Genomic DNA, 55,976 nt, shown 5'->3' with positions numbered 1-55,976 from the left:
GTTTTGTTGTAAACGCTAAGCCCGAGACATTTAACCATTGCCAGCATTGGAGCGTTTGCTCGCGTTTTAGTGGTAATGAGATGCCGGAAATGATTAGGCTGTCGTTAAGAGGACGGATGGCCCTTCTCTTTGTAATAGTCGTGACCGCTGTCCTCACGCTCGCGGCTGTCAGCTTCGACTACTTTTCTTGACTTCGTTTCGAAAGAAAGGACGCTCGAATGATTGAAGCCAGAGTCTCTGCCTTGAGAGCGATCATCACGAAGGGGGATGATTTCGACCTGAGGATGGCCTCGGATATCAAACGGTTGGTCGACAACTCGTTTGGCTTTACGGACGCTATTATGGCAGGCGATCGGATTATGTACTCACGCTACAACCTGTCCGAGGATGTGGCCAGCTTGCTAAGCTCGAAGGGTGGGCGGGTAGAGAGAGAGGAACGATCCAACCGGCCATGATCACTGCACATTGTCTGGATACGCGTATCTCAGCTGCATCTGTGCCAGCCTTGTAGCACAAGCTCGTTGATAACTTCAATGCCATGCTCGTGCGACTGGATCAGTCCTTTTAAGGCTATCGAATTTTTCCGCTGATATCGCACACGAGCTGCGGAATCCTCGTAGAAGTGGCGTTATTCTACCCTTGAAGAGCTACGCCGGATGTCAGACATGGTTGACGATATGCTTTTCCTGGCTAAAGCTGACAATGGCATGATTACTCCAGACTTCGACGTTCAAGATCTGGCCGAGATAGCTTCGAGCGTGCTGGAGTATTACGAATATGCCGCTGACGAGAAAGGCATCAGGCTTATCATGCGTCGCCACGGTGCAACACGGGTGCGAGGCGACAATCTTATGCTGCACAGGGCGATTTCGAACATCATGTCCAACGCGGTTCGCTATGGCGACGCAGACACCACGATCGATGTTGAGCTATCTCAGGTTGGCCAGTGGGTGCGTTTGAAGATAAGCAATCGTGGGCCCACGATCCCGCCCAAGCACATCGACAAATTGTTCGACCGTTTTTACCGTATTGATACGGCCAGACGAGAGGGCAACACATTAAATGTCGGCTTGGGGATGGCTATCACTCGCTCCATTGTCAATCTGCTGACGGTGTCACTACTTTCGGGATGAAGTTACCCGTAGCGACCTGAGCTAGGTGCACTTCACCCTTCGTCTGCTTGAGTTCGGCACGACAGTCACACAGGACATCAATATGCTCTCAGAAGAATCCTCGACCCAAACGGAGACGAGACAGCGGAACCAGCATTGTGTCTGTACTACGCTTGATCGGTCAGCGCTGATGAAAAATCTCTCCAGTCAGTTGGGGGAGAGCGCGGAAGAAGTGCTGTCCAGCACAGCCTAGCACCAGATTTATTCGGATGCGGCTGTTTTCGTCCCTAGCGAAGCTTTGAATCAAATGTTGGGCATCGTCCGTACGCTTGAGACAACCATCGCTTTGCCGGGCTACCGTAGCAGGGTTCTTTCCCAAGCAATGCGGAGTGCCCAGATCAATCCGGGGCCTGTGGGTGCTTTTATGGGCTATGATTTTCACCTGGGCGAGGAGGGGCCGCGCCTGATCGAAGTCAATACCAACGCTGGTGGCGCGTTTCTGAACGCCGTGCTGGTTCGTGCTCAGCAGCGCTGTTGCAGCGGCACCCAGCGAGTACCCGGAGCATCGGACTTCGATGCGGCGGTGATCGCCCAGTTCAAGAGCGAATGGCGCTCCCAGCGTGACAGTGGCCGTCCACGAAGCATTGCGATCGTCGACGACCAGCCTGCCGGACAGTACCTGTATCCCGAGTTCAGGCTGGCCCAGCAGCTGTTTCAAAAAAATGGTATCGAAGCACTGATCGTCTCGCCTGCGGATCTCAGGTATGAGACAGGGGCGTTGTATGCCGAAGATAAACAAGTCGACATGGTATACAACCGCCTGGTGGATTTCGCGCTAGAGGCCCCGAGCACGCAGCCTTGCGTTCGGCCTGGCTGGATGGAGGCGCCGTTATAACTCCCAATCCCCTTGCCCACGCCCTCTACGCGGACAAGCGCAATTTGGCGGAATGGTCGGATGTTTCGAGGCTGGTATCATGGGGCTTGAGTGAGGAAAACGCCGCACTGCTGGAGACAGGTGTACCACGAACCCTGCAGGTAACAGCGAACAATGCTGATGAACTGTGGCAAGAACGCCGACAGTGGTTTTTCAAACCGGTGGCCGGTTATGGCAGCAAGGGTGCTTACCGAGGCAGTAAACTCACTAAAGGCACCTTTGCCCAGATTCTGGAAAGCGACTATATCGCTCAGGCTTACGTGCCTCCATCCGAACGTCTGGTCTTGGTCGACGGTGAGCGGCGTAAGCTGAAAGTCGATGCGCGCCTCTATACCTATCGCGGTGATTTGCTGTTGGCCGCGGCAAGGTTATATCAGGGACAGACCACGAATTTCCGTACACCCGGCGGTGGTTTTGCACCCATACTTGTTGATTAGAATCGAACATATTCCAAACAAGTCTCATAGATTGAACCCTGTCAGCCGGATAACCCGGCTGGCAGGGATAAATAAACCGCCTGCTGGTCAGGTACAACCGCTGAGACACGTAATTGACTGCGCTGAGCGGTACAGGAGCTCAGCACCGAATTGAGCAGCGATTCCCTAAGTCAGAAAATATAAAATTACTAATGTTCCAATCCCTTCGGCTCCCGCTGCTTCTGTCAACTCACTTCCCGTATATACATGTGCGATGCCTGAATAATAACGTCTAATTATTTGGGTTATACCGCTCACCGCTACGCTACAAACCGATATTACCAATATTTAGGATTTCTTCCCCGCGCGAGCATTTTCGCTGCAATAGGTGAAGTGATCATCTGGATTACAGTGAAAAAGGCAGCTGGGATAGCAATTTCTGATGGCAGGCCCGAGGCAGCTACAAACGCAGCGGCAATACTAAATTCCTTTTTGCTGACGGTGAAAAGATAGGTAATTATCTCTTTTCGGTCATCCGTTAATAAGCGTGAGCTCATGCCCACCAGGTAACCTATCAAATTAAGACTCAAACAAACGCGTACCAACCATAGCCAAGAATGGTTTCTGCGTTAGGGCCTACAACAGCCAGCAGTATTAAGAGATAAAGGATCGACCCCAGTCCTGCATAAGCTGAATCATGACGCGCAAATAATGCCGTAAAGCCTGTACGTAGACTTACCCCTAAGACAGTGGGTACAAACACAATCAAAACGAGCTCAAGAATGATTGCGCAGAGCGGAACGTCTAACTGAATACCTGTTAACCACAAAAACAGGAAGGGAACAATAAAAGGACATAACGCCGTATTGACCGCGTTGAAGACGGCAGCTAACGCCACGTTACCACGGGCCATTAATACAAGAAGGGGTGAAGATACATCCGTGGGCAATGTGCCAAGTAAGTCTGGCCCGCGGCTAGCGGTCCACTCCCAAAAAACAGACGGCCAGTCAAAAAACCCGCAATCGACATCGGATCATAGACTAAGCCTAGAGCTAATAATTGACGGGACGGCTTACGAAAAACGATGCGTACCGCATGCGCGTCAAACGTCAAGCTGATGATAAACATCAACAGCGCCAGTAGTGGGCCAATGGAGGATTCAAGAAACATTTCGGATGACGGAAATAATAAGCCTAACCCTGCAACAAAGATGACAAACCAGACAAGATGTGCCTCGACAAAATAAAGAAATCTACTCATGTTGGGTTTCGAATTACCGGTTGAAGTGGGCCGAATACCGCACTAAAAAACGCCCTCACCTTGCTCCCAATAAGCACGATGCCCTTTCGTGGTCGTCGCTCATTTGAATGTCATGCGGATAAGCCACGTCTCGCGGCACAATACATCATGAGCTATTCGCCTCATACCACCTTGTCGGGCATAAATTGACGACATTCAGGGGTTGAAGCTTTAGTAGCTAGAGGTTTTATAGTGGCTGAAATGAAAAAGTTCTAGCGAGGTTAACATATGGGACATCATCATGATCATCCCCACATTGATCCTGCCTCTGGTGACCGGCGTGTCAGCATTTCCATTTGGGCAAATGGCCTATTAACCGTCGTCCAAATCGTCGGTGGCATTATGGCGGGAAGCCTTTCGCTGATCGCTGATGCGTTACATAATTTTTCTGATATGGCGGCGCTCGTTATTGCCTTTGCCGCCCGGAAAATCGCGAGACGACCCGCTGATGCACAAATGACCTTTGGCTATGGTCGCATCGAGATAGTAGCCGCCCTCATTAACTACACCACACTCATTCTCGTTGGTGTCTACCTGATTTACGAAGGCGCCATGCGCATGATTGATCCCCCTGAGATACAGGGTTGGATAATCGTTATCATTGGTGGTGTCGCGCTTGTCGTTGATGCACTCACAGCATTGCTTACTTGGTCGATGCAAAAAGGCAGCGTTAATATACGTGCCCTCTTTTTACACAACCTTTCAGATGCGTTGGCGTCCGTCGCAGTGATTATCGGTGGTTCGTTGATTCTACTGTATGACATGCGGTGGATAGACCCCGCCATTACGATCGGTATTGCGGTTTATATTCTCTATCTCGCTTTCACGGAGATTGGTGGCCCCATCCGCACACTCATGCTGGGATCTCCCCCTGATATTGATGGTCAACGCGTCATTGAAGCAGTGCGTAGCATTGAGGGTGTCCAGGATATTCATCATGTACATCTATGGCAGATGCAAGAGAACATGGCCGCGCTTGACTGCCATGTGGTTATGACGGAGGCCGGCTGGCAGCGGCTGGAAGCGATTAAAACAGAGATCAAAGGCCAACTAAAAACGCGCTTCAACATTGTCCATTCCAGCTTAGAGTTTGAGCATATTGACCACGCGCACCAGAATGCCAACCTTTACGGACATGAGTAACAAGCCATGCATGCTCTTTTGGGCACTTTTTAGATCGGGCTTCATGCCAAAGAATCCTGATTTAATTTTCAATCACACATTTGAAATAGAGAGAAAAAATGTTTAAAAAAACGACTTTTATGCTTGCGGGTACGTTGATGTTGACAGCCGCTATCATGGCGATATCAAAACCTGCACTACTCGATATGCAAGCTGAGGCGGCCAGTGAGAATAGTGCCCAAGCCGAGAGCACCTTGGTACGTTCACACTCACCGATCCTCGGGCCAGAAGAAGCGCCGGTAACGATTGTTGAGTTCTTCGATCCAGCTTGCGAAGCCTGCCGTGCCTTTTATCCACTTACCAAGAGTATTCTGGAAAACTATCCAGAAAAAGTGCAGTTAGTCGTGCGCTATACTCCCTTCCACGGCGACGTTTCTGATAAGGCCATTCGCGTGCTGGAAGTCGCTCGTCGTCAGGGTGTATTCGAACCGGTGCTCGAAGCTCTACTCTCCCGTCAGGGGCAATGGGCCGCCCATGGTAGTTTCGATGAATCGGCTATCATGGATATCGCCAGCGAAGCAGGCTTAGACCGGAATGCCGCTGAAGAACAGCTCAACTCGGCTGAGGTGCAGGCGGTGATTGACCAAGACATGGCGGACGTCAAAGCTAACCAGATCCGTCAAACGCCGACCTTTTTCGTCAATGGAGAACCTCTAGACCCCTTTGGTATGCAGGAATTGATTGATGCGGTTGAAGACGAAATAGAAGAGGTTTCTGATGGAACGGGTCCTCAATGATGCAGCGTTGGCTGATAATGGCATTATTGAGTGTGTATCCTGTGGTCGTAGAAGCCAACTGGCGAGAGAGCCTCTTTCTCTCGCCATCAGGTGCACCATTGGACAAGATACAAGCAGCTACCGAAAAAGGGCGCTTCATTACACAGCCCCGCCTTGACACTCTGACATTTGGTCGTGATATCACCATTGCTACTTCTCTATATGAGTCCTTGGCAGTAGAGGGAGTTCCCCCGCGTTTCGCTACCAAGTTGGAGGCGCTACTAGGCGAGTTCATGGAGGCGCCTGTTGAATTTTCAGGTAGTGAACGTATCCAGCTAGTGTGGGAAGAAGACAGACGTGAGGATGGCTCCCTTGTGGGGCCTCCACGGCTGAATTATGCGGGATTGCTCGACCAGGCAGCACGAATAGAGGTGGTATGGCCGGTAGACAAAAAAGGCATCGTCATGCTCTTCAAGAACGAAGAACTTTTAGATACTTTGCAGCTACCGGTCTTTGGTGCACGCCTGACGTCCCGCTTTGGTAATCGGCGGCATCCCGTGTACGGTGGAGTTCGTCCTCATAATGGCATAGACCTTGCTGCGCCTTATGGCACACCTGTCATAACCACCGCGCCTGGTCGAATTTCCTTCATCGGTCGTCAAGGCGGTTATGGGCGCGTGATGGAAGTAGAGCACGATACGGGGACTATCAGCCGCTATACGCACCTAAGCCAGTTTTCCCCACAGTTTTTGGTCGGCGATCTGGTCAACGCTGGGGAGATACTCGGGGAGGTAGGTACCTCAGGCGTCGCCACTGGCCCTAACCTGCATTATGAAGTGAGAGTGAATGACCGGCCTATTGACCCTATGGAGCAAGGTCGGCGCATTATCCTTGGGGAACAGCCTACTCGCCTGGAATCCCTAGCATCACTTTACGAGGCAAGGGGGCGTTTAGAGCAAGCGATGGGCATATCCTCTATTTACGATCTGATTTCATTTAATGAACCATAAAATTTAATGCTGACCGGCTTTGTGTTGGTTGCGGCGTGAACGGCATCGGCTGGCTCTTAAACAGTATTAAGCAGCTTGATGGGTAATCAATAATTATAAAAGCTACGTTTATGGAAGGTACTTCGCTGGTCGCCTTAGGTTTTTTAGCAAGCCTTGCTGCGGGCTTGATGACCGCTATTGGCGCGCTTCCGGTATTATTCACCAAAAAAACCAATCGCGGTGTGCGTGATTTGGCACTGGGGTTTGCGGCGGGTGTCATGCTAGCCGCCTCTTTCTTCTCTCTGATTATACCTTCCTTGGATGCTTCCGAGTTGCGCTACGGTGGTAGCGTCGTGCCAGCCGCTATTGCCTGTGTGGCGATACTGTTGGGTATTGGGATGGTCGCTCTGTTGAACGAGTTACTTCCCCATGAGCATTTCGAGCAGGGACGAGAAGGGCCGGAGGCAGCCTCGCTTCGTCGTATCTGGCTATTTATCATCGCTATTACGATACACAACCTGCCGGAAGGCCTGGCCGTGGGCGTGGCATTTGGCGCTGGTGGTAGTGAGGGGGGGTTGCCGCTTGCCATTGGTATCGGCCTTCAGAATGCGCCAGAAGGTTTGGCCGTTGCGGTATCACTGCTCGGGGTGGGATATTCACGTTGGCGATCCTGGACGATTGCTGCCCTCACGGGGCTTGTCGAACCGTTGGGAGGTCTATTGGGTGCTGGTGTCGTCAGCATGTCACAGGCACTACTCCCCTGGGGATTAGCCTTTGCTGCCGGGGCGATGCTGTACGTCATTAGCCATGAGATTATTCCCGAGACTCATCGGAATGGTCATCAGAAAAAAGCCACATTTGGCCTCTCGATCGGGTTGGTATTCATGCTTTTTCTGGATGTCTCGCTAGGTTAAAGCGTTGGCAAGGGCCTACAGCGTTGTGGTTATCCCAAGTCGTGGGCCCCACCATGCGCCGTTTCACTGATACAGTGCTGGTGGTCACTTATCACTTCAATTATTCGGCAGCTCCCTACTTTGCCACCGGCGCACTGGGTGACCATCCGCTGAAGTTCGTCTCGCAATACAGAGAGTCGCTGAAGACGGGACTCCACTTTCTCCAAGTGATGCTTGGCAATGGCATCGACCTCCTGGCAGGGCATGTCGGGCTGGTCTGACATTGCCAATAGCTCACGCACTGCGTCTACCGAGAAACCGAAATCTCGGGCATGGCGTATGAAGGTCAAGCGCCGGACGGCGTCTTCACCGTAGCGGCGCTGCCCCCCTTCGGTACGCGATGCATCGCGCAGTATCCCGATGCGCTCGTAATATCGCACCGTTTCTGGCTTGCAGTCTGTACGCCGTGCCAGCTCACCGATGCTGATGCTTTGGCTACTTCGGGCCATCGTAAAACTCCTTCCAAATGACTTGAAGCTGTAGCTGCTACAAGGTTTAAACTTCAAAACAATAACGTATTGGGAGGATAGGCACCATGGAAAAGTCAACGCATACAGCCGCGCCCGCGGTATTGACGCTGCGGGTCGAAGGCATGGACTGCGGCGGTTGCGAGCGCAAGGCAGAGTCCGCGCTGGGACGCTTGGACGGCATTGAGGAGGTGACAGCAAGCTCGGTCACGGGGTCGGTGAAAATTCACTCCCAAGATCATGGGGCGCCGCCGCAAGAGACAATTGAGCGAGTCCTGAATGAGCTGGGCTACCAAGTGGCCTCGCATGATGGCCAAAAAGGTCCTTCGTCCTCTTCAACCCCTTGGTGGCAAACCGCTAAAGGCCGCCTGGTCATTATTACGGGCAACCTGTTGGTAGTGGCCTTTGCACTACGTATGGTCTGGCCGTCCTTAGGTAATTTACCCTTCGTTATAGCTACGCTAGTGGGATTGGTACCCATCGTACAAAGTGCCTGGGGTGCGCTGAAGATGCGCAATCCCTTCACCATTGAAATGCTGATGTGCATCGCCGCTCTTGGCGCATTGGCCATCAATGCCGCTGCTGAGGCAGCGATGGTGGTTTTTCTATTCGCTGTGGGGGAGCTACTGGAAGGTGTGGCGGCTTCACGAGCGCGTCGCAATATCTCGGCCTTAGCAAACTTAACGCCGTCCATGGCAAGGCTTATGGAAAACGGCGATGTACGCGAAATCTCAGCGAATTCACTCAAGCCAGGTCAGCGAGTACTGGTGCGCCCCGGCGACCGCGTTCCTTGTGATGGTCGTATATTGGCCGGGGAGTCAGATATTGATGAATCGCCCGTCAACGGTGAGTCCATACCGCGATCGCGTGCGCCTGGTGATGATATCTTTGCCGGTACAGTGAACCTTGGTGCCGCCCTGGAGGTGGAGGTAACACGAGGCGCCGAGGACAACACCATTGCACGGGTTATCCGTCTGGTCGAAGAGGCGCAGGCTGCCAAGGCACCGATAGCGCGCTTTATCGACCGATTTGCCTATTACTATATGCCCACGGTCGTTGTACTCGCGCTATTGATGGCAGTGGTGCCTCCGCTGGTCTCAACGATGGCGTGGTCAGAATCCATTTATCGTGCTCTGGCACTGCTATTAATTGCTTGCCCCTGCGCATTAGTCATCTCAACTCCCGCCGCGATTGCAGCTGGTCTATCGGTGGGCGCTCGTCGCGGTCTGCTGATCAAAGGTGGCGCCGTGCTTGAGCAGTTAGGCAAGCTCCGCCTGATCGCTTTGGATAAGACCGGCACACTCACTGCGGGCACGCCCAGGGTCACCGACGTGGAAGACTGGGCCACCGGACAGAACGAAAACGAAGTATTGAGGCTGGCAGCCGCCATGGAACGTGATTCCAGTCACCCCATCGCCACAGCCATATTCTCTCATGCGCAGCAGTTGGGTCTTGTCATCCCCCAAGGCGTTGCCAACCGAGCGCTTCCAGGGCGAGGCGTCGCAGGTCAGGTAGAGGGGCGTGAACTGAGTTTGATTACGCCTCGTCACTTGGCGGAACAGATCGTTCTTGATGAAGCGATTAGCGCACGATTATCTGAGTTGGAGGGCGCTGGCAAGAGCCTTGCCGTACTCGTTGAAGGTGATCGACCAATTGGTCTAATCGCTGTACGCGATGAGCCGCGTGAGGATGCTATAGAGGGACTTGCCGCTCTGTCACGCTTGGGGGTCGAAGCCGTCATGCTCAGTGGCGACAATGCGCGCACGGCCAGTGCCATTGGTGGGTCTTTGGGCATTGAAGCCTATGGCGAATTAATGCCTGAGGACAAGGCTCAACGCGTTCGTACCTGGCAAGCCGCTGGTCGTGGTCCCATAGGGAAAGTAGGAGATGGTATCAATGATGCCCCAGCACTGGCTGCAGCAGACGTAGGTATCGCTATGGGTTGCGGTACGGATGTGGCATTGGAAACGGCGGATGCAGCCCTGTTGAAGAACCGGGTTACCGGTATCGCCGAGATGATCGACCTATCTCGTGCCACGCTGCGCAATGTTAAGACCAATGTGGCTCTCGCCCTTGGTCTCAAGGCCATTTTCCTGGTCACCACGGCAATGGGTATCACCGGCATGTGGATCGCGGTGATGGCGGATACCGGTGCCACCGTACTGGTCACCTTAAATGCCATGCGTCTATTGGGCTATCGCTTTTCGTCCAGTACTGCGATGACTGAAAAGCAACAAAGGGAAGTCACGTCATGAGTGATGTACAACTAGGCCGTCTTTCAAATTGCTGGCCTTGGTTTTCCCTAGCGATATTGGTGGCACTGGCCGATCAAATCATCAAAGAAGTTGTGCACGCCCTGATGCCCTTTGGCCAAGTTATTCCGTTAACGCCGTTCTTTAACTGGGTTTACACCGGTAACACAGGGGCCGCCTTTAGTCTTCTTGCTGATGCCGGTGGCTGGCAGCGCTATGTCTTTGTTGGTTTGGCTTTAATCGTCGCTGTAGTGTTGATGGTACAACTATGCAAACCCATAACCCGTCTGGAAGCGGTTGCATACAGTTTAATATTGGGGGGAGCTATAGGTAATACGGTTGACCGTTTAGCGCGAGGCTATGTAGTGGACTACCTGGATGTCTACTGGGGGCAATGGCACTGGCCTGCGTTTAACTTGGCTGATATTGCGCTGTTTGTAGGTGTATTCATTTACGCATTGACGCTTTGGCGTGAGCGTTCCTCCTTCAAGCAATCTGAGTAACCGCATGGATTCGGTCAAGCAAACAGAAACATACGCAATTTTTTCAGGGCGGGTCACACCGATACTCGGTTGTTTAGTAGCGCTAGCGGCGGGAGTGTTAACTACTTTAAGTGCCGCGCCCTTTTACCTATGGTGGCTTGGCCCGGTGGCTGTCGGGCTGGTCTATTGGAAGATACATGCGCTGACGCCTGCGATGGCTGCTCTGCGTGGGTGGTGCTATGGCGTGGGCTTGTTTGGCGCTGGCACTTCTTGGGTCTTCGTCGCTATCCACGATTACAGTGATACCGGAGCGCCGTTGGCGTTACTCCTCACTATTCTCTTCGTAGCCGTCCTCGCACTATTCTTTGCGGTTCCCTTTGGGCTCTATCGTCGCCTCACAGGGCCTCGGCTTGCATTTCTTAGCTTTGCTGGTGTGTGGGTCGTTAGCGAATGGCTTCGCACCTGGTTGTTCACTGGCTTTCCTTGGCTCTTGCTAGGTACTTCACAGATAGATTCTCCCTTGGCTCCGTGGGCGCCCATTGGTGGGGTATACCTGCTTTCGTTGATTACCGCGCTGACCGGCACATTGGGAGTAGAGTTATTACGCCGTCGCTGGTGGTTCTTAGTCCCTATCGCCGTCATGTGGCTTGTGCCGTTAGTCTTGCCTAATCAATGGACGACGCCTGCTGGTGAGCCCATCCACGTCGCGTTGTTACAAGGGAATCTTGACCAGAACATTAAGTGGAGTGCTCAAGGCCAGCGCGAATCGATCAATATCTACACGTCGATGACACGGGAGCAGCCGAGCGATATCGATCTAATCGTTTGGCCCGAGGTGGCACTACCCCTCTTTGAGCAGGAAGCGCAGTTGACTCTTGAACGGGTAGCGTCTGATCTCAGCCCTGGCACTAATCTACTCACCGGCATCTTGCAACGCGACGGTGAGGGACTCTATTACAACAGCGTTATCGGCTTGGGTGACGTGCAAGGTCAGTATCGCAAAGCACACCTGGTACCCTTCGGCGAGTACCTGCCACTGAAAAGTCTCCTCGCTGGCACCATTGCCTTTTTCGACCTGCCTACACCGAGCATGACCCCAGGGCCAGGCGAACAGCCCCCAATACACGTCGCGGGTACGTCCATTGGCAACGCCATCTGCTATGAGATCATTTTCGCTGACCGCCTGGCCCAGCAGGCGCGCCATGCCGAGCTGTTACTAACGGTTTCCAACGATACTTGGTTTGGACGCTCCATAGGCCCGCACCAACATTTGCAAATGGCGCGCCTACGAGCCTTGGAAAATGGCCGTAGTTTAATCCGTGCCACGAGTAATGGCGTAACCGCCCTTATTGATTCCCAGGGCCGCATCACTGCTAGCGCCCCCCAGTTTGAAAAGACCAGTTTAACAGGCGAGGTAACCCCCATGCAGGGCCTCACTCCCTTTACCCGTACCGGTAGCGGGCCCGCCTGGTTATTAGCAGCTCTGCTGACATTACTCGGTTTACAACTGAACGTGTCTCGATCACAAGACAACACATTAGACGAAAAGGAATAAAGCGATGCTCTTATCAATACGTAAATCAGTGGTACCCAAGAAAACATATCGATGGCCGCTACGGTTGAGTGCATTGTTGAGTGTGATGGTAACTTGGCTGGCGATGTCCAGTGCCGTCTTAGCCGAGCAGAACTTGGCTGGGCAGAATGAGGAATGGCCCAAAGGGCACTATCCATTACCTGATGAAGGCAATGTCATAGGCAAGGCTTACACTGTCACCGTGAAGGATGACGAGGATACGCTGATTGATATTGCTAGACGCCATAACCTTGGCTATCTGGAGATTGTACGTGCCAACCCGGATGTCAGCATTTGGGTTCCCGGAGTGGGTACTGAAGTAACCATTCCAGAACGCTTTATTCTGCCGAATGTCGAGCGTACCGGTGTGGTCATCAATATCGCAGAGCTGCGGCTTTACTACTACCCCGATGTCAGTAACGATGAGTCGCCCCGCGTTGAGACCTATCCTATCGGCATTGGCCGTGAGGGGTTTGATACACCTCTTGGTGTGACCAAAACGACCATGAACATTAAAAACCCCGCATGGTACCCGCCTGAGTCGGTGCAACGCGAAGCGGAAGAGCGCGGCGAGAAAGCGCCCAGTGTGGTGCCGCCTGGCCCCGACAATCCACTGGGGGATCACGCCATTATTTTAGGCTTCGATGGTTATTTGATTCATGGCACCAACCAGCCCGATGGCATTGGCATGCGCGCAAGCCGTGGCTGTATACGCATGTTGCCTAACGATATTGAATCAATTTTTGATCGCATCCCGGCGGGCACCCAGGTCAACATCATCAACCAACCTATTAAAATCGGTTGGGACAACGGGCAGCCGCTGGTGCAGGCATTCCCTCCTTTAGGTGAGGAAGATCACACTATGACCGCTCTATCAGACGCCATTACACGCCTTGAACAACGCAATGCTGATGGTGTTCGCTTCGATTACGAACAGCTTAGCGATTTACTGGCATCATCCAACGGGCTCATCGAATCTCTGAATCCCAAGCCGGAACCGAGTAATAAAGAAGAAGACGACGATATCAACAGTGTTTATGAAGAACTGGCACTTCATGCATCGTAAATATTGATAAAGAAAGGGCAACGCGTTTTTCCAGCCTTTAGGAGAACAACGGCTAGGCTACCGTCAACCCCTTAATATTCGTCTTGTGTTGTTGGATTGAGTTTTTCCATCGCTAGCGTAGAAAGAGCTAATGCGATCATCACAACCTTGGTAGCAGCGACTTGCCGCATGGTGCAGTCGCTGTCTAAGCTGTCTCAATGTGCTTAATCTGAGGGAGAAGGGTGATTGACGTTGCGCTGAGCTACTTAAAGCCTTGGGAGTTCTCACTGACGTGGGCGACCGCCTGTGTGCTGGCTATCGTTCTCTACTTCCGTGGCCTCCGACAGCGCCAACAGCTTGGCGAGTCTACAAGCATAGCCCGTATACTCGCTTACCTGCTGGGGGTTGCGGCGATCTATGGCGTCACCCTGACCCATTACGACTATCTCGCTCAGTACATGTTCTTTGCCCATCGTGCCCAACATTTGGTACTGCATCACGCGGCCCCCTTCTTGATCGCTTTGGCAGCCCCCCTTCCAGTATTGATCGAAGGTTTGCCAATGCGAAGGTCAGTGTTACGGCTTAGTTCGATCAAAAATTCTCTGGCCTGGATGACCGAACGCGTACGTTCACATGGCATGGTCATAAAATTCTCAAATGGGTCAGGTAAAACCGCCGCTCCAAGAAGCTGACGGCTCTAGTTGAAAAGTAGAAGACTGCATTAGTGAGATGCCGCGGCAGGTAGTTGAGGCTGCCAAAATAGGTTCTGTCCGAGTCGTCCAAACCCCTTGCTCGATTGACGGCGAAAAGCTCGCTGTTGGTTATCAGCCATCGCACTCTGTCCGTCCGCATCACGGATATAGCGGGCCAGCGTCATCGCCGCAGGTTGGCCATATCGTGCCCCAGGAGAAGCGCACGTCCACACATGGCGGAGGGTCATCGCTATATCGGGCTCATGTGCATCTAAGTAGGCAAGCCCATATGCACAAGCCTCTAGCGTAAACACGTCATGACTGCAGAGCTTCCAGGAGGCATTAGGCTTACCTTTGGAGTCATAGGTGTATGTCTTGCCGATATCGTGCAATAGCCCGCCCACGAAACAGGCTTCTTGCATGAGACGAGGCATGGCCGGCTCATTCAGGCGCAGCATTGCCACTGAATGATTGGCAACCTCCAACGAATGTTGGAGCAAACCGCCTGGGTAGGCGTGATGATAGTTACGGCTTCCCGGTGCATTAAGAAAGGCTTCCAATCGCTCTTGACGCTCCAATACTCGTGTCAAAAAGGTGCGCAGGTGATGAGACGTTAGCGATTGTGCGGTCGCTACTAGCCGATCAAACGCCTCGGGTAATGGGCAGTAAACACGGGGTAGCGACTGCAGCGTGCCGAGTGCATCAATCTCTTCTGGGTTTGCTTTACGAAATGCATTAAGTAAAAACTGGCCAGACCAACACTTCACCCCGGTGGCGGTGACATGTTCCAGGTGGCCAATACGCTCCGGTGCGGGTGTTTTCTCCAAGTTGAGCATCGCAACGTGATCGCCCTCGCAGTCGCTGAGGCGAAGTTTCAAGAACGGCTTTTTCGCATCATCAAACACCACGACACGGCCGGTTAGGCGATAAGTCCCCGTGAAGGAGCGCGTCAGTTGACGAGAATAGTGATTAGACAGTTTCATGGCGGCGCTCCTTCTGAACGTTAGCGGATGAGGTATTGCCGAGCAGACGCTCAAAGGCAGAGCCATCCATACGGGTGGCGTTGGGGACATACCGCGAATAGACCTTGAACAGCATTTCCGTTGAGCTGTGCCCCAGCATCCTTGCCACCCACTCGGGGTTCTCACCTGAGGCTAGAAAAAGCGTCGCGGCGGTATGGCGCGTTTGATAAGGACGTCGCTTGGTCAGCCCAAGGGCTTTTAGTAAGGGGTACCACACGCGCTTGGTGACGTTATTATGATCAAGCGGCCCTCCCAGTTGATTACAGAACACGTATGCGCTTTTTTGTCCGGTGGCGGCATACTGAGTTTTTAACGCGTCATACACCTGCCCAAACATAGGGATTTCCCGTTGTGAGCCATCCGTCTTGGTGTACTCCGTTTCGCCATTGATCAACGTCTCGCGTACCAAAATTTCTCTTTTCGCAAAATCAACGTTCTTCCATTTCAACCCATCGACTTCGCCGGTGCGCATGCCGGTAAAGAAGCGCACCGTGTAGTAGTTGCGGTAGTCCGGGCGGACGCTGTCGATAATGCGCTGCACTTCCTGCAGCGAAAATGGCTCGATGTGGGTTTTCTGCAGTTTCAAAGGCTTGATGTTCTTATAGGGCGTTTCAAACTCGAATCGCTCGGCTGCCTCACCTAACACCATTCGCAAAATTGTCATGTGGCTATTGATTGTTTTGGGCGAAACGACCCCCGTGGCTCCGCGCCCCTTACGTTTGGACAACTTGGCACGGAACGCCATGATGTCCGCCTTACTGATTTCACCCATCGATTTTTTACCGAAAGCTGGCTTTAGCGAGCTATCAAGAATCGAACTTACATTGCGTACGTGGGAAGCACGCCACTGGATTTTGCTTTCCTCAAACCACTGGGTAGCGAAGTCATTAAACAGTGGTGTGTTTGAATTGCTGGCATTTTGAAGATCGGCTGTATTAATAAGCTGGTCAGTTTTCAGTTTTTGTAAATTGCTGCTATTAGGAAAGAACTCCGAATAATTGAATTCACTGAGCAGCATTTTTGCTTCCATGCGCTGTAAAAGTTGTTCCAGCTGCTTACGATTTTTTGCGTTATCGTCCAGTAGTGTTTGTTCCCGAAATCGCTGGCCGTCATACCTGAAGTCGATGAAAAGCTTTTTGCTCTCTTTACGAGCGCGAACCTTACCCATGGCATACCCCTCCATTAGCCATAGGGATGGCGATTGCTTGCTGACGAGGAGTCGCTTGCAGCATTTCTTCCTGGATAGCTTCCCAGATATAAAGAATTTTTCGACGCCCAAAGGGCCGGATGTAATGAGTGCCTTCAATTAGCACGCTGTCTTTGAGTTGCTGACGGATAGTGCGTGCATCATATTTGATCCGCGATGCGAGCTCTTCCGTTGTCAAAAAAGTGCAGTCCATGAGACTATCTCCTCATGTTGGTGATCATTTGATAATATTTTTAATCGCTCGAATGTAAATATATACGTTCAAATGATTATTTCAATACCTTTTTGATAATTTTTATAATCATATTGGATGAAGAGATGATTCGGTATCACTTAAAAGAGCTGATCGCTGAGAAGGAGTTTGCAGAACGTCGCAGAATTACGATCGGTGAGATAGCAAAAGAAACAGGGATTAATCGGATGACGTTATCGAAAATTATCAACCATGCAGGCCATAGCACAGTGACTGATAATCTTGACAAACTTTGCTACTACTTTGATTGTGAAATCGATCAGTTGGTGACCCATATCAAGGAAGCAGAGGATGCGCTGCTGCCATCTGATTCACGTTGAATAGTGGGTAGACGAAGTTGCGTGTTAGGAGCCTGAAGGTCACCTTCATTTTGGAAGGCTAAGGGAAGAAATGAAGTTTGGGCACAGCGTGGGCACAATTTGGGCACAGAGGGATTCTGAAAGATAAGCATAAAAAAAGGCAGACCAGTAAGTAACTGATCTGCCTTTCAAAATATTGGTAGCGGGGACCGGATTTGAACCGATGACCTTCGGGTTATGAGCCCGACGAGCTACCAGACTGCTCCACCCCGCATCAACGTGTGGCATATTCTACAGAAGTTTTAGGTGAAGTCAATAGGGTGATTAACACGTTTGGCTTATAGCCGTTGATTATGACCTGCGGCAACATGGGGTAAGTGCAGCTATGCTTTATATAGCCATAACAAAAAGCTTACGTTGGTGCATTGTTCAAGAAAATTATGCACTAGGGTAATACAGGCGCAGTCGCGCTTATTCACAATGGCTTGCGGCGCGATGTGCGTGCTTTGAGATCCAAGCCATTTGTCATTTCAGGGAGGTAGTCAATGGCCAATCAAGCCCCCGTCGCCTGGGTAACTGGTGGAACTGGTGGTATCGGTACGGCAATTTGTCGTTCGTTGGCAGATACGGGATATCTGGTCGTGGCGGGTTATCGCAACCCCGACAAGGCCAAGACCTGGCTAGAAACGCAGCACGCCGACGGTTATCGCAATATCGAATTGTCGGGTGTCGACCTTTCTGACCACAACGCCTGCCTGGAAGGAGCCCGCCAAATCCACGACCAGTATGGCCCGATTAGTGTGCTGGTGAACTGTGCGGGGATCACCCGTGATGGCACCATGAAAAAAATGTCTTACGAGCAGTGGTACGAAGTGATTGATACCAACCTCAACAGCGTTTTTAACACCTGCCGAAGTGTCATTGAGATGATGCTTGAGAATGGCTATGGTCGAATTATTAATATTTCATCCATCAACGGCCGTAAAGGTCAGTTTGGCCAAGTCAACTACGCGGCGGCGAAAGCCGGTATGCATGGCTTGACCATGTCGCTGGCACAGGAAACAGCGACCAAAGGGATTACCGTCAATACCGTATCGCCTGGCTATATCGCCACTGATATGATCATGAATATTCCAGAAAAAGTGCGCGAAGCAATCCGGGAAACAATCCCGGTGAAGCGCTATGGCACGCCAGAGGAGATTGGTCGACTGGTTACCTTCTTAGCCGATAAGGAGTCAGGATTTATCACCGGTGCGAACATCGATATCAACGGTGGTCAGTTTATGGGCTAGTGATTAGCCCAAGAGGAGAGCGCAAACGGGAGGCTATAAGCCTCCCGTTTTCTTGCTAACGCTTAAGGTAGCGGGACTCGCGCTAGTCGGCTAAGCAGGTTATCCAGCTCTTCTACTTCAGTGTCCCATAGCGTGGCTGGCATTGGCCCTAGCGCCAATAGCGCGACCAGGATGTCGACCACTTCTTGATCACGGCTGCGCTCTTGATTGAAGCCTTCATTCAAACGCTCTACCTGAATCGCCAAGCGCAGCGGCTCATCGCTCTGCCGCACGCTACCCACGGCCAGCATCGAGAGGTGCACTCTCAGTCTGGCGAGGGAGTCGGCGATGCGAGTGTGATCAGCGTCTGATAGCGGTACCGCTACGCTATGGCGCTGTTGATTGCGTGCGTTATGCGCCTCATTAAAGGCGGTAGGCAGTGAAGTGCCGAGAGCCGCTTGTGCGTCCACGTTGCTTGGGATCCCTTCGTCGAGGTAGCGCTGGTCGGCAGTCAAGTGAGCGCTCACTAATGGCATGATCGCATGCCACTGTTGCACTGTATCGGCAACCGCCAGACGGTTTAAGCGTTCTCTGCGCGCACGCACGATGCCACTCATCCGCCGCTGCATGCCTTCGCTGCGCCGATTGCGTGGCAACGGCTCAAGTTGATTGGCTTGTTCGATAAAGCGCTCCAACGTGGCCGACTCACTCGCCTCAATCGGCTGCCAGCTATCCATTTCGTCGATGAGGGCTTGCATCTCATCAAGCTGCTGTTGCTGGCGCGCTGCCTGCTCAGTTTTATGCGCATCGCGCTGGGCAAAGAGTTGATCACATTCGTGGCGGAAGGTTTTCCACAGCGTTTGCTCTTCGCCTTTGGGTGCCCGGCCCAGGGCCCGCCACTGCTGCTGCAGCTGTTTGGTCAAGTGAATGCGCTGTGCAAGAGGTTGGCTTTCGTCGCTGCGCAGCGCGCTCACCTGGCTGATCAGATCCCGTTTTTGCGCGGCGATAGTTTCAGCGCGCTGATCGATCAACGCCTGTAGCTGATGGCGAATGACACCAAAGCGCCGCCCAACGGACTCGGAGCGTTCACGGGGAACGGGGCTGTAGTGTCGCCACTGGTGGCGCGCTTTGTCGCGGATTTGCCGTAGCACATCGGGGTCGGCGTCTTCGGCGGGCTGAGCCAGCAGGTTTTCCAACTGATCGCACAGCGCTTCGCGGGCTTGAAGGTTTGCCTCACGCTCTTCGCTGAGCTGGTCTCGCCAAGGGGCGAGACGTTCGTGGATGCGATCCGAGGCGCTGCGAAAACGAGCAGACTGTTCGCGGTTAGCCGCCGCATCTCCCAGTGATTTCCACTCTTTGACCAGTTGGCGATGGTGGCGGTCAAGTGCTTCTTCCGCCATATGGCGGTCATTCGAGAGGGTTTCGATGCTGTCACATAGCTGCTCGCGCTTTGGCCCGGCGACAAACCCCCGCCAATCGCGTAATTCCGCGAGCCGGGCGGCTAAGTGCTTTAAGCGCGTTTTGAGCGGTTGAGCGGCTGGGCTTTCCAGCGCTTCAATGCACGGCTTTAGCCGCTGATGCAGACGGCTGGCACTTTTAAAGGCGCCGCGCTCTAACAAGTGCTCAAAGGTGTCGAGTTCTGCTCCATGTGCTTTTAGGGAGGCGTTGTCTTCTGTCGGCTGCGAGGGCGTAGTGTTTTCAGCGTTGAGGGCCGCTTGGGCACGGCCGAGCAGCGCGGGCGGCGTTAAGGCATCCGGCCATTGGCATTCGCTCATCAGCGTGGCGAGGGTAGCGTGGTCGCCGTTGGCCAATGCGGTTTCGATGGGGGCGCTTGCCGCGCACCAGCGCTGCCATGCCTCTAAGCACTGGTCGTAGTGATGAATCGCCAACGTGTAGCGCTGGCGCATGGTCTCACTGGGCGGATGGATATCAGAAAGCGCCTGCCAGCGTTGGCCTAATAGTTGGCGCTGGGCGCGCAGGCTGTCGATATCCTGCACGGTCATGGCTGAGGCGTGGCGCAGGCCATCAAGGGTTTCTTCGATGCCTTCAAGCAGCTGTTCGCGGGTGTTTTCGGCTTCTTCACGGCGCTCGTCGCTCTGCTGGCGCGCCTGCTCCTGGGTTTCGTGGTCGTGAAGCGTCTTGCGGCAATTGAGCACCGCTTGATGAAAGCGCTGCTCTTGCTCCACGCTTGGCGGCTGGTTCAACTGTTCCCACTGCCGTTCAAGGTGGCGAAAGCGGCCGCCATAGAGGGGTTCCCAAGGCGCACGGGCGTGCTGCTCTAATTGATTCAGGAGCGTTTCGCGTTGCTGCGCTTCTGCTTCTAGCCACTGGGCGTCGCTACGCAAGCGGTTGAGGCGTTCCCGTGCCAGACGCACCACTTGGCGGTCGCGGCGGGCCTCTTTTAACAACCGTTTTAGCCCCTCTTCGCCCTCAATGCGTTCGGCAGCCTGATGGCGAACGGCGGCCACGCCGTTGTGGCAAGCTTGATGAATCAGATCATTTTCATCGCCCAGCTTGCTCAGTGCGGTCAAGCGTAGATTCAGGTTGTCACCCTGCAGGGCCACCGCGCTCAGTACCCGCGGCTCTTCGATCTGTTCCACCAAGGATTGGCGTTGGTGCAAGTCGGTATGGCCTTCACGCCCGCTGAGCCGTTGGCAAATAGCATTGAACCAGGCCTCATCCTGCTGGTGGTGCGAGTAAGCGTCGACCAGGCCTGCGCAGTCATCCAGGGCTAGCAGCGCGGCTAGGCGAATCTGGCTGTCGCTATCTTGAGTGAGCGACTGCAGCGCTTGGCGCTGCTCTGCTTGCTCAGGGTTCAATCGCTGGAGGGCCTGACGGCGCACCTCGGGGTCAGGGTGCTGCCACCGAGGTGCGAACAGTCGTCTTAACAGTCCGTGCATGAATCATCCTGCTAGTATGAAATGCGTAGCATGAAAAAAGCGGCTCAGTGGTTGCAGTCACCGGCGCTGTCGCTTAGCTTGGCCTTACTATGGTGTGATAAACGTCTATTTTCTAGGCCACACTGCTTCTAGACCACACTGTTTTTAGACTACAGTGTTTCTAGACGACGAAATGCGTGATAGTACGCTACCTTTATCTTATCTGAACATGACGGGGAGTTCGGCCATGAGCCTTAACGTGGATAGTGCCGTAGTGGCCTTTACCTTCAAAGGGGGCATGTTGCCGATGACCGTCATGGAGCTAAGTAGTGCTGATCCGGAGCAAATCCGGCAGCAGTTGGCTGGCAAATTCTCCCAGTCTCCTGCTTTCTTTCAGCATACACCGGTTGTGCTCAGCGTGGAAAAACTCGATGAACCCCACTTAGCCCTTGAACGCATTTGTGCTGTGTGCCGTGACCACAAGCTGTTGCCGGTGGCCGTACGCGGTGGCACCGAGCCGGTGCGCCAATCGTCCTGGGCGCTGGGGTTGGGGTGGTTTCCACCAGTGGCAGAGGGCCGTGCCCGGGGGCTTGAAAGTGTCAGTAATTCGCCAGTGCAAGAAGTCTCCCGTGAGGAGGCAGTAAGTGAGGCGGAAGCGCCAACGCTCGCTACGCGGCTTTATCGCGGTACCGTGCGGTCGGGGCAGCAAGTAAGCGCCTCTGATGGAGATTTAGTGGTGATTGGGGCGGTGAATGCCGGTGCAGAAGTGCTGGCCGCTGGCAGTATTCATGTTTATGGCGCGCTGCGTGGCCGTGCGTTGGCGGGTATTCATGGCAATATCCAAGCGGGTATTTACTGCCGCGAATTGGAGGCTGAACTGCTTTCAGTGGCAGGTAATTACAAACGCTCTGAAGATATTGATGCGCAGCTTCTGGGGCGGCCCGCAGAAGTTCACTTTACAAAAGAACAGCTTGAAATTAAGCCACTGGGCTAAGGTATTTGTATGAGGCTGCGTTGGTGCTTCATGCCTAGCGACGCCGAAGACGCTATCCGTTACAGTATGGCATGTTGATGACATTGACGTTCCCGTTATGCGCAGAGCGCCAGCTGTCTCGCGCTCGCGACGAACGACTTCAAGAAGGAAGTGACTCTTGGCCAAGATAATTGTAGTGACCTCTGGTAAAGGAGGGGTCGGTAAAACCACTAGCGCGGCAGCCATCTCTACGGGGCTTGCGCTGCGCGGTAAAAAAACAGTCGTAATTGATTTTGATGTGGGCCTGCGGAATCTCGACCTGATCATGGGCTGCGAACGACGCGTGGTGTATGATTTAGTCAACGTGATTCAAGGCGAAGCGGGGCTTAACCAGGCGCTGATTCGTGATAAGCGCGTCGAGAATCTGTTTATTTTGCCAGCTTCTCAAACCCGTGATAAAGACGCCTTGACCCAAGAGGGGGTCGCGGAGATTCTGGAGAAATTGAAAGAAGATTTCGATTTCATTCTTTGCGATTCACCTGCCGGTATTGAGCGTGGTGCACAGTTGGCCATGTACTTTGCCGACGAGGCGATTGTGGTCACCAACCCGGAAGTGTCGTCAGTGCGCGACTCTGACCGTATTTTGGGGCTGCTGGCCTCTAAAACCCGACGTGCCGAACAGGGCGAAGACCCTATCAAAGAGCACCTGTTGGTGACTCGCTATAATCCCGAGCGTGTGACCTCAGGCGATATGCTGACGCTCGATGATATCCGCGAAATTTTGGCGATTAACCTGCTGGGCTTGATTCCTGAGTCTGAGGCCGTGCTGCGTGCCTCTAATCAGGGCGTGCCCGTTACCCACGATATCTCCAGCGATGCGGGCCAAGCGTACAGCGATACGGTATCGCGCCTGCTCGGCGAAGACATGCCGCTGCGTTTCCATGAAATGCAACGCAAAGGCCTGCTGAGCCGTATGTTCGGGGGAGGTCGTCGATGAAACTGCTTGAGTTCTTGAAGCGTGAGCGCAGAAAATCCGCCTCGGTAGCCAAAGAACGTTTGCAAATTATTGTGGCGCATCAGCGTAGCCAGCGCGGGCAGCCCGACTATATGCCGATGCTTGAGCGCGAGCTACTTGAGGTGATCCGTCGCTATGTCCATGTGGATGACGACGCCATTCAAATCTCCTTGGACAGCGAAGACAACTGCTCAGTGCTTGAACTGAACGTTACGCTCCCCAAAAGCTAACCCTAAGCGCTGAAGACGCGGCGAAAGGGGCGGCGGGTGTGCTAGGCTTGGGCTTTTAACTGCCCAGCGGAGTGATTGTTCATGGCGCCACCCAATGCTGCCCCTGCCAGTTTTCTATGGCATGACTATGAAACCTTCGGGGCGGATCCGCGTCGCGATCGGCCCGCACAGTTCGCAGCCCTGCGCACTGATGCTGACCTGAACGAGATCGGCGAGCCGATCGAGCTCTACTGCAAGCCCGCCGATGATTACCTGCCTCATCCTGCCGCCTGTTTGATTACCGGTATTACGCCTCAAAAAGCCCAACGCCATGGTTTGCCCGAAGCAGAATTCGCGGGCGAGATTCAGCGCCATATGAGTGAGCCGGGCACCTGCGTGGTGGGTTACAACAGCCTGCGTTTTGATGACGAAGTCTCCCGCCATCTGTTTTACCGCAATTTGCTCGACCCTTATTCCCGTGAGTGGCAAAACGGCAATTCCCGTTGGGATTTAATCGATGTTGTGCGCGCCTTTTATGCGCTGCGTCCTGATGGCATTGAGTGGCCGCTGCGCGAAGACGGCGCACCCAGCTTCAAGCTTGAGCACTTAACTGCAGCTAACGGCATTGCCCATGAGGGTGCCCACGATGCGGTAGCCGATGTACGGGCCACGATCGCGTTGGCCCGCTTGCTCAAGGCGCGCAATGCGAAGCTGTTCGACTATTTACTCGGTTTGCGCGGTAAGCGCGCGGTGGCTAAGCAGCTTGACCTGCCCAACGCCAAACCGCTGCTGCATATCTCCCGTCGTTATCCCGCCAGCCGGGGCTGTAGTGCGTTAGTCATGCCGCTGGCCGAACACCCGACAAATCCTAATGGGGTGATCGTTTACGATTTGAGCGTTGATCCTAGCGATATGCTGAGTATGTCGGCGGAGCAGGTTCGTGAGCGCGTGTTTGTCAGTCAGCAGGATCTAGCCGAAGGCGAGGCGCGGATTCCGCTGAAGGTGATTCATATCAACCGTTGCCCGGTGGTGTTTCCCGCCAGTGCTTTGAAAGACGTTGAGGGGCCTCAACAGGGTGAGTATGGCACCATCGTCGCGCGCTTAGGCTTGGATGTGGTGGCTTGTCGGCAGCACTGGAAAGCCCTGCGCGATGCCAGCGGTGTCGCCGCAAAAGTCGCAGAGGTATTTAGTGCTGGCTACGACGATGCGCCACAAGACCCTGATCTAATGCTCTACTCAGGCAGTTTCTTCTCGGCTGCCGACCGTCAGCAGATGGAGCGGGTGCGAGAGATGGAGCCGTGGGATTTGGTAGGGCAGCGCTTTGCGTTTCAGGATCCGCGCTTGGAAGAGATGTTGTTTCGCTTTCGTGCACGCAGTTACCCCGACACGTTGGAAGGCGAAGAGCGCGAGCAGTGGGAAGCGTTTCGCTGGATGCGGATCAATGATCCGGCCCTGGCGGGCTTTACCCTCAAGGCGTTTGCGCGGGAAATCGCTCAGTACAATCAGCAAACCCTTACTGATCGCGAGCGGCAGATTTTGGAAGAGCTGGTGATGTTCGTGGAAGCCATGATGCCGGCTCAAGCCTTTGACGCCTGAGCCGGTACCCGTTTAGGTCACTCCTGTAGGGAGTTCTCTTTACGCATTGTCATCACGCACTTTGGGCAGGGGTGAGCGCTCTTCACGATAATCGCTGACATCGCTGGGTTCGTCGCCGGGGTTGAAGCGTATGTCCAGAGTGTGCTCGCGCAGCGATGGCCATAGGGCCTTAATATCCTCAAGGCTAACGTTCAGCACTAGTTCGGCCAGTTGGTCGCGGCGATCAAAGCGCACATCTTCCAACGCGGTGGCTTGCCAATAGCGGTTGGCCATGCCCGCAAGGCTGGTATCGCGTTGGCGTAACTGGTCGTGAACAGCCTGGCGATAAGGCGCTAAGTCAGCGTCGCTGAGTTGTTCAAGGCGCTGGTTAGCCTCATCAAGAAACACATCCATGCGTTCGGCGATGGTGCCGCTGTCTACGTCGGGTGATTGCACCATAAGGGCAACCCCTGGCGCTTCGAGCAGCGGCGAATAGCCGGCATTCACGATGTAGCCGAGCTGCTGCTCGGTGCGCAGTTGCTGGTAGAACGGTGTTTCCAGCCACTGGGCGATCACCGCGGTGGTGGCTTGTTCCTCTGGCGTCTGATCGCGGCCTTGCAGATAGCGCAGAACCAAGGACTCATCCCGAGAGCTGTGAGGGTGCAGCACGCTGTGCTCATCACTTGCTGCAAGTGGGGTGAGGTTAGCAATATCATCGCGGTTTAACCGCGGTTTTAGCCTGGTACGCATCAGCTGTGTTTGTTCACGTGCCAGGTCAGCGTCCAGGTTGCCCACCGCCATGGCATCGACGTACAGGTTATCTAGAAAGCGCTGGCGAAAATCTTCCAGGTGACCACTGTCAAAGCGCTCGCTGGCGGCAAGTAGCTCAGCGGTAGACCACTGTGGTGTGAGTAAAGCTTCGCCCAGCGTGCGGCTAGCTTGACCGTAGAGTGACGCCTGGGGTGCGTTACGCCACTCGCGCTGCAGCTGATAACGCACCCGCTCGAAAGCACTGTCGGTGATTTCTGCGCTCTCTAATTGCTCTAGGGCTTGTTCAATCAGCGGGGTTTGGCCATCACGCCAGCCTGAGAACGATAGTGTTATGCCCCTGGCGTGGGGATAAGCGCTAAACGACTGCCCTGCCAACCACGCTGGGTAGAGGGATTCATTCAAACTGTCGTTAAGCCAGCTGGCGAGTAGCCGAGTGAGCACTGCTTCATGGGCGGAGTAGCTGGCGGTGGGGCTTTGCAGACTGACCCGCCACTCAACTGTGGGAGTGTTAAAGCGCTCATCCTGCATGTGCCAAGCGGTAAACGATGGTGTTTCGACCAGTAGGCTGGGGCGCTCATCCTGGCCTTCCAACAGCGTCAGGTCACTGGCGATAAAGGGGTTGGGCCCCGGGAGTGCCAAACCGCTCAGGGGCTGGCCCGGCTGTTCGGGTACTTGCTCGTCCCATTGGGTATTGAACCAAGGGGAGACAGTGTCGCTTTCGATATCCGGTGCTGAGTAGAAACGCAGCATGTTGTCCGGTGTTAGCGCGTCAAGATAAACCTGCTGGCGCTCTGCATCGGGGCCATCCATGCGGTAGGCCGCGTACTGCACGTCCTCTACCGGGTAGCGAGATAGGCTCATTGAAAGGCGAGTGGCTTCCTGCTGTGGGGCGCCATACTGCTGAAAGCGGAAGGCCTGCTCATTGAGTTTTGCCTGCTCTTCGTAGCGCCATTCGGCGAGGCCATCATTACGCAGTTGATCAATGGCGGCAAACAGGGTGGCTTCAATATCGTCTAGGCGCTCGGCGCCTGCGGGCGTCAGACTGATGGAAATAGTGAATAGTGCTTCGTTGCCATCGCCGCGCCCCACACCGGCGGAAAGCCCATCGGCCAGTCCTGCATCGCGCAGCACCGCTAACAGGCTACCTTCACCTTCATCGCCAAGCAGGTGGGCGATTACCTGGGTCGGCTTTGTACGGTAGTCGTCAGTGGGGTCGGGTACTGGGAAGTAGAAGCGTAATTGACGACGATCCTGCAGCGACTGGCGCTCGATATAGCGGGGTAGCGTGTCTGAATCAACCAGCGGCGCGTCAATCGTCGGCACGCTTAAGTCGTTGTCGGGAATATCGGCAAAGCGCTCGGCTACCCACTCCTCCAACTGATCCAACGGCTGTGGTGCAACAATCGCCAGGTTCATTACATTGGCGTCGTAATGCTGGTGATAAAAATCGATCACCCGCTCGCGTAGCGTTGCCTCTCCTTCAGGCGGGCTGGCTAAGGTTTCCCGGCTACCCACGGCAAATCCGGTGGTGGGGTTGTCAGGGTTGAGCAGTTGGTTGAGCACATCGTTTTCGCGACGGGACTCATCTCGAATACGCGCCATGTACTCCGAGTGAACGATATTGCGTTCGCTCTCCAGGTGGTCGGCGTTAAATAGCGGCGAGAGGAAAAATTCGCTGAAACGGTCAAGCGCGCCCGGCAGTGCCGATGGCTCAATATCAAAGAAGTAATTGGTATCCTGCTGCGCGGTAAAGGCGTTGTGAGAGCCCGCGTTATTGGAAATATAGCGCTGGTAGGCATCAGATTCCGGGTAGGGCTCGGTGCCTAAAAACAGCATATGCTCTAGAAAGTGTGCTAACCCCTTAAGGTCATCAGGATCTTGGGCGCTGCCTACTCGCACATTCATCGACGCTGCCGCCTTGTCTGCCTCCGGGTCGCTGACCAGCAGCACATTGAGGCCGTTCTCGAGCGTCAAAACCCGGTAGTCGCGGCTGTCATAGGGGCTAATGATCGGGGTGACTGTGTCAGCAATGGCGTCGGCAACGGCGTCGGCAACGGCGTCATCGGTGGCCGCGAAGGCCTGTGGTGTTAACGCGATGCTGGCGATAACGCCAATCACTGCGCACTGTGGGAAAACACGCCAGCGGGTTATGCAAGTGGATCGCAACATTACAGCTCCTGTGACACAGCCCAACGCAGCATCGACCCGGTAGGATGGGCACAGGCCGGTGACTGGTAGGCGGGATTATTGACATGTTTAGATACCGGAAAAGCGCCCAACAGTTCCAATGGTGCGGGTGCTAACAGTGAATTAAGCGTTTCGGTATCGGTGTCTGGGTCGAGCCAGGCGGATAACGCATGGTTGGGTATAGTGACCGGCAGGCGGTCGGTTAACGGCGATAACAGCAGGTTGGCGGGCACGGTGATCAGTGCGGCAGAGTCGGTAAACGCCGTTAACGTGGTGTGGTAGCGGCACCATAGTGCGCCCAATAGCAACGGCGCCCGGGATACCTGGGTCACCAAATAGGGTTGCTTGCTGCGGGGCTGGGTTTTCCATACATAGAAACCGCTGACCGGAATAACGCAGCGGCGAGCGCTAAAGGCATCGCGAAACATCGCCCGTGATTCAAGGGTTTCCGCCCGGGCGCAGTGGGGGGCATGATCCAGCACCTCCAGCCAGGGTGGCGTCAGGCCCCAGAATAGCGATGAGAGCCGGTACTGCCCCTGCTCTAAGCGAATAGCAGAGATTGGCCTACGAGGCGCTAGATTAGGCGACTCAATCAACGGTTCAGGAGTGGCTAGCGTTGGCAATAAGCGGGTCAGCGGTAAATTTTGCACATGCAATCGCCCCGTCATAGCTATCTCCTTAAGCAGAATCGTCGTGGAAGTGTACCTGGATGGCGGGGGACTGCGCGCAATAAAGCACGAAATGTAGCGTTTTAGTGTCGAAAACAGTGTTCGATGTAAGGTATCCTATCTTATCCCTTGCTCCCGCTAAAGCGCAGTGAGGCTTCCTTCTTGTTTGCCGTTGACCTTAAGAGATTGCCATGGCCCGTCCTAGACAGCATGCGCCCGATGCCCTCCATGCGCAGGTCATGCACGCTTGTGATGAGTGGTTGGCTGAGCAGCCAGTCCATGGTCTCTCACTGCGTGCCCTGGCCAGAGAGGTCGGCTGTGCCCCCAGCACCCTATTGAAGCTATATGGCAGCTTCAATAATTTATTGCAGCACGTCAATGTGGAAACGTTGGCGCGTTTACAGCACACCATTACCAGCCTGATCGACGATGACCCTGAGCCATGGCTACGTTCGCTGGCGCGTGCCTACTGGCGGTTCGCCGAGCAGGATTGTTACCGCTGGCAACTGCTGTTTGATTACCCGCTGGCCCAAGAAGGCGAGCTTGATCAGCGTCAGAGCGATTTGATCGAAGCGCTGTTTACCCAAGTAGAAGCGTCGCTTAAATCCTACCAGCCAGCGCTGGATGATCTCGAAGCCCGCCGTTTGGGGCGCACGCTGTGGGGCAGCGTGCATGGTTTAGTTCAGCTAGGGCTTAATGAGCGATTGGGCTATTGGCAGGGTCAGCAATTAAAAGTAGATGAGCTGCTGGATCAACTGATGAGCACCATTCTGGCGGGCCTACGCCATCGTGAGGCGGCGACGTGAGTGGGTGGGTCAATGCGGCTCGTCAGGCGCTGCGCTGGCTGATCTTTGTCTCAATGCGCCTCTGCTACCGGCTGCAGGTGCATGGGCGTGAGCATATCCCCAAGCAGGGGGCCGCGCTGGTGGTGTGTAACCACGTCAGTTTTATGGATGCCTTGGTGTTAGGTGGTGCTAGCCCCCGACCGCTGCGCTTTGTGATGGATCAACCGATTTTTGACTCGCCTTGGCTTAAATGGTGGTTTCAGCTGGTTGGCGCAATCCCTATTGAGTCTGAACGACGCAGCCCCGGCGCCCTGAGGCGCGCTCTGGATGACGTGAGCTCAGCGCTGCGCCAGGGGCAGGTTGTGATGGTCTTTCCTGAAGGGCGATTGACCCCTGATGGCGAAATTCACGCCTTTCGGCGTGGCCTAGAGGCTATTCTCGCCAGGGACGATGTGCCGGTGGTTCCGGCAGGGTTAGCAGGCTTGTGGGGGTCGTGGACATCTCACCATGATGGCAAGGCGCTAAAGAAGTGCCCTAAGCGTTTTCGGGCGCCGGTGAGCCTGCACTTTGGGCCCCCGCTCAACCGTCTGGACGCCGATGACATAGCGCTGCGGCGGTTTCTCGAAGCGCGGGTTAGAGCACTAAAGGCAGCGGCTGACCAGGATCTGGCCAACCGCCATTAACTCGCTTATCATTGATTAGCGGCGTGGCGCCCGCAGCTTTTGCCAGCAGCGTGCTGAGGTAATGAGATTATCGCGGATCTCCAGAATCTCCATGCGCATATTGCCGATCTGTAGGCATGCTGGGCCTTCTGGGAAAGCTTCAAGGTGCTCAAGAATTAACCCGTTGAGCGTTTTGGGGCCATCGGTAGGCAGCTGCCAGCCGAGCATCTTGTTAATCTCACGAATATTGGCGGTGCCTTCAATCACATGGCTGCCGTCGTCCTGCTGGTGAATCTCTTCATCTTCAGAGACATCGGTGGTGAACTCGCCCACGATCTCTTCCAGAATATCTTCCAGGGTGACCAAGCCCTCTACGTCGCCGTACTCATCCACCACAATGCCGATGCGCCGTTTCTGCTTTTGAAAGTTGAGCAGTTGGGTATGGAGCGGTGTGGACTCGGGAATAAAGTAGGGCTCCCGTGCCTCTTGAACAATCGATGCCTTGGTAACTTCGTCCCGGGAGAGAAAGCGTGCCGCGTTGCGCAGATGCAGCATGCCGATAATATTATTGATATCACCTTTATAAACCGGTAGCCGGGTATGCTGGCTGGTGCGAATCTGGGTCAAAATATCTTCGAGCGAATCATCCAGGTCGATACCCAGCACTTCGTGGCGTGGCACCATGATGTCGTTCACGGTGACGTTCTCAAGATCGAGAATAGATAGCAGCATTGCCCGGTGGCGGTAGGGGATCAGCGTGCCCGCTTCGTGAACCACCGTGCGCAGCTCATCACGGGTCAGGCTATCGCCCCCGTTATCAACGCTTTTAACGCCCACCAACCGGAGCAGGCCGTTAGACATCACGTTAACCAGCCATACGAGCGGGTAAAGCAGCTTTAGCAGCGGCTCAAGGGCGTAGGAGGTCGGGTAGGCGATCCGCTCGGGTTTAATCGCGGCGTAGGTCTTCGGCGTTACTTCGGCAAAAATAAGAATCGTGATGGTCAACAGAGCAGTAGAGATTGCAGGCCCAGATACGTCGCCGAAGAAGTGAATGGCGATAATGGTCGCAATTGAGGCCGCCAGGTTGTTGACGAAGTTGTTGCCGATCAGGATAACGCCAATCAGGCGGTCTGGGCGGGTGAGCAGGCGCATGACCCGTTTGGCTCTGCGGTCACCGCTGTTGGCTTGATGGCTCAAGCGGTAGCGGTTAATCGACATCATGCCGGTTTCAGAGCTGGAGAAAAACGCAGAAAGCAGTATCAGTAAGGCTAGCAGGCCGAACAGTAACCCCAGGGGGAAGTCGTCGCTCAAGTCGAAAAGTCCTTTGTGGCGGATTAGGCTCGATTTGTAGAAGGTAGCGAGTAGTGTGTCAAGACAACCAAAGGCGTGGTAACGCCCGCGGTAGCGGTTGAGCCGCTATCGATTGAGTACAACCTCAAGTACGAACTTACTGCCAAAGTAGGCCAGCACCAGCAGGCCGCAACCGCCCAGTGTCCAGCGCACGGCACGCATGCCGCGCCAACCAAAGCGATAACGACCAACCAACAGGGTCGTGAAGATTACCCAGGCCAGTAGCGAGAGTACGGTTTTGTGCGCCAAGTGCTGGGCAAAGAAGTTATCCAGGAAAATAAGCCCGCTCGCGATGGAGAGCGTCAGCAGGATAATGCCCGCCCACACCAGTTCAAAAAGTACCCGCTCCATGGTGGTGAGCGGCGGTAGCGACTGCACAATGCCGCGAATATGATGGTGGCGCAGCGCCTGGTTCTGTAGGCCGACCAGCACCGCTTGGACGGCGGCAATCGCCAGCACGGCAAACGCCAGCGCTGAACTTATCGCATGCAATAAAATGCCCGGTGTAAGCCCGGTATGGCCGCCCTGATTCGGCAGCCACGTGGCGGCGAGTAGTGCAATACCCGCCAGCGGGAAGAGTGCAATCCCGGCGTTAAGCACCGGTTTAAAAAGGCTGGCAACTAGCACGACGTTGACCGCAACCGCCATCAGCAATGTGGCGCTGGTGGTAAAGCCGGGCAGTAGGCCAGGGGATTGGCCGACTAATTTGACCACCACAGGAATGTGCAGCAGTAAGCCCAGCACAGCGAGCAGGCGCACCATGCCCTGGCGAGGCGGCACACGCCGGAACAGCGTCATGCCTTGCCAAATGGCAGCGGCAACATAAAGAACAAAAGCAATCGTGGCGAAAGGTAGCGCCTGCATGATGCTATCCGTGCGCCTTGCAGCGCGTTGCGGTGAATAAATAAACGAATTAAGTGTGATTACGACGAGAATCTATCCAACTACTATAACTAATCCAAGCGGCGTCGCCCAGCGGGGTAAACGCATGAAAATAGTTAAAGACTCGGAGTAAGTATGCAGGAATGCCAGGGAAAGCTGTAAGCAAGGGTCTTTCGCCATGGATGGCGAAAGTAGCGCCCATGGATGGGTTAACAGCGCCCTTGCGTCAGCTTGCCCAGGCAGGATCGCTGGCACTCGCCCATGGAGACTCAAAGCATGAGCGCGTATAATCTTTTTACTAATGAGTCCAGGGCGTGCGCGCCGACGGCAGTGACGGAGGCAGAGAGGCCCCATGTTCCAGAATCTAAGTGAGCGTCTTTCCCAGACGTTAAAGTCGATCAAGGGTCAGGCTCGCCTGACCGACGACAATATTAAAGATACCCTGCGCGAAGTACGCCGCGCACTGCTTGAGGCCGACGTAGCACTGCCGGTCATCAAGGAGTTTATTGAGCGCGTGCGCGAGCGGGCGGTCGGGCAGGAAGTATCCAAAAGCCTGTCGCCAGGCCAGCAGTTCGTCAAAATCGTCCAGCAAGAGCTGGAAGCGATTATGGGCGAAGCCAACGACGGCTTTGTGCTTAAGGGTTCCCCCGCCGTTGTATTGATGGCCGGCCTACAGGGTGCGGGTAAAACCACCTCTGTGGCCAAACTGGCCCGCTACCTGCGCGAACGCGAGAAGAAGAAGGTCTTGGTAGTGTCTGCCGACGTTTATCGCCCGGCAGCGATCGATCAGCTCGAAACCCTGGCCAAAGAAGTCGAAGTGGACTTCTTCCCCTCGCGCTCTGACCAGCAGCCGGTGGCGATTGCCGAAGCGGCCATCAAGCACGCCAAGATCCAGTTTCACGATGTGGTGCTGATTGATACCGCCGGTCGACTGGCGATTGATGAAGCCATGATGGCGGAGATCCAGGCACTGCATAAAGCGGTCTCGCCTCAGGAAACGCTGTTTGTCGTCGACGCCATGACCGGCCAGGACGCTGCCAATACCGCCAAGGCGTTCAGCGAAGCGCTGCCGCTAACCGGTGTGATTCTGACCAAAGCGGACGGTGATGCTCGCGGCGGTGCGGCGCTGTCTGTGCGTCACATTACCGGTAAACCGATCAAATTTATGGGTGTCGGTGAAAAAGTCGACGCCCTGGAGCCGTTCCACCCAGACCGAGTCGCCTCGCGCATCCTGGGGATGGGCGACATGCTGTCGCTGATCGAGGAAGCCGAGCGCACCGTCGATAAGTCCAAAGCCGAGAAGTTGGCCAAAAAGGTCAAGAAGGGTGATGGCTTTGACCTGGAAGATTTTCGCGATCAGCTCCAGCAGCTCAAGAAGATGGGCGGTATGGGTGGCCTAATGGGCAAGTTGCCGGGTATGGGGCAGATGGCTGAGATGGCTCAAGGCCCTGGTCCCGAGAAAGAGCTGGGCAAGTTGGAAGCACTAATTAATTCCATGACGCCTAAAGAGCGCCGCAAGCCCGACATTATCAATGGCTCGCGCAAGCGCCGCATTGCCTCGGGGGCCGGTCTGCAAGTGCCTGACCTCAATCGCCTGCTTAAGCAGCATAAGCAGATGCAGAAAATGATGAAGAAAGCAGGCCAGAAGGGCGGCATGCAGAAAATGATGCGTGGCATGTCCGGCATGATGGGTGGCGGCGGCCCAGGTGGGCCCGGTGGAATGGGCGGCCCCGGTGGATTGCCGCGGCGCTAAGACGCCAATAGTAACGTACTGATGCGCTTGGTGAGGTTGACGACCTATCAGTTTTCTGGCTGTCAGGCTTTCCAAGCCGGGCGCATTTGCGTAGAATGCGGCCTCTTCATGCGTGGGTGCTGCCCAAATACGTCAAAACGTAGCAGTAGCAGCGCTCAATGAAGGCCTTAATGGTGTTAAAAAAGGTCATGCAAGCCGCTTTATGTGGTCGTGTGCCAGTTTAGCGCCAAGAAAACAGCACGACGAGTGTTCCGATAGCGGTTAGCGCTATAAACACACTCTCGTAACCTCAACCGAAGGATAGTTATCGTATGGTTACCATTCGTTTGGCCCGTGGTGGCGCCAAGAAGCGTCCCTTTTACCACCTGACCGTTACCGACTCGCGTAACGCTCGCGACGGTCGTTTCATCGAGCGTATCGGCTTCTTCAACCCGGTTGCCCGTGGTCAGGAAGAGCGTCTGCGCGTTGACCTAGACCGCGTTGTTCACTGGCAGAGCCAAGGCGCCCAGCTGTCTGGTCGTGTTGCTGAGCTGGTAAAAGAAGCACGCAAACAGGCCTAAGCCTGATTTTGAGTCTTGTTGTCTGAGACTTATTGTGTGAGAAAGTGAGTGCTGGGTAGCTGAGGTCGTCGATGACGCGTTTTGAAATAAGCCAAACTGACGACACGCATGTGGTGCTAGGCAAGCTGACTAGCCCTTATGGGGTGAAAGGTTGGCTCAAGGTGTACTCCTACACTAGCCCAATGGACAGCATTCTTGAATACCCGGAATGGTGGGTGCGCCAAGGTGAAACCCTGAAGCGCATAAGCATTGTTCAAGGGCGTCGGCAGGGCAAAGGACTTGTGGTGCAGCTTAAAGGGGTCGATGACCGTAGTGCGGCGGAAGCATTAGCCCAAACGGATATCTTGATGCCCAAAGAGGCGCTGCCTGAGCTTTCCGACGATGAGTATTATTGGCATGAGCTTGAAGGCATGGCGGTCTTCACTCAGGCCGGCGAACGGCTAGGACGGGTAAGCTACCTGTTTGAAACCGGCGCCAACGATGTCATGGTGGTTCGCGGCGATTCAGAGTCAATCGACAAGCGCGAGCGACTGCTGCCATTTTTGCCAGACGACGTCATTATCGAAATCAGTTCCCAAGAGGGCCGTATGGTCGTCGATTGGGATCCTGAGTTTTGACCAAACTTATGAACAGTTTGAGCAATGATGCATCTACCGACTCAACCGAGTTGGATAGTGGCAACGCGCCGGAAACGGCGAGCGAAGCAGCAGTGCCTGCAATGTGGATTGGTGTAGTGTCGTTGTTTCCTGAGATGTTCGACGCGCTCACGCAACAGGGTGTGGTCGGCAGAGCGGTAGAAAAACAGCGTATTGCACTGGAGTTTTGGAACCCGCGGGATTATGCCACTGACCGCCACCGCAGCGTCGATGACCGCCCCTATGGTGGTGGTCCAGGCATGTTGATGAAAGTCGACACCCTGCGCGCAGCGATCTTTGCCGCCCGGGAACGGGCGCAGAAAGCCACCGGCTTAGTGCCGACGGTGATCTACCTCTCGCCCCAGGGGCGTAAGCTGGATCAGCAGGGCGTTCAAGCACTGGCTTCCGCCGGGCCTTTAGTGGTCGTGGCAGGGCGCTATGAAGGCATTGATGAACGCGTGGTGGAGAGTGACATCGATGAAGAGTGGTCGATTGGCGACTATGTGTTGAGCGGCGGTGAGCTGCCAGCGATGGTGCTGATTGATGCAGCGGCAAGGCTGATTCCCGGTGTACTGGGTCATCAGGATTCCGCTATCGAAGACTCGTTTAATGACGGTCTGTTAGACTGCCCGCACTATACCCGTCCAGAAGTCATCGACGGGCGCCAAGTGCCGGATGTGCTGTTAAGCGGTAATCATGCAGCCATCAAGCGCTGGCGGTTAAAGCAGTCACTCGGGCGTACATGGCAGCGTCGTCCAGACCTGTTGGAAGGGCGGCCGTTAGATGCCGAACAGCGTAAGCTGTTGAACGAGTTTATCGAAGAACACGCTCTGTCAGCTAAAACTGAGTAGGCCAGAGCGGCGGTGCAGGGCGTATGCGCACCTGTGTCACCCATAACGACTCCCGCGTAGCTCGTTTCGAGCGCCGGGATCACGGCTTCCGCCACCCATGATTGAGCGGTCAAGCCAACACGTTATTCAGGAGTATGATGATGAGCAGTAAAAGCAAAGTGATCCAGGCGATCGAATCTGAGCAAATGGGCAAAGAAATTCCTCCCTTTGCCCCCGGCGACACCATTGTCGTTCAGGTAAAAGTAAAAGAAGGTACTCGCGAGCGTCTGCAGGCGTTTGAAGGTGTAGTCATCGGTAAGCGTAACCGTGGCCTGAACTCCGCTTTCACCGTGCGTAAAATTTCTCACGGCGTTGGCGTTGAGCGTACCTTCCAGACCTACAGCCCGCTGGTTGACTCTATCGAAGTCAAGCGTCGCGGTGACGTGCGTCAAGCCAAGCTTTACTACCTGCGCGAGCGCAGTGGTCGTTCTGCACGTATCAAGGAAAAGCTGGCTTAAACGCCACTGCTCCTCGGGCGCACGCTGTTCTCGAACAGGCGTCGCGCCCGGATACCAAGACCCCGTCACCGCTTTGCGGGGCGGGGTTTTGTTTATCCGCTCAACAAAAGCGGCTTGAGGTGACTAACGTATGAGCGTTATCGATGCATTTTTAGATGCTCTCTGGCTTGAGCAGGGCGCCAGCGATCATACGTTAGCCGCCTATCGGCGTGATTTAACCGCCTGGCAGAGCCACCTGGAGAGCCACGGTGAAGCCCTTCTGGCGCCGCCGCCGGAGCGCCTCAGTGAGTGGCTGGCCAATCGCCGGGAGGAGGGGTATCAACTGCGCAGTAATGCCCGGCTGCTGTCGACGCTGCGCAGCTTCTACCGTTGGGGGCGTTTAAACAACCAAGTGGAAAGTGACCCACTGACTGATATCAAACTACCGCGGGTCATACCCGGCTTGCCTAATACCTTGGAAGAGGACGAGGTTGAGCGCCTACTCTTGGCGCCGGATACGGAGACTCCTTTGGGGGTTCGTGACCGTGCCATGCTGGAGCTGCTGTACGCCTGTGGCTTACGGGTATCAGAGCTGGTAGGGCTCACTGGTGATGCGGTCAATCTGCGCCAAAACGTGGTTAGGGTGCGTGGTAAAGGCGATAAAGACCGCTTGGTTCCCATGGGCGAAGAGGCCGCAGATTGGCTGGCGCACTATATGCAGACTGCACGGTTGGCGCTGATGAGCGACCCAACACGCCCCGCGCTGTTTCCTGGGCGGGGTGACAAAGCGATGACCCGGCAAACGTTTTGGCACCGGATTAAGGTGCATGCCATAACGGCAGGGATTACCCGGCCACTGTCGCCCCATACGCTTCGCCATGCATTTGCCACCCATTTATTGAATCATGGGGCCAATTTGCGGGTCGTACAGCTGCTGTTGGGTCATAGCGATCTGTCGACGACCCAAATTTATACCCATGTAGCCCAGGCGCGCTTGGAAAGCCTACATGCTGAACATCACCCACGAGGTTGAATTGATGATGCGTCAACGCCGTTTTGTAACACTACCTTTACTGACACCTTCCTCGATGCTGGCGTGTTTGCTAACTGCCAGCCTGCTACCTTCCGCTGCACAGGCTGACGACGTGGCAGATCGTTTGGCTGAAACACTTAGCGTCAATGGCCAGTCGATGCCCGTGGAAGCGGTCACCGAAACGCCTATGGATGGCGTTTATCACGTGCGGTTGGAGAACGGCGAATCTTTCTACTCCAATGCAGACGGCAGCCACTTCCTGGTCGGCGACCTATATGAAAATGCACCCGACGGGTTGGTCAACTTGACCGAGCAAGAGCAGAACCAAGAGCGTGCAGATGCGCTGGCGGCAGTGCCTGAGAGTGAGCTAGTGATCTTCCGCGGTGCCGATGAACCGAAAGCAACAGTGACGGTATTTACCGATCCTACTTGCCCCTATTGCGCGCGGTTACACGACACCATTCCGGAGTTGAATGAGCGTGGTATCGCCGTTCACTATATGGCCTTTCCCCGTGCGGGCATGGGCAGCCAGACTGCCACCATGCTGCAGCAGGTGTGGTGCTCGGATAATCGCAGCGAAGCGATGACTCAAGCCAAAGAAGGCGAGACTATTTCCAGTGCAGCAGACTGCGACAATCCTGTGGCGGGGCAGTATGATCTGGGTAAGGCACTGGGCGTACAAGGCACGCCAGCAATTATTTTGCCCAATGGGCAACTGGTGCCGGGCTTTGTGCCCCCCGAGCGGCTCTTTGCCATGTTAGGCTTAGATGACGAATGACGTCACATTGAAAGATAATACAAAGCGCTGAGGCACGGTCTTTAAGATCGAATTCAAAACCGTAATTAAGGCCAGCACCACCAGGTGCACAACACGAAAGGGGAAGTATTTTGAAACCGGTAAGAGTAGGTATTTGTGGTCTAGGTACTGTCGGTGGCGGCACCTTTAACGTATTGACTCGCAACGCTGATGATATTGCGCGTCGTGCTGGCCGCCCTATTGTGATTGAGCAGGTTGCTCACCGCAGTATTCATCCTGACTGCGATATTACCGGCATCAATGCCACCTCCGATGTGTTTGAAGTCGCGACCAACCCCAATGTGGATGTCCTGGTGGAGCTCGTTGGCGGTTACGATATCGCCCGCGAGCTGGTGCTCACCGCCATTGAAAACGGCAAGCACGTGGTTACCGCCAACAAGGCGCTGATTGCGGTGCATGGCAACGAAATCTTCAAAGCCGCTCACGAAAAGGGCGTCATCGTGGCATTCGAAGCTGCAGTCGCAGGCGGCATTCCGGTGATCAAATCGCTGCGCGAAGGCCTGGGTGCCAACCGCATTGAATGGGTAGCGGGAATTATCAACGGCACCGGCAACTATATTCTTACCCATATGCGCGATGAAGGCCGGGCGTTTGAAGACGTGCTCGCAGAAGCCCAGGCGCTAGGCTACGCCGAATCTGACCCCACCTTTGACGTGGAAGGTATCGATGCGGCACACAAACTGACGATTTTGGCCTCGATTGCCTACGGCGTGCCGCTGCAGTTCGAGAAAGCCTTCACCGAAGGCATTTCACGGATTACTGCGGAAGACGTCGAGCAAGCCGACAACCTTGGCTACGTGATCAAGCATCTGGGTATCTCCAAGCGTACCGATCAAGGCCTGGAACTGCGGGTTCACCCCACGCTGATTCCTAAAGAGCGCCTGCTGGCCAATGTTCATGGCGTAAAAAATGCTATTGCAGTAATGGGCGACGCGGTAGGGCCGACGCTCTACTACGGCGCTGGCGCCGGCGCCGAGCCGACTGCATCAGCGGTGGTGGCCGATTTACTCGACGTGGCGCGGGATATCTCCACCGAGCACCGCTACCGGGTGCCGTACCTGGCGTTTAGCGGCATCGACGAAGATGTCAGCCAACTGCCCATCATGCCGATGGAAGATATCATCACGGCCTACTACCTGCGCCTGCTGGCGGTGGATCGCCCCGGCGTGTTGGCGCGGGTGGCCACGATTCTATCTGAGCAGGGCATCTCGATCGAGGCACTGATTCAGAAAGAGGCGACCGAAGGCGAGCTGGTGCCGATCATTCTGCTCACACACCGTACTAAAGAGAAGCAGATGAACGCAGCGATTCGCGAAATCGAATCCATGGCCGATATTGCGGGCCCCGTCACGCGTATTCGCGTGGAAAGCTTGAGTGAAGGGGAGTAAGCCTAGATGCGCTATATCAGCACGCGCGGGCAGGCGCCCGCGCTCTCCTTTGAAGAAGTGGTGCTCACCGGTATGGCCAGCGACGGCGGCCTCTATGTGCCGGAAACAATGCCTGAGTTCTCCCGGGAAGAGCTGGCCGACATGGCCGGGCTCTCCTATGCGGAAATCGCCTTTAGGGTGATGAAGCCGTTTGTGAACGGTGAGATCGACGACGAGACCTTCCGCAACATCGTGACCGAGGCCTACGCGACCTTTAATCACGACGCCGTGCTGCCGCTCAAACAGCTGGATGCCAATCACTTCCTGCTTGAGCAGTTCCACGGCCCGACCCTGGCATTTAAAGACGTAGCGCTACAGCTGCTCGGCCGCCTGCTCGACCACTTCCTGAAAAAGCGTGGCGAGCGTGCGGTGATCATGGGTGCGACCTCTGGCGATACCGGCTCGGCGGCGATTGAAGGCTGTCGCCACTGCGACAACCTGGATATCTTTATCCTGCACCCGCACAACCGGGTCTCGGAAGTACAGCGCCGACAAATGACCTCGGTGCTGGCCAATAACGTCTTCAATATTGCCATCGAAGGCAATTTCGATGACGCCCAGGCGATGGTCAAGGCCAGCTTTGCCGATCAGTCGTTCCTCAACGGTACTCGCTTGGTCGCGGTGAACTCGATCAACTGGGCGCGCATTATGGCGCAGATCGTTTACTACATCGCCTCCGGCGTTGCGCTGGGTGCGCCGCACCGTGAAGTGAGCTTCTGCGTGCCGTCGGCTAACTTCGGCAACGTGTTTGCTGGTTATATGGCCTACAAAATGGGCCTGCCGGTGAAGCAGTTCATCATCGCCACCAACGCCAACGACATTCTGCACCGCACGCTGGCCGCCAACGACTTCTCCAAAAAAGAGCTAGCGGCTACTTTAGCGCCCTCCATGGATATCGTTGTGTCATCTAACTTTGAGCGCCTGTTGTTTGACGCCTACGACCGCGATGGCTTGGCCGTGGCGGCGCTGCTTGAGCGCTTCCAGCAGGAACCCACGGCGCTGGCCGATGCGCCGCTGGCCAAGCTGCGCGAGAAGTTCTCCAGCTACAGCGTGGACGATGCGACGATTCTGGAAGTGATTCGCGACGCCCATAAACGCACTGGTGAAATGCTCGACCCGCACACCGCCACCGGCTATCGTGCTGCCGAGCGTGCCCGGGCAGATCAGTCAACGCCAATGATTACCCTCGCCACTGCGCACCCGGCTAAATTCGCCGAGGCCGTTGTGAAGGCGGGCTTCCTGGGCGTGCCACTGCCGCCGCATATGGAAGACCTGATTGAGCGCGAAGAGCGCTACACAGTGCTCCCTGCGGAACTTGCCGCCGTGCAGCAGTACGTTGCGGAAAACCGGCGTTGACGTATTAATGGCCTCAGTGACTGATTTACCCCATCGCACGCTGTCGTCTAGCAAGGCCGGGCCGCGCCTAGAGCCTCGTCCAGTGGATGAGGCGCTTTATGCCCGCGCTCAGGCGGAAGGCCTAAGCGAACTGCAGGCGCGTTTGCTGGCCTCGCGCTTGCCGGGCTACAGCGGTGAGTTGCTACCGTTAATCGCACCTAGCCTGCGTTATTTGGCCCACCCGGAGAAACTGGCTGACGGTCGCCGCGCCGCCGAACGTATCGCTCAGGCGGTGGCAGAGGGTGAGGCCATCGGCATTCTCACCGACTACGACGTGGATGGCATTACCTCCCACGTGGTGATTAAGCGCACGCTGGTGGAGCTGTTTGGGGTGCCAGAGGGCAAGCTACATAGCCTGATTGGCCACCGTATTCATGACGGCTATGGGATTAGCCTACCGCTGGTAGAGCGCACCTTGGCTCAAAAGCCGTTTCCGACCCTGGTGATTACCGCCGATTGTGGCAGCTCTGATGAGCCGCGTATCGCGCGATTAAAAGCGGCAGGTATCGACGTGGTAGTCAGCGACCACCACGCCCTGCCCAGTGAGGGGCCGCCAAGCTCGGCATTCGCCTGTGTTAACCCTACCCGTGATGACTGTGAGTATCCCGACAAAACCATCGCTGGCTGTATGGTGGCGTGGCTGTTGATGTCACTCGCCCGCGGCGTGCTGATTGAGTGGGGGGCGCTTTCAGAGTCGACGCCCAAGCTGTCGCCCTGGCTTTCCTACGTAGCTTTGGGCACCGTGGCTGACTGTGTCTCCCTGGGGGGCAGTCCCGCCAACCGCGCGGTGGTCAATCAAGGGTTAAAACTGATCAATCGCATGGATGCAGCGTGCTGGCGCGCCATGGCCACGCGCTTAGGCGCTGACAGTGTGCCGTTTAACGCCGAGACGTTAGCGTTTCAGATGGGGCCGCGGATTAATGCCCGCTCGCGGCTGGACGACCCCTACGCGGCGCTGCACTTTATGCTGGCCGAGAACGATGGGGTCGCCAATCGCCAGCTCGACGTGCTGGATCAGGATAACCAGTCCCGCAAAGCGATTGAGGCTGATATGGCCGCCGAGGCGCGCACTCTTGCCACAGCAGCTCTGGACGCCGATGAGCCCGCCGTGGTGGTGCTGCTTGAAGACGGGCACCCCGGCGTACAGGGTATCGTCGCCTCGCGATTGGTGCAGGCCTACGGGCGCCCGGCGCTGGTGCTAACACAAGCCTCGGCACCGGGTATGCTAACCGGCTCCGGCCGCTCGATTGATGGGCTGCACCTGCGTGATGCCCTACAGCGCACCTTTGAGCTTGCTCCCCAGGCGTTACCGCGCTTTGGCGGCCATAGTGGTGCGGCAGGCGTAGGCGTGCCACGGGATCAGCTTGACGCCTTTAAAGCGGCTTTCCTGAGGGCCGTAGGCGAACAGCTGGAGGGACGAACGCTCTATCCGCGCCTATGGACGGATGGCGAGCTCTCCACGGCACAGCTTTCGCTGACCACCTTGCAAGAGATAGAAACCCTTGGGCCCTACGGGCGGGAGTTTGATCCGCCGCTGTTTGAAGGCCGCTTTATTGTCGAGGCGCTGCGCCCGGTGGGTGCTGACGGCGCGCACCTGATGCTGGAACTCTCCACTGGCCCGGTGACCTGCAAAGCCATCTGGTTTCGTGCCTTAACGCCAGGGGAACTGCCTGGGTTTAACGTGGGGGATACACTGCACTGTGCTTATAAGCTTAACCGTAACCGCTGGCGCGGCCGCGAGACGCTGCAGTTGATGGTCGAGCACGCCAGCCCAATTTAAGCTGTACATTGTATCATCTACTGGCAACTTAAGTAAGGACGCCCCATGCGCGTGGAAGATTTACCCAAGGATCAGCATCGCCCCTATGAAGATATGATGGCGATGCTGCTGGGCACGTTCTTTGTCGCGCTGGGAGTGACCTTTTACACCCATGCGGTGCTATTGACCGGCAGTACGGCAGGCTTAGCGCTGCTGTTGAGCTACATCACCAGCAGCATTACCGGCTGGGGCTTTGGAGTGTACTTTTTTGCCATTAACCTGCCGTTTTACTACTTGGCGGTGAAGCGGATGGGGTGGAGTTTTACCCTACGCACCTTTGCCGCCATCGGCTTAGTATCGCTGTTTTCAGAGTTAACCCAAGGCTGGGTGCAATTTGCCAACGTGCCCTCGATCTACGCCGCCTTGATGGGCGGCGCGCTGATGGGCATTGGTATGCTGATGCTGTTTCGCCACCGTACCAGCCTGGGCGGTATCAATATCCTCGCGCTCTACTTGCAGGATAAACACGGCCTGCGCGCAGGCTATGTTCAACTGGCCATTGATGGCGTTATCCTGCTGGTAGCCCTGACCCAACTACCGTTGGACCGCGTGGGCTATTCGGTACTAGGGGCGCTGACGCTCAACCTGATTATCGCCCTGAACCATAAGCCAGGGCGATATATTGGAGTGAGCTAAAAACGTTTAGCCAAGCCAGAACCACCACACGATCAGTGCAATGAGCCCCAGGCCTGCCAAGTTGATCAATAAGCTCATGAGGCGTCCTCCTGGCTGGTTTTCCATAGCCGCAAGCGGTTGGCGTTACTCACCACGGTGATGGAAGAGAGTGACATGGCAGCGCCCGCTATCATCGGTGAGAGCAGCATACCGGTTAGCGGGTAGAGCACCCCCGCCGCGATAGGAATACACAGCAGGTTGTAGCCAAAGGCGCCCACCAGGTTCTGTTTGATATTGCGCAGCGTGGCGCGGCTGATCTCTATCGCTGACGCCACCCCGTGCAGCGAGCCGCGCATTAGCGTGATGCCCGCGCTCTCAATCGCCACATCGGTGCCTTGGCCAATGGCAAAGCCTACGTTCGCCCGGGCCAGCGCCGGGGCATCATTGATGCCATCGCCCACCATGCCAACGATTTCTCCCGCCTTTTGACGGCGCTCGATCTCAGCGTGCTTGTCCTCGGGTAGCAGGCCTGCGCGGTACTCATCAATACCCACTTCCTGAGCAATGGCCTTGGCGGTGTGCTCGTTATCGCCGGTTAACATGACAATCGTTAAGCCGTCTTTTTGCAGGCGCTTGATCGCGGCCACGGTGTCGTGGCGAAGCGGGTCGCTGATGCCAAACAGGGCGGCCAGTTTGCCATCCACCGCCAAGTACACCAGCGTGCGAGCCTGCTCTTCTAGGGCGCGTGCTTGCTCTTCACCCGCCTTGAGATCCACCCCTACCTCGCTCAATAGACGTGCATTGCCCAGCAGCAGCGCTTTGCCGTCGGCGGTTTGGGCTTTTACTCCGCCACCGGTCACGCTGTCGAAACCATTAATCTCGGCAGGGTTAGCCTCGTGTTCATCCGCGTAGGTCATTAACGCCGCCGCCAATGGGTGCTCGGAGCTGCGTTCCAGCGCGTGCACCAATGCCAGCGCGGTGGATTGCTCTACGCCAAACATCTGCGCATCAGTGACGCTGGGCTTGCCCTGGGTGAGCGTGCCGGTTTTATCGACTACTAGCGTGGTCAGCTTGCTAGCGGTTTGCAGCGCCTCGCCGCTGCGTACCAGCACCCCATGCTCTGCCGCTTTACCGACGCCGATCATGGTCGAGATCGGCGTCGCCAGACCCAGCGCGCAGGGACAGGCAATAATCAGCACGGTGGTCGCCGTCACCAGCATATGGATCACCTGGGGAGCGGGCCCTAGGTTGAACCACACCAGGGCCGTCAATACGGCAATGATCATTACCGCAGGCACAAAAACGCTGGAGACCTGGTCGGCTAGCTCGCCAATCGGTGGACGCGAGTTTTGAGCGCTCGCTACCTGTTCGGTAATCTGCCCCAGGCGAGTGTCGGTGCCCACCCGCGTGGCGCGATAGATCAAGCCGCCTTTGCCATTCACCGTGCCAGCGCTGACTTCATCTCCCGCGCTTTTGGCGATGGGGAGTGGCTCGCCGGTAAGCATCGACTCATCGATATGGCTTTGGCCTTCAACGACGTCTCCATCCACCGGTAAACGCTCGCCGGGGCGTACTCGTACGTGGTCGCCAGCGCGCACCGCATCAATCTCAATCTCCTGCTCGTGACCGTCGCGAATCACCCGCGCTGTTCGGCTCTGTAGATCAAGCAGGCGCTTTAGCGCATCGCTGGTGCGGCCCCGGGCACGTAGCTCCATGGCATTGCCGAGTAGAATCAGCCCGATCACCATGGCTGAGGCTTCAAAATAGATCCCCTGAGCGACTTCTGGCAGCCACGGCGCAAACAGCACCACGGCCATGGAGTAGAGCCAGGCGGTGCCGGTGCCCATGGCCACCAGGGTATCCATATTGGCTTGGCGATGCTTAAACTGCTTCCAGGCGTTGACGAAAAAGTGGCGTCCTGGGAAGGCCAAAATACCCAAGGTTAACAAGCCGATCACCAGCCAGTAGAGACGCCCCATGCCCATCGGGTGGGGATGGAAAAAAAGCATGCTGAGCATCAGCGGAATCGCCAGTGCCAGCGAGATCGCGCTGCCGCGCAGCCGTTTTTGGTAAGTCTTGGCATCCTGCTCTGCACGAGTGCGTTCTGCTTCCCGCATATCCACAATCGGTTCGGCGCCATAGCCAGCTGACTCAACGGCGGCGATTAACGCTTGGGTCTTTGCACTGCCAAACACCTGGGCGGAGTGGGTGCCAAAATTGACGCTGGCGGTGTCGACTCCCTCAGTTCGCTCTAGTGCTTTCTGCACGCTCTTAACGCAGCTGGCGCAGGTCATCCCGCTAATCGCCAGACGCTGCTTTTTACCTTGGCCTTGGGAGGGGGGACTTGCAGCCTTTTCAGCCTTAGCGGGTGGCGTGGTATCTGGTTGCTTAGTTGCTCCGTCTGGGGCTGCTTCCTCCAGCGCTGCTTCACCGGGCGGGTAGCCCGCCTCGGTCAAGCGTTGATCAAGCTCGGCGTCGGTTAGCGATGAAACAACCTCTAGGCGTTTTTCGCTAGGCGTGCCGATCACTTCGGCACTTGGGTCACCGTTTTGTACTGCCTCGCGCATACGCTTGACGCAGGCCTGGCAATTCATGCCAGGAATAGTTCGCGTGGTGACTCCATTGGCAGGGCTCACGTTTGAGGCGGCTTCGGTAGAGGCGTCGCTCATGGGGTCTCCTTGGTAGGCGTGGCGTCAGGAAAACTCTCAATCAGGCGGCACACGCTGTGGCCGTCGGGGGAGCCGTTGGGCATTTGCTGCCAGCTCTCCATGGCCTGTTCCATTCGTTCGGCTAGCGCTTCCAGCTCGGCAATACGTGCGCGGATTTGCGGCAGGCGGCTGGCGAGTAAGTCGCGTACCAGTGGGCAGGGAGAGTCGCCTTGGTCGGCGTGGGTCAAAATGTCGCGAATCTCAGCCACGCTAAAACCTAATTTGCGCGCCCGCTGAATAAAACGCAGCCGCTCTAAGTCGGTATCCGAAAATAGCTGATAGCCGTTATCCGGGTGGCGCTGAGGAGCAAGTAGCCGCTCACGAGCGTAGTGACGCACGGTCTCAGCGGTAACACCGCCCCGTTTGGCAAGCTCAGTAACTTTCATGGCCTGTTCTCCCGACCGGTTAAATAGTGGTTATTTAGTGTAGAACCTATGGGTAACCCATAGGTCAAGGCCTCTTGGCTCAGTAAGCTGAAATGACTAAAACACTGATTTAAAACGACCGTGCGACTAATGTATAAGCCAAAAATAAAATAAAACGAACGTTTGCCCTTGAACCTTTGGCTCAGTTGCGAGAAAACAGTCATGTAAAAATAAAGAGGGTGGATCGTCGGTATCCACTGGATCATCGGGAAGAGAGGCCCACTATGAATAATAAATTTAATAAGCTCACCCTGGCTGCTGCCATTACGGCCGCTTTTGCCAGCCAAGCCCACGCGGGCGGGTATCAAATTAACGAGCAGAGCGTGAGTGGGCAGGGCTATGGCCATGCCGGGCGAAGCTCTAACATCCATGATGCAACCATTGTGTACGGTAACCCAGCGGGTATGTCGTTTTTAGACCGTGCCCAGGTGACCGTTGGTGGCACGTATCTAAACGTGAATACTGACATCTCTAATGTCGAAGCTTCTCGCTATATCGACTCCGGGGTCGCGCTTGGTGGCGCGCCAAATGGCAATCAGATTCCCGTTGGTAGTATCCCCGGTGGGAATGATGGCGATATGGTGCCGGGGACGCCGATCCCCTTTGCGTTTTATGCGCACCCGGTGACCGACCAACTTGCATTCGGGTTTGGGGTGTATGCACCCTTTGGCTCAAAAACCGATTATGAAGATGATTTCCAGGGTCGCTACTTTGGCGACTACACCGAAGTCAAGGTGGTCAGTGCACAGCCGACGGTTTCTTACCGCTTTAATGACCAGTGGTCAGTAGGCGCGGGGATTACTTACAACCGTGTGGAAGGCGAACTACGCCGACAAGTACCCAGTGAGGCCACCTTTAACCCAGATGCCGACATCGACTCGCGGGTTGATGGTGACGACGAAGCGTGGGGCTATAACTTAGGCGTAATCTATCGTCCAGTACCTGAAACCACCCTGGGGCTGACTTACCGCTCGAAAGTAGACTACACCTTGGAAGGTGATTTTAGCGCTACTGATCCCCTGGGTAATGTCGTTCGCTCAGATACTGCTAGCCTGGATTTGACCACCCCTGAGACGGTTAACTTCTCGCTTACCCAGCAAATGACTGACCGTCTCAAGCTGATGTTCGGTGCATCCTGGGTGCGTTGGAGCCACTTTGATCAAATTTTGGTTACCGGCAGCCAAGGCGATACGATTACCCAAGAGTTTCAGAACTATTCAAACGCCTGGGCGTTTGCCACTGGCGGCGAGTACCAGTTAACCAAGACATTGGCGCTTCGTGCTGGGGTTACGTTAGACATGACGCCGACCAATGATGAGGATCGTAGCGTACGTATTCCTTCCGATGATCGGCGTATTTTCTCGCTGGGGGCAGGATGGAGCCCAACGCCTGACCTGACTGTCGATGTTGCCTACTCCTATCTGTCAGAGCGCGGCACCTTTGTTGAGCAGGATCGTAGCGACCTGCTGGCCAGCCAGGCCACGGGTGGCCAGCCGGTTGGCGGGGCCTCCTACTCAGCCGACTACAAAAACGAAGCTCACGGTTTTGGTGCTCAGTTAACCTATCGCTTTTAAGCCCTAAAGAGCCAAACCCCAATGAAACCCGGCGCATGCCGGGTTTTTTATTGCCTAGTGGCAGGCCATTGGATGCGGGGCGTGTCGGCTTTCGTTACACTATGCGCTTTTCTGATCGATACACCTCTGTACGATCCGAGTAGACCAAGCTAGGGCGATCCCATGTTGGAAACCAATCCGATTCACAACCAGCTCAAGGACCTGTCTGAGCGGACAGACGTTCTTAGGGGGTATCTTTGACTATGCCGAGAAGAAAGATCGGCTAGAAGAGGTCACCCGCGAACTGGAAGACCCCAATGTCTGGAACGATCCAGACTACGCGCAGAAGTTAGGCAAAGAGCGCGCCTCCCTCGAAGCCATAGTGGCCACCATTGATGAACTTGAGCAGGGCCTTGGCGATAGCCGGGATCTGCTAGAGCTTGCAGAAATGGAAGAGGATGAAGGCACCGTCGAAGAAGTGTGCAAAGAGCTGGACAGCATGCAGGCGGCGTTAGAAAAGCTTGAGTTTCGGCGCATGTTCTCCGGTGAAATGGATCAGAACAACGCCTACCTGGAAATTCAGTCCGGCTCTGGTGGCACCGAAGCTCAGGATTGGGCCAATATTTTACTGCGCATGTATCTGCGCTGGGCGGAGAGTCACGGCTTCAAAGCCGATATCACCGAAATCTCTGCGGGCGAAGTGGCGGGCATTAAGTCGGCCACGGTGCATATCCAGGGCGATTACGCTTTCGGCTGGCTGCGTACTGAAACCGGCGTGCACCGCCTAGTGCGTAAAAGCCCGTTTGATTCCGGTGGCCGTCGGCATACTTCGTTTGCCTCGGTATTCCTGTCCCCGGAAATTGACGACAGTTTCGAGGTAGAGATTAATCCCTCGGACTTGCGCGTCGATACCTACCGCTCCAGCGGCGCGGGCGGTCAGCACGTAAACACCACCGATTCGGCCGTGCGGATTACCCACGAGCCGACCGGTATCGTGGTGGCCTGCCAGGGGCAACGCAGCCAGCACGCCAACCGCGATTTTGCCATGAAGCAGTTGAAAGCGCGGTTGTGGGAACACGAGATGCAAAAGCGCAACGCCGCCAAGCAGGAGGCCGAGGACTCCAAGGCTGACATCGGCTGGGGAAGCCAGATTCGCTCTTACGTGCTGGATGATCAGCGCATCAAGGATTTGCGCACCAGCGTGCAGTCCAGCAACTGCGATAAAGTGCTCGACGGGGATATTGATCAATTTATCGTCGCCAGCTTGAAGCAAGGTTTGTAATTTTTTTAGCGTTTGAACATGAACAGGGTGCCCCATGGCTAACCAAGACGCGTCTCCTGCAGACAACGAAAACCACCTGATCGCCGAGCGCCGTGCCAAGTTGACTGCTCGCCGTGAGCGCGCCGCTGAGCAGGGAAAGAGTGCGTTTCCCAATGATTTTCGCCGCGACAGCCTAACCGTCGAGCTGCAAAATGCCTTCGGCGATAAAGACAAGGCCGAGCTTGAAGCGCTGGATCACCACGCCGCTGTGGCGGGTCGTGTGATGCGTCAACGTGGCCCCTTCATCGTCATTCAAGATGTGGCCGGGCAAATCCAGCTCTACGTGGATAAAAAGGGCCTGCCCGCCGACGTGCTGGAAGACGTTAAAAGCTGGGATATCGGTGACATCGTCGCTGCCCACGGGCCGGTGCATAAATCCGGCAAGGGCGATCTGTACGTGATGATGAAAGAGGCGCAGCTGCTCACCAAGAGCCTGCGCCCGCTGCCGGACAAGTTTCACGGCCTCACCGATATGGAAGCCCGCTATCGCCAGCGCTATGTGGATCTGATCATGAATCCGCAGTCGCGCAAGGTGTTTGAAACCCGCGCAGCGGTCATCAGCTCCATGCGCCGCTTCTTTGAAGCGCGTGGTTTTATGGAAGTAGAGACACCGATGCTCCAGCCGATCCCCGGCGGAGCGGCGGCTCGGCCGTTCATTACCCACCACAATGCGCTGGATATCGACATGTATCTGCGTATTGCGCCAGAGCTTTACCTCAAGCGTCTGGTGGTGGGCGGTTTTGAGAAAGTGTTCGAGATTAACCGCAACTTCCGCAACGAAGGGTTATCAACGCGCCACAACCCAGAGTTCACCATGGTGGAGTTCTACTGGGCCTATGCGGATTACCGCGACCTGCTGGATATGACCGAAGCGATGCTGCGCACCGCCGCTGAAGAAGTGCTCGGTAACTCAGTGATTGAGTATCAGGGCGCGAGCTACGATTTCGGCAAACCTTTTGCCCGCTTAACGCTACGTCAGGCGATTCTTGATCATGGAGACGGCATTGCCGACAGCGATTTGGATTCGCTGGAAGCGGCGCGGGCAACCGCCGAGAAACTGGGCATCAAGGTCAAAGAGAGCTGGGGCCTGGGCAAGGTGCAAACGGAGATATTCGAAGAGGTTGCCGAGCATAAGCTCGACCAGCCGACCTTTATCACCGAATACCCAGCTGAAGTGAGTCCGCTTGCCCGGCGTAATGACGCCAATCCCTTCGTTACTGACCGCTTTGAGTTCTTTGTCGGTGGTCGCGAAATCGCCAATGGTTTCTCGGAGCTTAACGACGCAGAAGATCAGGCGGAGCGCTTCCGTGCCCAGTCCGCGGAAAAAGATGCCGGTGACCTGGAAGCAATGTACTACGATGCAGATTACGTGCGTGCTTTGGAGTACGGCATGCCGCCCACCGCGGGCGAAGGCATCGGTATTGACCGCTTGGTGATGCTGTTCACCGACAGCGCATCGATTCGCGATGTGTTGCTGTTCCCGGCGATGCGCCCTGAAGTGGACTAACACGCTACGATAACGGATGAAAAGTTGGTAAGGGCGCGTTATAGCGCCCATAATGGTCAACGTTTCGACGGCGAGGAGAATCCCATGAAACTGCTTAACCGCTCCGCACTGAGCGTCAGGCCGACCCAGCCCTTTGTGGACTGGATCAACGCGCTGGAACCCACCATGGGAGACGACGACCTGACCCTGGACGACGTCGAACGTGAAAGTACCATTTACCTGATTCCAGAGATGGATACCCCGGAAGCGCTGGAAACTTTTGTGCGCGACCGCTACGTGGAAATTCTCGAGACTGAGCTGCGCGCTTGGGAAGAGGACGAACGGCAGTGGCCGGATAAACTCGACTGGGCATTGTTCCAGGAGTTTGTGCGCGTCGAGCACAGCTACCTGGCCATTGATCTAGACGACGAAACGGCGCTGGAAATCTCAGAAGTCGATGATGCGTTACTGCTCGATAGTGAGCAGGACTAGCCGTTAGCGTGCTAGTATTTAGGCAAGCCTAGTATTATTTAAGCTTAGTGGTTGCCTGAGCGGCTGGTTGCTAACAGCCAGCTAGCGCACTTCGAAATAGCGCAATACGGAACCGGCTTAGGCCGGTTTCTGTGTTTTTAAGACAATGTTTTTAAGATAGTGGTTTTTAAGACAGGATTTTGAATACCACTATTTGAGTCGTTTCGCTTTCACCGTTTTGTTTAAGATATCTCCTGCCTAGGAACGCTTGCATGCGACTGTTTGAAACCCGCCCCGGCGACGATGGCCTGCCTGGGCCTGAACGCGCCCTTGCCGTGCTGGCGCTGGTAACCGGTACCTTGATGGCGGTGGTCGATACCACCATGATCAATCTAGCGCTGCCCACTATTGCCGCCGACTTGAATGTGTCGGCATCCCGAGCGGTATGGATTACCAACCTGTTTCAGGTTGTTTGTGCGGCTTTTTTGCTCGTGTTTGCGGGCATTAGTGAATTGATCACACGTCGCAGGCTCTACCTGTTTGGACTGGCCACCTTTGTCGCGGCCGCGCTAGGGGCAGCACTATCACGCAATTTAGAAACGTTGCTGGTATTTCGTGCCTTTCAGGGGCTAGGTGCTGCGGCCACACTATCGATTGGCCCATCGCTCTATCGAGCCATTTTCCCCTCGCGCCTCTTGGGCAGCGCCCTTGGCTTGAGTGCCTTGGTGGTGGCCGGTGGGTACGCGGCAGGGCCCACGCTGAGTGGGGTAATCCTGTCCTTTGCCGACTGGCCCTGGCTGTTTGCGCTAAATGTGCCGCTGGGTCTTTGCTCGTTATGGCTCGCCAAGCGTGCGCTGCCCCGAGAAGAGCCACGCAAAGGCAGTTTTGATGTGGCTGGGGCGCTGCTCTCGATCGTTATGCTGGCCAGCTTCTTTATTGCCATGGACGCCGTGAGCCACGCCGCGCCGATTTGGCAAAGCGGCGGCTGGGTACTGTTGGCAGTATTGGCCTGTGCTGGGTTTATTGCGCGTCAGCGTCGTGCGCCGTATCCACTGTTGCCGCTTAGCGTGTTTGCCGAGCTGCGCTTTACACTGGCGGTATCGGCCTCTGGGCTTGCCTTTATAGGTCAGGGCCTTACGTTTGTAGCGCTGTCGTTTTTCTACCAGGAGCAGATGGGTTTTTCGCCACTGGAAACCGCTTGGCTGTTCACTCCTTGGCCACTGGCTATCATGTTCGTTGGCCCTGTAGCGGGGCGCTTAGCCGACCGTATTAATCCCAGTATTCTCTCCAGCGCGGGGCTTGGCCTACTTATCATTGGCCTGATTGCGCTGGCGCTGGTCGATGAGTCGACCGGCGTGGCGGGAAGTCTATGGCGCACTGCGCTATGCGGTATTGGTTTTGGCCTGTTCCAGCCACCCAACAATCGCGAAATGATGGGTAGTCTGCCACCGGAGCGCAGTTCCAACGTCTCTGGCGTCATGAGCACCACGCGTACCGTCGGGCAGTCGTTTGGCGTGGCCTTAGTCGGTGCTGCATTGGCGCTAGGCTGGCCGGTACAGGTAACGCTCTGGCTGGGGGCGGCGACCACGCTGCTGGCGCTCTTGGCAAGCGTGGCGCGTATGCCGCTGGCAAGGCGTGCGTTACACGCTCGACGGGCATCGTCTGCGGGCCAGTAAGCGCGTACAATAAAATGGTTTGTGATCTCTCAAGGAGAACCTTATGACGCTGCAGACACAGATTGAGCAGAAGTTAACGGCACTTGCGCCGGACGTGCTGCAGGTTGAAAACGAAAGCCACATGCACAACGTGCCCGCGAACTCTGAAACCCACTTCAAAGTGACGCTAGTGAGTGACTCCTTCGACGGCATGATGCCGGTGAAGCGTCACCAGCAAATTTATGCGCTGTTGGCCGATGAGCTTTCCGGACCGGTGCACGCCTTAGCGCTGCATCTTTATACCCCCAGCGAGTGGCAGGCACACGGCGGTGAACGCCCGAGCTCACCCAACTGTCGCGGCGGCGGGAAGTGAATCAAGAAGTTACTCGGCGCCACTACCTGGACGCCATGGGTATTACCGCCTGGGCCGCGAAGTACCAGTTGCCTAATGCGCTACCCACCGAGGCCTGCGAGTGGGAGGATTCGACGCCTGCCCCTACGCCACCTCGGGAGCGGCTACAGGCATTGCTGGACGACGCCCCTGCGCCCAAGCGGCAAACGTCCAAACCTCAACCGTCCGAACTTCAATCTTCCGACCCCCAGGCCTCAGGCGAAGCCATTGCCTCACCCTCGGCGGTGCGGGCACTGCTGGGTCAAGACAAGCAGCGTGCGGACAAGTCGGGCCAAAATAAGCCGGCGATTGCCAACCCGGAGACGGCGACTTCCAGCGCGGAAACCGTGCCAGCCAAACCGCTTAAGTTCGCGCTCTCCTGCGTTTGTCTTGAGGGCCGCTGGATGGTGCTGCAGGCGGGGGAAATGAGTCCGCTTGAGCAGCAGCTACTGGCCAACCTGTTACAGGCCGCGGGCATTCAGCGTGGAGCGTTGCCGGAAGTGAGCCACTTCACCTGGCCGCAAATGGCCAACGCCTTTGCGGTGGAGGATCCCCTGGACGAAGCCCGCGAGGGCTTGGCGGCGTTTATCGCTGGAAGCGCGAGCCGACAGGGGTGGCGGTTAGAGCGATTACTCTGGTGGGGTGAGTTGGAAGCCGAGCCTGATACCGAATCTGGAGCTGAACAAGCGCCGCTGGAGCGCATACTGAACGTGGCTGAAGGTCACAGCCAAACGCTTTCGCTGCCCTTATGGCAGGGCCCCTCACTTGGGGCGCTCCTCGACGGTAGCCATAGTAAGCGCGACCTCTGGCCAGCGCTGCAGGCGTTAGGCCAGCAGTGGGAAGCCGATAAGGCGACTGGCGCTCAGGCAGTGGGCACTCAGTTAGAAAGTGCTCAGCAGGCAACGGATGATCACTGAACTCAACGTTGAGCACCTAGCCCTACTGATTGCGCTTGAGTACCGGGCGCAGAGCGGTACTTCTGAGACGCAAATGCTGGCAGCGTTGGGCAGCCAGGATACCTGTGTACTGGGCTGGTGGCAGGATGAGCAGTTGTTAGGGTACGCCATTGTGGCGCGACTGCCGTTTGAGGCGGAACTACAAGCCATTGGGGTACACCCAGAGCAGCGACGCAGTGGAGCAGGTCGGGCGTTGATGGAGGTCGTGCTGTCCACCGCACGCGGCTGGCTGAGCGAGCGGCTGCTGCTAGAGGTGCGGGTGAGTAATCTTAGCGCTATCCGGCTCTACCAGCGCTGCGGGTTTAGCGAAGACGGACGGCGCAAAGGCTACTACCCACCGCTATCGTCGCAAGCCGCCGCCGGGCGTGAGGATGCGCTGCTGATGTCCCTGGTGCTTTAGGGCAGCAGCGCACTTATCCTGAGCCTAAGGCGTGCTGGAGGTTTCGAGGCTGTCGAACTTGCTGAGCAGGCTGTTGAGGCGACGCTCCCACTCTTCGCGCTCCTCTTTCAGCTTGGCGTTTTCGCCGCGCAGCTCTTCATTTTCCAGTTTCATCATCTCCAGTGCATCAACAGTGTCGGTGACTTTCTGCTCAAGTTGATTAAATAGCTCCAGACTCATGTATCTCTCCCTAGCGTAAAAACGAAAACCCAAAATAGGTCATAAAAAGGCACCCAAATAAACAAGCACAAAGCTTGTCAGTAGGGACGAATGAGGCGAGCGTAACGCCACCGCCGCGTGGCGGCAAGCGCTGTTTACGGTGCTTGACGTTGATAGAGCCGCGCAGTGCTTTCGCCCGCCTGGGTTTCGCGGTGCAATAGCCAGTTGGCGGGCACCTTGGGAGCCAGCGATGTCTCGGTTTCCAGGTAAATCATTGCCTCGTTATCCAGCCAGCCACTAGTTTCCAATGTCGAACAGCAGGGCGCGGCCAGCTGCTGATGGAAAGGCGGGTCAAGAAAGACCAGCGTATAGGGCTTGGCTGGGCGCGTCAGATAAGTCTGAACATCGTTAACATGCACCGCGCTTGCGGTAATATTGAGCGATGCCAGATTGGTCGACAGCTGCGCCGCTACCCGCGGGTCGCGCTCGACAAAATCGACCCAGGAGGCGCCGCGAGACACCGCTTCAATGCCTAGCGCACCGGTACCTGCGAACAGGTCGAGTACCTGCTGGCCGTAAAGCTGTTGGCCGAGCCAATTGAACAGCGTTTCACGCACTCGGTCTGGGGTTGGACGCAAGCCTGGGCTATCCAGCACCGGCAACTGACGGCGGCGGAACTCACCGCCGATGATGCGTAACTTACCAAGTGGCTTACCAACGGGTTTGCCAAGTTGTTGACCACCCCGCTGAGCAGGTGTGCGGCGGGATGTAGAGGATCGAGGGGGGCGTTGTCGTGTCATAAAGCGGATTGTAGCGGGCTGTTTATCCAAAGTCTTGGGTTACGGTGTTAGCATAACCTTAATGTCCACTATTTATGTCGGGTAACACTCATGTTTGGTTTTTTTAAACGC

At 55.7% G+C, this 55,976-nt stretch carries 56 protein-coding genes, 1 tRNA gene and 1 pseudogene (1 of these 58 only partly in view); 41 read left to right on the top strand and 17 right to left on the bottom strand.

Annotation, left to right across the window (positions count from 1 at the left end; genetic code table 11):
* Nucleotides 1–218 precede the first annotated feature (218 nt).
* From HZS52_RS24300 to HZS52_RS24285, 4 genes are all read left to right on the top strand, one after another.
* Entirely contained in the window at nt 219–455 is a 237-nt protein-coding gene (locus HZS52_RS24300; protein ID WP_051052165.1) for a hypothetical protein, read from the top strand.
* Nucleotides 456–665: 210 nt separating this feature from the next.
* Nucleotides 666–1,133 (top strand): ATP-binding protein, encoded by a 468-nt coding sequence (locus HZS52_RS24295; protein ID WP_201764706.1) that lies wholly within the window; start codon nt 666–668, stop codon nt 1,131–1,133.
* Between the two features lie 403 nt (nt 1,134–1,536).
* Nucleotides 1,537–2,007 carry a hypothetical protein gene (locus tag HZS52_RS24290; RefSeq protein WP_223828030.1) on the top strand — a complete coding sequence of 157 codons (471 nt, stop codon included), beginning with the start codon at nt 1,537–1,539 and terminating at the stop codon, nt 2,005–2,007.
* An 86-nt stretch (nt 2,008–2,093) separates the two neighbouring features.
* A complete protein-coding gene (locus HZS52_RS24285; protein WP_223828029.1) occupies nt 2,094–2,483 on the top strand; it encodes a hypothetical protein in 390 nt (129 codons plus the stop codon).
* Between the two features lie 317 nt (nt 2,484–2,800).
* Here the strand turns inward: HZS52_RS24285 and HZS52_RS24280 are convergent, their stop codons facing one another.
* The 3 genes from HZS52_RS24280 to HZS52_RS24270 are packed head-to-tail and all read right to left on the bottom strand — an operon-like array spanning nt 2,801 to nt 3,722.
* A complete protein-coding gene (locus tag HZS52_RS24280; RefSeq protein ID WP_223828028.1) occupies nt 2,801–3,019 on the bottom strand; it encodes a hypothetical protein in 219 nt (72 codons plus the stop codon).
* 29 nt (nt 3,020–3,048) lie between these two features.
* Nucleotides 3,049–3,375, bottom strand: coding sequence for a bile acid:sodium symporter (locus HZS52_RS24275; RefSeq protein ID WP_236614980.1), 327 nt, complete (start codon nt 3,373–3,375; stop codon nt 3,049–3,051).
* Complete coding sequence (locus HZS52_RS24270) at nt 3,375–3,722, bottom strand: hypothetical protein (protein ID WP_223828026.1); 348 nt, start codon at nt 3,720–3,722, stop codon at nt 3,375–3,377. Before HZS52_RS24270 ends, HZS52_RS24275 begins: the two co-directional genes overlap by 1 nt.
* A gap of 267 nt (nt 3,723–3,989) precedes the next feature.
* Here HZS52_RS24270 and HZS52_RS01820 point away from each other — a divergent pair, with 267 nt between their 5' ends.
* The 4 genes from HZS52_RS01820 (at nt 3,990) to HZS52_RS01805 (ending at nt 7,562) form a co-directional block, all read left to right on the top strand.
* On the top strand, nt 3,990–4,904 hold the full coding sequence (locus HZS52_RS01820) for a cation diffusion facilitator family transporter (RefSeq protein WP_009288256.1): 915 nt from the start codon (nt 3,990–3,992) through the stop codon (nt 4,902–4,904).
* 98 nt (nt 4,905–5,002) lie between these two features.
* The gene (locus HZS52_RS01815; RefSeq protein ID WP_039860347.1) at nt 5,003–5,680 is read left to right on the top strand and encodes a DsbA family protein; all 678 of its coding nucleotides are present in this window, start codon (nt 5,003–5,005) and stop codon (nt 5,678–5,680) included.
* Nucleotides 5,677–6,669: a M23 family metallopeptidase gene (locus HZS52_RS01810; RefSeq protein ID WP_051052167.1), complete on the top strand. Its 993-nt coding sequence runs from the start codon at nt 5,677–5,679 to the stop codon at nt 6,667–6,669. Before HZS52_RS01815 ends, HZS52_RS01810 begins: the two co-directional genes overlap by 4 nt.
* Before the next feature lie 110 nt (nt 6,670–6,779).
* Nucleotides 6,780–7,562 carry a ZIP family metal transporter gene (locus HZS52_RS01805; protein WP_009288257.1) on the top strand — a complete coding sequence of 261 codons (783 nt, stop codon included), beginning with the start codon at nt 6,780–6,782 and terminating at the stop codon, nt 7,560–7,562.
* Between the two features lie 29 nt (nt 7,563–7,591).
* Here HZS52_RS01805 and HZS52_RS01800 read toward each other — a convergent pair whose 3' ends face one another.
* On the bottom strand, nt 7,592–8,050 hold the full coding sequence (locus tag HZS52_RS01800; RefSeq protein ID WP_039860348.1) for a MerR family transcriptional regulator: 459 nt from the start codon (nt 8,048–8,050) through the stop codon (nt 7,592–7,594).
* An 86-nt stretch (nt 8,051–8,136) separates the two neighbouring features.
* Between HZS52_RS01800 and HZS52_RS01795 the strand changes: the two genes are divergently transcribed.
* The 5 genes and pseudogenes from HZS52_RS01795 to HZS52_RS01775 form a co-directional block, all read left to right on the top strand.
* Nucleotides 8,137–10,323 carry a heavy metal translocating P-type ATPase gene (locus HZS52_RS01795; RefSeq protein WP_039860349.1) on the top strand — a complete coding sequence of 729 codons (2,187 nt, stop codon included), beginning with the start codon at nt 8,137–8,139 and terminating at the stop codon, nt 10,321–10,323.
* The gene (gene lspA, locus HZS52_RS01790; protein WP_190374061.1) at nt 10,320–10,823 is read left to right on the top strand and encodes a signal peptidase II; all 504 of its coding nucleotides are present in this window, start codon (nt 10,320–10,322) and stop codon (nt 10,821–10,823) included. Before HZS52_RS01795 ends, lspA begins: the two co-directional genes overlap by 4 nt.
* Before the next feature lie 4 nt (nt 10,824–10,827).
* Nucleotides 10,828–12,357, top strand: a complete 1,530-nt coding sequence (lnt, locus tag HZS52_RS01785) for an apolipoprotein N-acyltransferase (RefSeq protein WP_039860352.1) — start codon at nt 10,828–10,830, stop codon at nt 12,355–12,357.
* A gap of 103 nt (nt 12,358–12,460) precedes the next feature.
* Nucleotides 12,461–13,441 carry a L,D-transpeptidase family protein gene (locus tag HZS52_RS01780; RefSeq protein ID WP_223828159.1) on the top strand — a complete coding sequence of 327 codons (981 nt, stop codon included), beginning with the start codon at nt 12,461–12,463 and terminating at the stop codon, nt 13,439–13,441.
* A 221-nt stretch (nt 13,442–13,662) separates the two neighbouring features.
* Nucleotides 13,663–14,025, top strand: a pseudogene (locus tag HZS52_RS01775) (cytochrome c oxidase assembly protein); the annotation flags it as partial.
* Nucleotides 14,026–14,141: 116 nt separating this feature from the next.
* Here HZS52_RS01775 and HZS52_RS01770 read toward each other — a convergent pair.
* Genes HZS52_RS01770 through HZS52_RS01760 form a run of 3 tightly spaced genes read right to left on the bottom strand, consistent with a single transcriptional unit; the run spans nt 14,142 to nt 16,534 of the window.
* Entirely contained in the window at nt 14,142–15,095 is a 954-nt protein-coding gene (locus HZS52_RS01770) for a TraI domain-containing protein (RefSeq protein WP_190374060.1), read from the bottom strand.
* On the bottom strand, nt 15,082–16,302 hold the full coding sequence (locus HZS52_RS01765; RefSeq protein ID WP_039860358.1) for a site-specific integrase: 1,221 nt from the start codon (nt 16,300–16,302) through the stop codon (nt 15,082–15,084). The genes HZS52_RS01770 and HZS52_RS01765 overlap by 14 nt, the downstream gene beginning before the upstream one ends.
* Nucleotides 16,295–16,534, bottom strand: a complete 240-nt coding sequence (locus HZS52_RS01760) for a hypothetical protein (protein ID WP_039860360.1) — start codon at nt 16,532–16,534, stop codon at nt 16,295–16,297. The genes HZS52_RS01765 and HZS52_RS01760 overlap by 8 nt, the downstream gene beginning before the upstream one ends.
* A 125-nt stretch (nt 16,535–16,659) precedes the next feature.
* Between HZS52_RS01760 and HZS52_RS01755 the strand changes: the two genes are divergently transcribed.
* Nucleotides 16,660–16,914, top strand: a complete 255-nt coding sequence (locus HZS52_RS01755; protein WP_039860361.1) for a helix-turn-helix domain-containing protein — start codon at nt 16,660–16,662, stop codon at nt 16,912–16,914.
* Nucleotides 16,915–17,090: 176 nt separating this feature from the next.
* Here the strand turns inward: HZS52_RS01755 and HZS52_RS01750 are convergent.
* Nucleotides 17,091–17,167, bottom strand: a tRNA-Met gene (locus HZS52_RS01750).
* Nucleotides 17,168–17,438: 271 nt separating this feature from the next.
* Here HZS52_RS01750 and phbB point away from each other — a divergent pair.
* The gene (gene phbB / locus HZS52_RS01745; protein WP_190374059.1) at nt 17,439–18,185 is read left to right on the top strand and encodes an acetoacetyl-CoA reductase; all 747 of its coding nucleotides are present in this window, start codon (nt 17,439–17,441) and stop codon (nt 18,183–18,185) included.
* Nucleotides 18,186–18,247: 62 nt separating this feature from the next.
* Here the strand turns inward: phbB and HZS52_RS01740 are convergent, their stop codons facing one another.
* Complete coding sequence (locus HZS52_RS01740; RefSeq protein ID WP_190374058.1) at nt 18,248–21,064, bottom strand: DUF349 domain-containing protein; 2,817 nt, start codon at nt 21,062–21,064, stop codon at nt 18,248–18,250.
* A 226-nt stretch (nt 21,065–21,290) separates the two neighbouring features.
* On the opposite strand from HZS52_RS01740, the gene minC reads away from it, so the two are divergent.
* The 4 genes from minC (at nt 21,291) to sbcB (ending at nt 24,836) form a co-directional block, all read left to right on the top strand.
* Nucleotides 21,291–22,037 (top strand): septum site-determining protein MinC, encoded by a 747-nt coding sequence (gene minC / locus HZS52_RS01735; RefSeq protein ID WP_027957729.1) that lies wholly within the window; start codon nt 21,291–21,293, stop codon nt 22,035–22,037.
* Between the two features lie 157 nt (nt 22,038–22,194).
* A complete protein-coding gene (gene minD / locus HZS52_RS01730) occupies nt 22,195–23,013 on the top strand; it encodes a septum site-determining protein MinD (protein WP_027957730.1) in 819 nt (272 codons plus the stop codon).
* Nucleotides 23,010–23,261, top strand: coding sequence for a cell division topological specificity factor MinE (gene minE / locus HZS52_RS01725; RefSeq protein ID WP_007111776.1), 252 nt, complete (start codon nt 23,010–23,012; stop codon nt 23,259–23,261). Before minD ends, minE begins: the two co-directional genes overlap by 4 nt.
* A gap of 81 nt (nt 23,262–23,342) precedes the next feature.
* Nucleotides 23,343–24,836: an exodeoxyribonuclease I gene (gene sbcB / locus HZS52_RS01720; protein ID WP_039860366.1), complete on the top strand. Its 1,494-nt coding sequence runs from the start codon at nt 23,343–23,345 to the stop codon at nt 24,834–24,836.
* 39 nt (nt 24,837–24,875) lie between these two features.
* Here sbcB and HZS52_RS01715 read toward each other — a convergent pair whose 3' ends face one another.
* A complete protein-coding gene (locus tag HZS52_RS01715; protein WP_190374057.1) occupies nt 24,876–27,755 on the bottom strand; it encodes an insulinase family protein in 2,880 nt (959 codons plus the stop codon).
* Complete coding sequence (locus HZS52_RS01710) at nt 27,755–28,441, bottom strand: SOS response-associated peptidase (protein ID WP_022520239.1); 687 nt, start codon at nt 28,439–28,441, stop codon at nt 27,755–27,757. Before HZS52_RS01710 ends, HZS52_RS01715 begins: the two co-directional genes overlap by 1 nt.
* Before the next feature lie 191 nt (nt 28,442–28,632).
* Here HZS52_RS01710 and HZS52_RS01705 point away from each other — a divergent pair, with 191 nt between their 5' ends.
* Nucleotides 28,633–29,247 (top strand): TetR/AcrR family transcriptional regulator, encoded by a 615-nt coding sequence (locus HZS52_RS01705; protein WP_027957733.1) that lies wholly within the window; start codon nt 28,633–28,635, stop codon nt 29,245–29,247.
* Between the two features lie 53 nt (nt 29,248–29,300).
* Nucleotides 29,301–29,909, top strand: coding sequence for a 1-acyl-sn-glycerol-3-phosphate acyltransferase (locus HZS52_RS01700; RefSeq protein ID WP_217920682.1), 609 nt, complete (start codon nt 29,301–29,303; stop codon nt 29,907–29,909).
* Between the two features lie 15 nt (nt 29,910–29,924).
* Here HZS52_RS01700 and HZS52_RS01695 read toward each other — a convergent pair whose 3' ends face one another.
* Together HZS52_RS01695 and HZS52_RS01690 are read right to left on the bottom strand one after the other, a co-directional pair.
* Nucleotides 29,925–31,199: an HlyC/CorC family transporter gene (locus HZS52_RS01695; RefSeq protein ID WP_009288263.1), complete on the bottom strand. Its 1,275-nt coding sequence runs from the start codon at nt 31,197–31,199 to the stop codon at nt 29,925–29,927.
* A 105-nt stretch (nt 31,200–31,304) separates the two neighbouring features.
* Nucleotides 31,305–32,102: a cytochrome C assembly family protein gene (locus HZS52_RS01690; RefSeq protein ID WP_190374056.1), complete on the bottom strand. Its 798-nt coding sequence runs from the start codon at nt 32,100–32,102 to the stop codon at nt 31,305–31,307.
* 370 nt (nt 32,103–32,472) lie between these two features.
* Between HZS52_RS01690 and ffh the strand changes: the two genes are divergently transcribed.
* The 11 genes from ffh (at nt 32,473) to HZS52_RS01635 (ending at nt 43,522) form a co-directional block, all read left to right on the top strand.
* A complete protein-coding gene (gene ffh, locus HZS52_RS01685) occupies nt 32,473–33,873 on the top strand; it encodes a signal recognition particle protein (protein ID WP_027957735.1) in 1,401 nt (466 codons plus the stop codon).
* 311 nt (nt 33,874–34,184) lie between these two features.
* Nucleotides 34,185–34,433 carry a 30S ribosomal protein S16 gene (gene rpsP, locus HZS52_RS01680; protein ID WP_007111767.1) on the top strand — a complete coding sequence of 83 codons (249 nt, stop codon included), beginning with the start codon at nt 34,185–34,187 and terminating at the stop codon, nt 34,431–34,433.
* Nucleotides 34,434–34,504: 71 nt separating this feature from the next.
* Nucleotides 34,505–35,050, top strand: coding sequence for a ribosome maturation factor RimM (rimM, locus tag HZS52_RS01675; RefSeq protein WP_027957736.1), 546 nt, complete (start codon nt 34,505–34,507; stop codon nt 35,048–35,050).
* A 101-nt stretch (nt 35,051–35,151) separates the two neighbouring features.
* Nucleotides 35,152–35,919, top strand: coding sequence for a tRNA (guanosine(37)-N1)-methyltransferase TrmD (gene trmD / locus HZS52_RS01670; RefSeq protein WP_027957737.1), 768 nt, complete (start codon nt 35,152–35,154; stop codon nt 35,917–35,919).
* A gap of 140 nt (nt 35,920–36,059) precedes the next feature.
* Nucleotides 36,060–36,416, top strand: a complete 357-nt coding sequence (rplS, locus tag HZS52_RS01665) for a 50S ribosomal protein L19 (protein WP_027957738.1) — start codon at nt 36,060–36,062, stop codon at nt 36,414–36,416.
* 130 nt (nt 36,417–36,546) lie between these two features.
* A complete protein-coding gene (gene xerD, locus HZS52_RS01660; protein ID WP_190374055.1) occupies nt 36,547–37,428 on the top strand; it encodes a site-specific tyrosine recombinase XerD in 882 nt (293 codons plus the stop codon).
* A complete protein-coding gene (locus HZS52_RS01655; protein ID WP_190374054.1) occupies nt 37,403–38,206 on the top strand; it encodes a DsbC family protein in 804 nt (267 codons plus the stop codon). The genes xerD and HZS52_RS01655 overlap by 26 nt, the downstream gene beginning before the upstream one ends.
* Nucleotides 38,207–38,316: 110 nt before the next feature.
* Nucleotides 38,317–39,633: a homoserine dehydrogenase gene (locus HZS52_RS01650; RefSeq protein WP_009288268.1), complete on the top strand. Its 1,317-nt coding sequence runs from the start codon at nt 38,317–38,319 to the stop codon at nt 39,631–39,633.
* 6 nt (nt 39,634–39,639) lie between these two features.
* Nucleotides 39,640–41,028 carry a threonine synthase gene (thrC, locus tag HZS52_RS01645; RefSeq protein WP_138800381.1) on the top strand — a complete coding sequence of 463 codons (1,389 nt, stop codon included), beginning with the start codon at nt 39,640–39,642 and terminating at the stop codon, nt 41,026–41,028.
* 7 nt (nt 41,029–41,035) lie between these two features.
* Nucleotides 41,036–42,847, top strand: coding sequence for a single-stranded-DNA-specific exonuclease RecJ (locus tag HZS52_RS01640; RefSeq protein WP_190374053.1), 1,812 nt, complete (start codon nt 41,036–41,038; stop codon nt 42,845–42,847).
* Nucleotides 42,848–42,892: 45 nt separating this feature from the next.
* Complete coding sequence (locus tag HZS52_RS01635; RefSeq protein ID WP_022520226.1) at nt 42,893–43,522, top strand: YitT family protein; 630 nt, start codon at nt 42,893–42,895, stop codon at nt 43,520–43,522.
* Between the two features lie 74 nt (nt 43,523–43,596).
* Here the strand turns inward: HZS52_RS01635 and HZS52_RS01630 are convergent, their stop codons facing one another.
* Nucleotides 43,597–46,170, bottom strand: coding sequence for a heavy metal translocating P-type ATPase (locus HZS52_RS01630; protein WP_190374052.1), 2,574 nt, complete (start codon nt 46,168–46,170; stop codon nt 43,597–43,599).
* Entirely contained in the window at nt 46,167–46,595 is a 429-nt protein-coding gene (locus HZS52_RS01625) for a MerR family transcriptional regulator (protein WP_022520224.1), read from the bottom strand. The genes HZS52_RS01630 and HZS52_RS01625 overlap by 4 nt, the downstream gene beginning before the upstream one ends.
* A gap of 263 nt (nt 46,596–46,858) precedes the next feature.
* Between HZS52_RS01625 and HZS52_RS01620 the strand changes: the two genes are divergently transcribed.
* The 8 genes from HZS52_RS01620 (at nt 46,859) to rimI (ending at nt 54,867) form a co-directional block, all read left to right on the top strand.
* On the top strand, nt 46,859–48,208 hold the full coding sequence (locus HZS52_RS01620) for an OmpP1/FadL family transporter (protein WP_022520223.1): 1,350 nt from the start codon (nt 46,859–46,861) through the stop codon (nt 48,206–48,208).
* 162 nt (nt 48,209–48,370) lie between these two features.
* Nucleotides 48,371–49,469, top strand: a protein-coding gene (gene prfB / locus HZS52_RS01615) for a peptide chain release factor 2 (protein ID WP_138800386.1) whose coding sequence is annotated in 2 segments (ribosomal slippage) — nt 48,371–48,445 and nt 48,447–49,469 — 1,098 coding nt in all. Because the reading frame shifts where the segments join, the coding sequence is not laid out codon by codon here.
* Between the two features lie 34 nt (nt 49,470–49,503).
* Nucleotides 49,504–51,015, top strand: a complete 1,512-nt coding sequence (lysS, locus tag HZS52_RS01610) for a lysine--tRNA ligase (RefSeq protein ID WP_022520221.1) — start codon at nt 49,504–49,506, stop codon at nt 51,013–51,015.
* An 84-nt stretch (nt 51,016–51,099) separates the two neighbouring features.
* The gene (locus HZS52_RS01605; RefSeq protein WP_022520220.1) at nt 51,100–51,486 is read left to right on the top strand and encodes a hypothetical protein; all 387 of its coding nucleotides are present in this window, start codon (nt 51,100–51,102) and stop codon (nt 51,484–51,486) included.
* Nucleotides 51,487–51,737: 251 nt separating this feature from the next.
* Nucleotides 51,738–53,141: an MFS transporter gene (locus HZS52_RS01600; RefSeq protein WP_022520219.1), complete on the top strand. Its 1,404-nt coding sequence runs from the start codon at nt 51,738–51,740 to the stop codon at nt 53,139–53,141.
* Between the two features lie 43 nt (nt 53,142–53,184).
* Nucleotides 53,185–53,493, top strand: a complete 309-nt coding sequence (locus tag HZS52_RS01595) for a BolA family protein (protein ID WP_190374051.1) — start codon at nt 53,185–53,187, stop codon at nt 53,491–53,493.
* The gene (locus HZS52_RS01590) at nt 53,490–54,428 is read left to right on the top strand and encodes a hypothetical protein (RefSeq protein ID WP_159175991.1); all 939 of its coding nucleotides are present in this window, start codon (nt 53,490–53,492) and stop codon (nt 54,426–54,428) included. Before HZS52_RS01595 ends, HZS52_RS01590 begins: the two co-directional genes overlap by 4 nt.
* Nucleotides 54,418–54,867, top strand: coding sequence for a ribosomal protein S18-alanine N-acetyltransferase (gene rimI / locus HZS52_RS01585; protein ID WP_022520216.1), 450 nt, complete (start codon nt 54,418–54,420; stop codon nt 54,865–54,867). The genes HZS52_RS01590 and rimI overlap by 11 nt, the downstream gene beginning before the upstream one ends.
* A 24-nt stretch (nt 54,868–54,891) precedes the next feature.
* On the opposite strand, the gene zapB is transcribed toward rimI, so the two are convergent.
* Together zapB and rsmD are read right to left on the bottom strand one after the other, a co-directional pair.
* Nucleotides 54,892–55,086, bottom strand: a complete 195-nt coding sequence (gene zapB, locus HZS52_RS01580; protein WP_022520215.1) for a cell division protein ZapB — start codon at nt 55,084–55,086, stop codon at nt 54,892–54,894.
* Between the two features lie 134 nt (nt 55,087–55,220).
* Entirely contained in the window at nt 55,221–55,865 is a 645-nt protein-coding gene (gene rsmD, locus HZS52_RS01575; protein WP_022520214.1) for a 16S rRNA (guanine(966)-N(2))-methyltransferase RsmD, read from the bottom strand.
* A 90-nt stretch (nt 55,866–55,955) separates the two neighbouring features.
* Here rsmD and ftsY point away from each other — a divergent pair, with 90 nt between their 5' ends.
* Nucleotides 55,956–55,976, top strand: partial view of a signal recognition particle-docking protein FtsY gene (ftsY, locus tag HZS52_RS01570; protein WP_138800388.1) — the beginning only. It continues 1,281 nt past the right edge of the window; only the first 21 of its 1,302 coding nucleotides appear in the window; its start codon is at nt 55,956–55,958; the stop codon falls past the right edge of the window.

This window comes from Vreelandella titanicae (assembly GCF_014697095.1).
Classification (GTDB): Bacteria; Pseudomonadota; Gammaproteobacteria; order Pseudomonadales; family Halomonadaceae; genus Vreelandella; species Vreelandella titanicae.
The sequence above is the reverse complement of the archived record's forward strand: the minus strand, read 5'-3'. Positions and strand labels throughout refer to the sequence as shown.

What these genes read in the sequence shown, in the direction of transcription:
- HZS52_RS24300 (WP_051052165.1), top strand. Translation starts at nt 219, where the DNA reads ATGATTGAAGCCAGAGTCTCTGCCTTGAGAGCGATCATCACGAAGGGG.
- HZS52_RS24295 (WP_201764706.1), top strand. Translation starts at nt 666, where the DNA reads ATGGTTGACGATATGCTTTTCCTGGCTAAAGCTGACAATGGCATGATT.
- HZS52_RS24290 (WP_223828030.1), top strand. Translation starts at nt 1,537, where the DNA reads ATGGGCTATGATTTTCACCTGGGCGAGGAGGGGCCGCGCCTGATCGAA.
- HZS52_RS24280 (WP_223828028.1), bottom strand. Translation starts at nt 3,019, where the DNA reads ATGAGCTCACGCTTATTAACGGATGACCGAAAAGAGATAATTACCTAT.
- HZS52_RS24275 (WP_236614980.1), bottom strand. Translation starts at nt 3,375, where the DNA reads ATGGCCCGTGGTAACGTGGCGTTAGCTGCCGTCTTCAACGCGGTCAAT.
- HZS52_RS24270 (WP_223828026.1), bottom strand. Translation starts at nt 3,722, where the DNA reads ATGAGTAGATTTCTTTATTTTGTCGAGGCACATCTTGTCTGGTTTGTC.
- HZS52_RS01820 (WP_009288256.1), top strand. Translation starts at nt 3,990, where the DNA reads ATGGGACATCATCATGATCATCCCCACATTGATCCTGCCTCTGGTGAC.
- HZS52_RS01815 (WP_039860347.1), top strand. Translation starts at nt 5,003, where the DNA reads ATGTTTAAAAAAACGACTTTTATGCTTGCGGGTACGTTGATGTTGACA.
- HZS52_RS01810 (WP_051052167.1), top strand. Translation starts at nt 5,677, where the DNA reads ATGATGCAGCGTTGGCTGATAATGGCATTATTGAGTGTGTATCCTGTG.
- HZS52_RS01805 (WP_009288257.1), top strand. Translation starts at nt 6,780, where the DNA reads ATGGAAGGTACTTCGCTGGTCGCCTTAGGTTTTTTAGCAAGCCTTGCT.
- HZS52_RS01800 (WP_039860348.1), bottom strand. Translation starts at nt 8,050, where the DNA reads ATGGCCCGAAGTAGCCAAAGCATCAGCATCGGTGAGCTGGCACGGCGT.
- HZS52_RS01795 (WP_039860349.1), top strand. Translation starts at nt 8,137, where the DNA reads ATGGAAAAGTCAACGCATACAGCCGCGCCCGCGGTATTGACGCTGCGG.
- lspA (WP_190374061.1), top strand. Translation starts at nt 10,320, where the DNA reads ATGAGTGATGTACAACTAGGCCGTCTTTCAAATTGCTGGCCTTGGTTT.
- lnt (WP_039860352.1), top strand. Translation starts at nt 10,828, where the DNA reads ATGGATTCGGTCAAGCAAACAGAAACATACGCAATTTTTTCAGGGCGG.
- HZS52_RS01780 (WP_223828159.1), top strand. Translation starts at nt 12,461, where the DNA reads ATGTCCAGTGCCGTCTTAGCCGAGCAGAACTTGGCTGGGCAGAATGAG.
- HZS52_RS01770 (WP_190374060.1), bottom strand. Translation starts at nt 15,095, where the DNA reads ATGAAACTGTCTAATCACTATTCTCGTCAACTGACGCGCTCCTTCACG.
- HZS52_RS01765 (WP_039860358.1), bottom strand. Translation starts at nt 16,302, where the DNA reads ATGGGTAAGGTTCGCGCTCGTAAAGAGAGCAAAAAGCTTTTCATCGAC.
- HZS52_RS01760 (WP_039860360.1), bottom strand. Translation starts at nt 16,534, where the DNA reads ATGGACTGCACTTTTTTGACAACGGAAGAGCTCGCATCGCGGATCAAA.
- HZS52_RS01755 (WP_039860361.1), top strand. Translation starts at nt 16,660, where the DNA reads ATGATTCGGTATCACTTAAAAGAGCTGATCGCTGAGAAGGAGTTTGCA.
- phbB (WP_190374059.1), top strand. Translation starts at nt 17,439, where the DNA reads ATGGCCAATCAAGCCCCCGTCGCCTGGGTAACTGGTGGAACTGGTGGT.
- HZS52_RS01740 (WP_190374058.1), bottom strand. Translation starts at nt 21,064, where the DNA reads ATGCACGGACTGTTAAGACGACTGTTCGCACCTCGGTGGCAGCACCCT.
- minC (WP_027957729.1), top strand. Translation starts at nt 21,291, where the DNA reads ATGAGCCTTAACGTGGATAGTGCCGTAGTGGCCTTTACCTTCAAAGGG.
- minE (WP_007111776.1), top strand. Translation starts at nt 23,010, where the DNA reads ATGAAACTGCTTGAGTTCTTGAAGCGTGAGCGCAGAAAATCCGCCTCG.
- sbcB (WP_039860366.1), top strand. Translation starts at nt 23,343, where the DNA reads ATGGCGCCACCCAATGCTGCCCCTGCCAGTTTTCTATGGCATGACTAT.
- HZS52_RS01715 (WP_190374057.1), bottom strand. Translation starts at nt 27,755, where the DNA reads ATGTTGCGATCCACTTGCATAACCCGCTGGCGTGTTTTCCCACAGTGC.
- HZS52_RS01710 (WP_022520239.1), bottom strand. Translation starts at nt 28,441, where the DNA reads ATGACGGGGCGATTGCATGTGCAAAATTTACCGCTGACCCGCTTATTG.
- HZS52_RS01705 (WP_027957733.1), top strand. Translation starts at nt 28,633, where the DNA reads ATGGCCCGTCCTAGACAGCATGCGCCCGATGCCCTCCATGCGCAGGTC.
- HZS52_RS01700 (WP_217920682.1), top strand. Translation starts at nt 29,301, where the DNA reads ATGCGCCTCTGCTACCGGCTGCAGGTGCATGGGCGTGAGCATATCCCC.
- HZS52_RS01690 (WP_190374056.1), bottom strand. Translation starts at nt 32,102, where the DNA reads ATGCAGGCGCTACCTTTCGCCACGATTGCTTTTGTTCTTTATGTTGCC.
- ffh (WP_027957735.1), top strand. Translation starts at nt 32,473, where the DNA reads ATGTTCCAGAATCTAAGTGAGCGTCTTTCCCAGACGTTAAAGTCGATC.
- rpsP (WP_007111767.1), top strand. Translation starts at nt 34,185, where the DNA reads ATGGTTACCATTCGTTTGGCCCGTGGTGGCGCCAAGAAGCGTCCCTTT.
- rimM (WP_027957736.1), top strand. Translation starts at nt 34,505, where the DNA reads ATGACGCGTTTTGAAATAAGCCAAACTGACGACACGCATGTGGTGCTA.
- trmD (WP_027957737.1), top strand. Translation starts at nt 35,152, where the DNA reads ATGTGGATTGGTGTAGTGTCGTTGTTTCCTGAGATGTTCGACGCGCTC.
- rplS (WP_027957738.1), top strand. Translation starts at nt 36,060, where the DNA reads ATGAGCAGTAAAAGCAAAGTGATCCAGGCGATCGAATCTGAGCAAATG.
- xerD (WP_190374055.1), top strand. Translation starts at nt 36,547, where the DNA reads ATGAGCGTTATCGATGCATTTTTAGATGCTCTCTGGCTTGAGCAGGGC.
- HZS52_RS01655 (WP_190374054.1), top strand. Translation starts at nt 37,403, where the DNA reads ATGCTGAACATCACCCACGAGGTTGAATTGATGATGCGTCAACGCCGT.
- thrC (WP_138800381.1), top strand. Translation starts at nt 39,640, where the DNA reads ATGCGCTATATCAGCACGCGCGGGCAGGCGCCCGCGCTCTCCTTTGAA.
- HZS52_RS01640 (WP_190374053.1), top strand. Translation starts at nt 41,036, where the DNA reads ATGGCCTCAGTGACTGATTTACCCCATCGCACGCTGTCGTCTAGCAAG.
- HZS52_RS01635 (WP_022520226.1), top strand. Translation starts at nt 42,893, where the DNA reads ATGCGCGTGGAAGATTTACCCAAGGATCAGCATCGCCCCTATGAAGAT.
- HZS52_RS01630 (WP_190374052.1), bottom strand. Translation starts at nt 46,170, where the DNA reads ATGAGCGACGCCTCTACCGAAGCCGCCTCAAACGTGAGCCCTGCCAAT.
- HZS52_RS01625 (WP_022520224.1), bottom strand. Translation starts at nt 46,595, where the DNA reads ATGAAAGTTACTGAGCTTGCCAAACGGGGCGGTGTTACCGCTGAGACC.
- HZS52_RS01620 (WP_022520223.1), top strand. Translation starts at nt 46,859, where the DNA reads ATGAATAATAAATTTAATAAGCTCACCCTGGCTGCTGCCATTACGGCC.
- lysS (WP_022520221.1), top strand. Translation starts at nt 49,504, where the DNA reads ATGGCTAACCAAGACGCGTCTCCTGCAGACAACGAAAACCACCTGATC.
- HZS52_RS01605 (WP_022520220.1), top strand. Translation starts at nt 51,100, where the DNA reads ATGAAACTGCTTAACCGCTCCGCACTGAGCGTCAGGCCGACCCAGCCC.
- HZS52_RS01600 (WP_022520219.1), top strand. Translation starts at nt 51,738, where the DNA reads ATGCGACTGTTTGAAACCCGCCCCGGCGACGATGGCCTGCCTGGGCCT.
- HZS52_RS01595 (WP_190374051.1), top strand. Translation starts at nt 53,185, where the DNA reads ATGACGCTGCAGACACAGATTGAGCAGAAGTTAACGGCACTTGCGCCG.
- rimI (WP_022520216.1), top strand. Translation starts at nt 54,418, where the DNA reads ATGATCACTGAACTCAACGTTGAGCACCTAGCCCTACTGATTGCGCTT.
- zapB (WP_022520215.1), bottom strand. Translation starts at nt 55,086, where the DNA reads ATGAGTCTGGAGCTATTTAATCAACTTGAGCAGAAAGTCACCGACACT.
- rsmD (WP_022520214.1), bottom strand. Translation starts at nt 55,865, where the DNA reads ATGACACGACAACGCCCCCCTCGATCCTCTACATCCCGCCGCACACCT.